At 60.8% G+C, this 57,671-nt stretch carries 46 protein-coding genes and 2 pseudogenes (2 of these 48 only partly in view); 24 read left to right on the forward strand and 24 right to left on the reverse strand.

The window, feature by feature from the left end; translation table 11 throughout:
- A protein-coding gene (locus ASC97_RS31120) for a DNA-3-methyladenine glycosylase (RefSeq protein WP_057472193.1) crosses the window boundary here: on the forward strand, nt 1–160 show its 3' end. 434 nt of this gene lie to the left of the window's left edge; only the last 160 of its 594 coding nucleotides appear in the window; its start codon lies off the left edge, out of view; the stop codon is at nt 158–160.
- On the opposite strand, the gene ASC97_RS31125 is transcribed toward ASC97_RS31120, so the two are convergent.
- The 3 genes from ASC97_RS31125 to ASC97_RS31135 are packed head-to-tail and all read right to left on the reverse strand — an operon-like array spanning nt 161 to nt 3,390.
- Nucleotides 161–1,702: a DHA2 family efflux MFS transporter permease subunit gene (locus tag ASC97_RS31125; RefSeq protein WP_057472194.1), complete on the reverse strand. Its 1,542-nt coding sequence runs from the start codon at nt 1,700–1,702 to the stop codon at nt 161–163.
- Nucleotides 1,695–2,933, reverse strand: a complete 1,239-nt coding sequence (locus ASC97_RS31130) for an HlyD family secretion protein (RefSeq protein ID WP_057472195.1) — start codon at nt 2,931–2,933, stop codon at nt 1,695–1,697. Before ASC97_RS31130 ends, ASC97_RS31125 begins: the two co-directional genes overlap by 8 nt.
- Complete coding sequence (locus ASC97_RS31135; protein ID WP_057472196.1) at nt 2,926–3,390, reverse strand: MarR family winged helix-turn-helix transcriptional regulator; 465 nt, start codon at nt 3,388–3,390, stop codon at nt 2,926–2,928. The genes ASC97_RS31130 and ASC97_RS31135 overlap by 8 nt, the downstream gene beginning before the upstream one ends.
- A gap of 501 nt (nt 3,391–3,891) precedes the next feature.
- Here ASC97_RS31135 and ASC97_RS31140 point away from each other — a divergent pair.
- A complete protein-coding gene (locus ASC97_RS31140) occupies nt 3,892–5,028 on the forward strand; it encodes an efflux RND transporter periplasmic adaptor subunit (protein WP_443216795.1) in 1,137 nt (378 codons plus the stop codon).
- Nucleotides 5,025–8,222: an efflux RND transporter permease subunit gene (locus ASC97_RS31145; RefSeq protein ID WP_057472198.1), complete on the forward strand. Its 3,198-nt coding sequence runs from the start codon at nt 5,025–5,027 to the stop codon at nt 8,220–8,222. The genes ASC97_RS31140 and ASC97_RS31145 overlap by 4 nt, the downstream gene beginning before the upstream one ends.
- Here ASC97_RS31145 and ASC97_RS31150 read toward each other — a convergent pair.
- The 4 genes from ASC97_RS31150 to ASC97_RS31165 all read right to left on the reverse strand — a co-directional run bounded on the left by ASC97_RS31150 (nt 8,217) and on the right by ASC97_RS31165 (nt 12,593).
- Entirely contained in the window at nt 8,217–9,224 is a 1,008-nt protein-coding gene (locus tag ASC97_RS31150; protein ID WP_057472199.1) for an acyltransferase family protein, read from the reverse strand. The genes ASC97_RS31145 and ASC97_RS31150 overlap by 6 nt on opposite strands.
- A 51-nt stretch (nt 9,225–9,275) precedes the next feature.
- Nucleotides 9,276–10,541, reverse strand: a complete 1,266-nt coding sequence (locus ASC97_RS31155) for an O-antigen ligase family protein (RefSeq protein WP_057472200.1) — start codon at nt 10,539–10,541, stop codon at nt 9,276–9,278.
- A 9-nt stretch (nt 10,542–10,550) separates the two neighbouring features.
- A complete protein-coding gene (locus tag ASC97_RS31160) occupies nt 10,551–11,837 on the reverse strand; it encodes a polysaccharide biosynthesis/export family protein (protein ID WP_057472201.1) in 1,287 nt (428 codons plus the stop codon).
- Nucleotides 11,838–11,912: 75 nt separating this feature from the next.
- Complete coding sequence (locus ASC97_RS31165; protein ID WP_057472202.1) at nt 11,913–12,593, reverse strand: sugar transferase; 681 nt, start codon at nt 12,591–12,593, stop codon at nt 11,913–11,915.
- Between the two features lie 767 nt (nt 12,594–13,360).
- Here ASC97_RS31165 and ASC97_RS31175 point away from each other — a divergent pair.
- On the forward strand, nt 13,361–13,630 hold the full coding sequence (locus tag ASC97_RS31175) for an exopolysaccharide production repressor protein (RefSeq protein WP_057472204.1): 270 nt from the start codon (nt 13,361–13,363) through the stop codon (nt 13,628–13,630).
- 130 nt (nt 13,631–13,760) lie between these two features.
- Entirely contained in the window at nt 13,761–14,762 is a 1,002-nt protein-coding gene (locus tag ASC97_RS31180) for a glycosyltransferase family 2 protein (RefSeq protein WP_057472205.1), read from the forward strand.
- 37 nt (nt 14,763–14,799) lie between these two features.
- On the opposite strand, the gene ASC97_RS31185 is transcribed toward ASC97_RS31180, so the two are convergent.
- Nucleotides 14,800–15,759, reverse strand: a complete 960-nt coding sequence (locus ASC97_RS31185) for a glycosyltransferase family 2 protein (RefSeq protein ID WP_057472206.1) — start codon at nt 15,757–15,759, stop codon at nt 14,800–14,802.
- Nucleotides 15,760–16,341: 582 nt separating this feature from the next.
- On the opposite strand from ASC97_RS31185, the gene ASC97_RS31190 reads away from it, so the two are divergent.
- The 6 genes from ASC97_RS31190 (at nt 16,342) to ASC97_RS31215 (ending at nt 24,745) form a co-directional block, all read left to right on the forward strand.
- A complete protein-coding gene (locus ASC97_RS31190; RefSeq protein WP_443216796.1) occupies nt 16,342–17,424 on the forward strand; it encodes an acyltransferase family protein in 1,083 nt (360 codons plus the stop codon).
- Nucleotides 17,425–17,427: 3 nt separating this feature from the next.
- Nucleotides 17,428–18,219 carry a glycoside hydrolase family 16 protein gene (locus ASC97_RS31195; RefSeq protein ID WP_057472208.1) on the forward strand — a complete coding sequence of 264 codons (792 nt, stop codon included), beginning with the start codon at nt 17,428–17,430 and terminating at the stop codon, nt 18,217–18,219.
- Nucleotides 18,220–19,457: 1,238 nt separating this feature from the next.
- Nucleotides 19,458–20,456 (forward strand): glycosyltransferase family 2 protein, encoded by a 999-nt coding sequence (locus ASC97_RS34845; RefSeq protein WP_200959578.1) that lies wholly within the window; start codon nt 19,458–19,460, stop codon nt 20,454–20,456.
- Entirely contained in the window at nt 20,453–21,379 is a 927-nt protein-coding gene (locus tag ASC97_RS31205) for a glycosyltransferase (RefSeq protein WP_057472210.1), read from the forward strand. Before ASC97_RS34845 ends, ASC97_RS31205 begins: the two co-directional genes overlap by 4 nt.
- Entirely contained in the window at nt 21,376–22,383 is a 1,008-nt protein-coding gene (locus ASC97_RS31210) for a glycosyltransferase family 2 protein (protein ID WP_057472211.1), read from the forward strand. Before ASC97_RS31205 ends, ASC97_RS31210 begins: the two co-directional genes overlap by 4 nt.
- 4 nt (nt 22,384–22,387) lie before the next feature.
- Entirely contained in the window at nt 22,388–24,745 is a 2,358-nt protein-coding gene (locus ASC97_RS31215) for a polysaccharide biosynthesis tyrosine autokinase (RefSeq protein ID WP_057472212.1), read from the forward strand.
- Here ASC97_RS31215 and ASC97_RS31220 read toward each other — a convergent pair whose 3' ends face one another.
- Nucleotides 24,746–25,483 (reverse strand): metallophosphoesterase, encoded by a 738-nt coding sequence (locus ASC97_RS31220; RefSeq protein ID WP_057472213.1) that lies wholly within the window; start codon nt 25,481–25,483, stop codon nt 24,746–24,748.
- A gap of 194 nt (nt 25,484–25,677) precedes the next feature.
- Between ASC97_RS31220 and ASC97_RS31225 the strand changes: the two genes are divergently transcribed.
- Nucleotides 25,678–26,784 carry an acyl-CoA dehydrogenase family protein gene (locus tag ASC97_RS31225; protein ID WP_057472214.1) on the forward strand — a complete coding sequence of 369 codons (1,107 nt, stop codon included), beginning with the start codon at nt 25,678–25,680 and terminating at the stop codon, nt 26,782–26,784.
- A gap of 4 nt (nt 26,785–26,788) precedes the next feature.
- Here the strand turns inward: ASC97_RS31225 and ASC97_RS31230 are convergent, their stop codons facing one another.
- The 4 genes from ASC97_RS31230 to ASC97_RS31245 form a co-directional block, all read right to left on the reverse strand.
- Nucleotides 26,789–27,253, reverse strand: a complete 465-nt coding sequence (locus ASC97_RS31230) for an RrF2 family transcriptional regulator (protein WP_057472215.1) — start codon at nt 27,251–27,253, stop codon at nt 26,789–26,791.
- A gap of 127 nt (nt 27,254–27,380) precedes the next feature.
- Nucleotides 27,381–27,617: a hypothetical protein gene (locus tag ASC97_RS31235; RefSeq protein ID WP_057472216.1), complete on the reverse strand. Its 237-nt coding sequence runs from the start codon at nt 27,615–27,617 to the stop codon at nt 27,381–27,383.
- 47 nt (nt 27,618–27,664) lie between these two features.
- Nucleotides 27,665–27,868 (reverse strand): hypothetical protein, encoded by a 204-nt coding sequence (locus tag ASC97_RS31240; protein ID WP_113000663.1) that lies wholly within the window; start codon nt 27,866–27,868, stop codon nt 27,665–27,667.
- 78 nt (nt 27,869–27,946) lie between these two features.
- Nucleotides 27,947–29,998, reverse strand: coding sequence for an NAD(+) synthase (locus ASC97_RS31245; protein ID WP_057472217.1), 2,052 nt, complete (start codon nt 29,996–29,998; stop codon nt 27,947–27,949).
- Nucleotides 29,999–30,268: 270 nt separating this feature from the next.
- Between ASC97_RS31245 and ASC97_RS31250 the strand changes: the two genes are divergently transcribed.
- Both ASC97_RS31250 and ASC97_RS31255 read left to right on the forward strand, forming a co-directional pair.
- Nucleotides 30,269–31,354: a hypothetical protein gene (locus tag ASC97_RS31250; protein WP_057472218.1), complete on the forward strand. Its 1,086-nt coding sequence runs from the start codon at nt 30,269–30,271 to the stop codon at nt 31,352–31,354.
- Between the two features lie 347 nt (nt 31,355–31,701).
- Nucleotides 31,702–32,733 carry a porin gene (locus tag ASC97_RS31255; protein WP_057472219.1) on the forward strand — a complete coding sequence of 344 codons (1,032 nt, stop codon included), beginning with the start codon at nt 31,702–31,704 and terminating at the stop codon, nt 32,731–32,733.
- Nucleotides 32,734–32,894: 161 nt separating this feature from the next.
- Here the strand turns inward: ASC97_RS31255 and ASC97_RS31260 are convergent, their stop codons facing one another.
- Nucleotides 32,895–33,368, reverse strand: a complete 474-nt coding sequence (locus tag ASC97_RS31260) for an RrF2 family transcriptional regulator (protein WP_057472220.1) — start codon at nt 33,366–33,368, stop codon at nt 32,895–32,897.
- 173 nt (nt 33,369–33,541) lie between these two features.
- Nucleotides 33,542–34,579 carry a CorA family divalent cation transporter gene (locus ASC97_RS31265; RefSeq protein WP_057472221.1) on the reverse strand — a complete coding sequence of 346 codons (1,038 nt, stop codon included), beginning with the start codon at nt 34,577–34,579 and terminating at the stop codon, nt 33,542–33,544.
- Between the two features lie 693 nt (nt 34,580–35,272).
- Between ASC97_RS31265 and ASC97_RS31270 the strand changes: the two genes are divergently transcribed.
- Both ASC97_RS31270 and ASC97_RS31275 read left to right on the forward strand, forming a co-directional pair.
- On the forward strand, nt 35,273–36,022 hold the full coding sequence (locus tag ASC97_RS31270) for a hypothetical protein (protein ID WP_057472267.1): 750 nt from the start codon (nt 35,273–35,275) through the stop codon (nt 36,020–36,022).
- A gap of 20 nt (nt 36,023–36,042) precedes the next feature.
- The gene (locus ASC97_RS31275; RefSeq protein ID WP_057472268.1) at nt 36,043–37,359 is read left to right on the forward strand and encodes an alpha/beta hydrolase; all 1,317 of its coding nucleotides are present in this window, start codon (nt 36,043–36,045) and stop codon (nt 37,357–37,359) included.
- Between the two features lie 27 nt (nt 37,360–37,386).
- Here ASC97_RS31275 and ASC97_RS31280 read toward each other — a convergent pair.
- Nucleotides 37,387–38,270, reverse strand: a pseudogene (locus tag ASC97_RS31280) (LysR family transcriptional regulator).
- Between the two features lie 231 nt (nt 38,271–38,501).
- Here ASC97_RS31280 and ASC97_RS31285 point away from each other — a divergent pair.
- Entirely contained in the window at nt 38,502–39,743 is a 1,242-nt protein-coding gene (locus tag ASC97_RS31285) for a flavin monoamine oxidase family protein (RefSeq protein ID WP_057472222.1), read from the forward strand.
- Nucleotides 39,744–39,882: 139 nt separating this feature from the next.
- Here the strand turns inward: ASC97_RS31285 and ASC97_RS31290 are convergent.
- Nucleotides 39,883–40,871 (reverse strand): annotated as a pseudogene (locus tag ASC97_RS31290) (aldo/keto reductase).
- A 368-nt stretch (nt 40,872–41,239) separates the two neighbouring features.
- On the opposite strand from ASC97_RS31290, the gene ASC97_RS31295 reads away from it, so the two are divergent.
- The gene (locus ASC97_RS31295; protein ID WP_057472223.1) at nt 41,240–43,801 is read left to right on the forward strand and encodes a GcvT family protein; all 2,562 of its coding nucleotides are present in this window, start codon (nt 41,240–41,242) and stop codon (nt 43,799–43,801) included.
- Between the two features lie 155 nt (nt 43,802–43,956).
- On the opposite strand, the gene ASC97_RS31300 is transcribed toward ASC97_RS31295, so the two are convergent.
- The 5 genes from ASC97_RS31300 to ASC97_RS31320 all read right to left on the reverse strand — a co-directional run bounded on the left by ASC97_RS31300 (nt 43,957) and on the right by ASC97_RS31320 (nt 47,740).
- A complete protein-coding gene (locus ASC97_RS31300; RefSeq protein WP_082530244.1) occupies nt 43,957–44,268 on the reverse strand; it encodes a potassium channel family protein in 312 nt (103 codons plus the stop codon).
- Between the two features lie 211 nt (nt 44,269–44,479).
- Complete coding sequence (locus ASC97_RS31305; protein ID WP_057472225.1) at nt 44,480–44,692, reverse strand: hypothetical protein; 213 nt, start codon at nt 44,690–44,692, stop codon at nt 44,480–44,482.
- Nucleotides 44,689–45,429 carry a DUF2092 domain-containing protein gene (locus ASC97_RS31310; RefSeq protein WP_443216798.1) on the reverse strand — a complete coding sequence of 247 codons (741 nt, stop codon included), beginning with the start codon at nt 45,427–45,429 and terminating at the stop codon, nt 44,689–44,691. The genes ASC97_RS31305 and ASC97_RS31310 overlap by 4 nt, the downstream gene beginning before the upstream one ends.
- 599 nt (nt 45,430–46,028) lie before the next feature.
- A complete protein-coding gene (locus ASC97_RS31315; RefSeq protein WP_057472227.1) occupies nt 46,029–47,255 on the reverse strand; it encodes an HlyD family secretion protein in 1,227 nt (408 codons plus the stop codon).
- A gap of 2 nt (nt 47,256–47,257) precedes the next feature.
- Nucleotides 47,258–47,740, reverse strand: a complete 483-nt coding sequence (locus tag ASC97_RS31320; RefSeq protein ID WP_082530240.1) for a hypothetical protein — start codon at nt 47,738–47,740, stop codon at nt 47,258–47,260.
- A 396-nt stretch (nt 47,741–48,136) separates the two neighbouring features.
- Between ASC97_RS31320 and ASC97_RS31325 the strand changes: the two genes are divergently transcribed.
- Nucleotides 48,137–48,382 (forward strand): hypothetical protein, encoded by a 246-nt coding sequence (locus ASC97_RS31325; protein ID WP_200959575.1) that lies wholly within the window; start codon nt 48,137–48,139, stop codon nt 48,380–48,382.
- A gap of 51 nt (nt 48,383–48,433) precedes the next feature.
- On the opposite strand, the gene ppk2 is transcribed toward ASC97_RS31325, so the two are convergent.
- A complete protein-coding gene (gene ppk2, locus ASC97_RS31330; RefSeq protein ID WP_057472228.1) occupies nt 48,434–49,309 on the reverse strand; it encodes a polyphosphate kinase 2 in 876 nt (291 codons plus the stop codon).
- A gap of 439 nt (nt 49,310–49,748) precedes the next feature.
- On the opposite strand from ppk2, the gene ASC97_RS31335 reads away from it, so the two are divergent.
- A complete protein-coding gene (locus tag ASC97_RS31335) occupies nt 49,749–50,111 on the forward strand; it encodes a hypothetical protein (RefSeq protein ID WP_244481627.1) in 363 nt (120 codons plus the stop codon).
- A 155-nt stretch (nt 50,112–50,266) separates the two neighbouring features.
- On the opposite strand, the gene ASC97_RS31340 is transcribed toward ASC97_RS31335, so the two are convergent.
- The gene (locus tag ASC97_RS31340) at nt 50,267–50,701 is read right to left on the reverse strand and encodes a hypothetical protein (protein WP_113000661.1); all 435 of its coding nucleotides are present in this window, start codon (nt 50,699–50,701) and stop codon (nt 50,267–50,269) included.
- A gap of 286 nt (nt 50,702–50,987) precedes the next feature.
- Between ASC97_RS31340 and aspT (ASC97_RS31345) the strand changes: the two genes are divergently transcribed.
- The 4 genes from aspT (ASC97_RS31345) to ASC97_RS31360 all read left to right on the forward strand — a co-directional run.
- Complete coding sequence (gene aspT / locus ASC97_RS31345; protein ID WP_057472231.1) at nt 50,988–52,679, forward strand: aspartate-alanine antiporter; 1,692 nt, start codon at nt 50,988–50,990, stop codon at nt 52,677–52,679.
- A 174-nt stretch (nt 52,680–52,853) separates the two neighbouring features.
- Nucleotides 52,854–55,565 (forward strand): decarboxylase, encoded by a 2,712-nt coding sequence (locus ASC97_RS31350; RefSeq protein WP_057472232.1) that lies wholly within the window; start codon nt 52,854–52,856, stop codon nt 55,563–55,565.
- Nucleotides 55,566–55,637: 72 nt separating this feature from the next.
- On the forward strand, nt 55,638–57,329 hold the full coding sequence (gene aspT / locus ASC97_RS31355) for an aspartate-alanine antiporter (protein ID WP_057472233.1): 1,692 nt from the start codon (nt 55,638–55,640) through the stop codon (nt 57,327–57,329).
- Nucleotides 57,330–57,465: 136 nt separating this feature from the next.
- On the forward strand, nt 57,466–57,671 hold the 5' portion of the coding sequence (locus tag ASC97_RS31360; protein WP_057472234.1) for a SulP family inorganic anion transporter. Its footprint extends 1,501 nt past the window's final position; only the first 206 of its 1,707 coding nucleotides appear in the window; its start codon is at nt 57,466–57,468; the stop codon falls past the right edge of the window.

The following is a 57,671-nucleotide window of genomic DNA, read 5'->3' on the forward strand; positions in this document are numbered from 1 at the left end:
CAACGACCGGCTGCTCGACCGCAAGCCCTTTTCGATCGTGCCATCCGCGCGGCCTGCCGACATCGTCACCGGCAAGCGGATCGGCATAACGAAAAATGCCGAAGCACCATGGCGCTTCGGCATTTTGGGGTCGCCTTATCTCAGCAAGCCGTTTCGGTGATCATTCCATGACGGCGCTGTGGTCCATGACCGGCGCCACCTTCGGCTTGCGCAGCAGAAGCGCCAGGGGAATAACCGCAAGCGACATGATCATCAGCAGCTTGAAGTCGTCCATATAGGCGATGATGGTGGACTGCAGCGTGATCAGCTCGTTCAGCGATGCCCGTCCGGCGGCCGTCAGCGGGCTCAACCCGTGTGCAGCAGTCGCTTCGAAGGCCCGGTTGAACGGCGTCACATAGGCCGCAATCGTCTCGTGGTTCACCTGAGCGTTTTCCACCAGCAGAGCGGAAACGATCGAGATGCCGACGCTCGATCCGATGTTTCGCGACAGATTGTAGAGACCTGTCCCTTCGCCGCGCATATGCGCGGGCAGCGTCGAAAAGGCAATCGTCGTCAGCGGCACGAACAGGAAGCCGAGACCGGCACCCTGGACGAAGCCGACCGAAACGATGGTCCACTGCGACACATCGGGCGTCCAGCCGGTCATGTCGTACATCGCCCATGCCGTCAGGCTGAGCCCGAGCACCAGGAGAAGGCGCGTATCCACCTTGCCGATCAGCCTGCCGACGATGAACATGCAGAGCATCGTACCCAATCCGCGCGGCCCCATGACGATGCCTGCCGTAATGACGGGGTAGCCCATCAGCGTTTGCAGATAGGGCGTCATCAGCGCCAGCGAGGCGAGATACGTAATGCCGATCACGAAGATGAAGATCATGCTGACGCTGAAGTTCCGGTCCAGAAACAGCTTCGGATTGACGAAGGATTTTTCGGCGGTCAGCGTGTGCACGATCAACAGATAGAAGGCCGCCGCGCACACGATTGCCTCTATCATGATTTCGCCGGACGCAAACCAGTTGAGCTGTTCGCCGCGGTCGAGAAAAAGCTGCAGCGACGCGATCCCGAGACTCATCATCCCGAAACCGAACCAGTCGAGCTTGGCCAGCATGTCCCGCTTCGTCTCCGTGACGTAGATGACGATACCCGCAAACGCCAGCGCGCCGATCGGCACGTTGATGTAGAAGACCCAGCGCCAGCTGATGTTGTCGGTGAGCCAGCCGCCGATGACGGGCCCGAGGACCGGCCCGACCATGACCGAGACGCCAAATAAAGCCATGGCCGAGCCGCGCTCCTCGACGGTATAGATGTCGAGGAGGATGCCCTGGGACAGGGGAACCAGCGACGCGCCGAACAGCCCCTGAAGGAGACGGAAGGCGACGATCTGGTTGAGAGACTGCGCCAGGCCGCAAAGAACAGACGCGACGACGAAGCCGACGATCGCAGTCAGCAGCACCCGCTTGCGGCCGAACTTGGCAGCCAGAAATCCCGACGGCGGCGTCATGATGGCGGCCGCGACGATATAGGAAGTCAGCACCCAGTTGATCTGGTCGGCGCTCGCCGAAACACTGCCCTGAATATAGGGCAGCGCCACATTGGCGATCGTGGTGTCCAGTGCCTGCATGATGACGGCCAGGATGACGCAAGCCGTGATCGCGCCTCGATTGGCAACCGGGGTGACCGGCGAAGAAGCGACGCTACTCATGATCCTTGCCGCCGGAGCGGCCCAAAAGCTTGGAGACGAAATCCGGAAGGCCGCGGGCACGGCCCGTATCGACATCGACCACCGTGCTCATGCCGACGCGAAGCGGCGGCTTGCCCGCCGTATCCTTGATGCTGACGCGCATGGGAATGCGCTGGACGACCTTGACCCAGTTGCCGGTGGTGTTCTGTGCCGGCAGCAGCGAGAAGCTGGAGCCTGACGCTGGGCTGATGCTCTCGACCTTGCCCTTCCACTCGACGCCCGGATAGGTGTCGACGTAGATGCTGACCGTCTGACCCGGCTTCACGTAGGTCAGTTCCGTCTCCTTCGGGCTTGCCGCAATCCAGAGGTTGCTCGTCGATACCAGCGCGAAGGCTTGCGACGACGCCTGCAGGTAGGAGCCGGGCTGAAGAGAGTTCACATTGGTCGCGATACCGTCGAACGGCGCCTTGACGACGCTGTGGTCGAGTTCGCGCTGCGCGTCATCGACCTTCGCCTTGGCCTCGAGGTAGAGCGGATTTTTCTCGACGGGCTGATCGGCGTTGCCGCCGAGTTGCGCCAGCGTCGCAGCGGCCTCCGCCTTGGCGACGGCGACCTTCTGGCGGCCGGCATCGAGGTTGTGCTTTGCCTGATCGAAGGCGGCGCGCGTTGCGGCCGCGCTGTTGACGAGGTTCTGCTGGCGGTCGAACTCGCTCTGATAATAGGGAATGTCGGCTTCTGCCTGCGTGATCTCGGCCAGCGACTGCTGATAGCTGGCCTTCAGGTTCAGGATCTGGTTGCGCACCGCGCCGAGCTGAGCTTCCGCCCCGTCGAGCGCGATCTTGAAGGAATCCTGCCGCAGGCTGAAGAGCACCTGACCCTTCTTGACCGCTTCGTTTTCGTGGACGTTGATCTGGTCGACGATGCCGGAAACGTCCGTCGTCAGGCCAACCATGTCGGCTTGGATATAGGCGTTGTCGGTCGACATGATCTGACCGCCGTTGACGTAGTAGTATCCGCCGACGACGAGCGCGACCGGCAACAATGCGAAAAGAACGGGCCGCGAGAGGCTGCGCCGGCGGCGGACCTTTGTGCCGCCGGGCGCAGCCACGGCAGTAGCGGGCGCTGAATTGGATGAAGGCGCCTCGGCTACCGTTTCCTCACGGTCGGAAACCTCTATTTCTTCAACTGGGGTCTTGGTCTTGGTCTTGGCATTTGCGTCGGCGACGACGCGCAGGGAGTGTTTGTCAGCCATGGTTGGTCTCATTCTCGGCCAGGGGGGTCCGGCAGGCCTGCACTAGGTTGGTTTTCATCAGGGACAGGATCTGGAACAGCGCGTCGCGCTGATCGGCCGATACGCCATCCAATGCTTCGCCGCGCGTCACCTCTCCGATCTCGCGCATCGCCGCCAAAAGCGGCCGGGCTTCATCTCTCATATAGAGAAGCCATATGCGGCGATCGGTCGGATGCTGCCGGCGCTCGACAAGTCCACGCTCGGCAAGCTTGTCCAGACTGCGCACAAGTGTGATCGGTTCAATTTCAAGGATCTCGGCGAGCCCGCCCTGGTGGATTCCCTCGTTGCTGGAGAGATACGCCAGTGTTTGCCACTGCGACCGCGTCAATCCGAGGCATTTGGCACGCTGCTCGAACCGCTTGCGCAACAGGCGAGCGATATCGTGCAGGAGGAAGCCGAGGGTCGGATTGCCGTTCATTGATGTTTGCGCCAATCATAAGCACACTTATAATGTGCTCAGATATATTAAGCGTGTGCAACGCACAAGTGCGCCGATTGCAGATTCCGCAGATGCGACCAAAATGCCGCACCGGCTTTCCCGGCCATCCCCCGCTCCGGAACAAATGGCAGGAACCGCGTAACTGGAAGCTTGCACACGCTGCGATTATGGCTCCGGCTCGAAATTGCAACTGGTTGGCATTTGCTATTTTGTTCCCAGGCCGTTTATATACCTTGCACAGATACTTAGCAGCGAACAGCCTGACCCCCGCGCACGTGATTTCGCGCACGGCAAGTAGCAACGGCATCGTCGCGGACGCTCTTGGACGGCAGTGGAAATGCGGGCGAGACATTTTTCGTCCGAAAGCAGCAAGACATGACACGCACTATCTCATCGACATAACGGGCGGTACCAAGCAACCGCCTCAACCGGGGGACTGCTATGCCTTTCTCGCTTAGACACGCGTTTATGCTGGGCAGCATGATCTTGCTGCCAATTGCAAACGCGGCAGCCCAGGACGCGCCGCCTCCCCCACCCGTGACCGTTGCCAAGCCCGTGGTCCGCGACGTCATCGACAACGACGACTTCATCGGCCGGTTCCAGGCTGTCGACGAAGTGGCCGTTCGCTCACGTGTCGGCGGCTATTTGCAGGAGGTGCACTTCACCGACGGCACTCTGGTCAGGAAGGGCGATCTGCTTTTCGTTATAGACCAACGGCCGTTCGTCACCGCGTTGAATGAGGCGAATGCGGCCCTGGAGGTCGCGAAGTCCACGCTCGTCTACGCCGAGGCACAGTTCAAGCGTGCTGAAAGCCTCGCCACAAGCGGCAGCCAGTCGGTTTCCATCCTCGATGATCGCCGCCGTGAATGGGTGTCGGCACAGGCCAATGTACGCGGTGCCCAGGCGACCGCCGACCGCGCGGCACTCGACCTTGAATATACGAAGATTACGGCCCCGCTCAGCGGACGCATCGACCGCCGGCTGATTTCCACGGGCAATCTCGTTCAGGCGGACCAGTCCATTCTGACGACAATCGTTTCACTCGATCCGATCGATTTCTACTTCGATGTCGATGAACGGCGTCTGCTCAACTTCGCTCAGACGGCGCGCGAACGGGGCAGCGACTTGCAGCAGGGCGGTGGCGGCGTCCAGGTTCAGGTGAGGATTTCAGACTCCAACGAGGAGCCCTTCAAGGGCAAAATGGACTTTGCCGAAAACCGCATCGACACACAGACCGGCACGATCCGCATCCGCGCCCGCTTCGACAACCCGCACTACATTCTCCAGCCGGGCCTTTTCGGCCGCGTCTCCGTCGAGGCGTCGAATACCTACAAGGCCATCCTCATACCGGATGAAGCCATTGGCTCGGACCAGAGCCAACGGGTCGTCTATGTCGTCGGGGATGACGGAACGGTGTCGGCAAAGCCGGTGCGACCCGGCCCGCGGCTCTATGGCTACCGCGTTATCCGCGAGGGCATGGACGGAAACGAGACGATCGTCGTCAACGGCCTGATGCGCGCCCACCCGGGCAGCAAGATCACCCCGCAGATGATCGAGCTGCCGCAAAGCCGAGAAGACATCCCGCCGGAAGCGGCAGGTATGGAGCTCAGCCGATGAGATTTGCACATTTCTTCGTAGACCGGCCGATCTTCGCGTCCGTTCTCTCCATCGTGCTGCTCATCGTCGGCGGCATCGCCTATTTCCAGCTCCCGGTCGCGCAGTATCCGGAAATAGCCCCCCCGACGATCGTCATCCGGACGGCCTATCCCGGCGCCGATGCCGAAACGATCGCAAATACCGTCGCAACCCCGATCGAGCAGGAGGTGAACGGCGTCGAGGACATGCTCTATATGTCCTCCTATTCGACCGCGGACGGCTCCATGGCGCTGACGGTCACCTTCAAGCTCGGCACCGATCTCGACAAGGCGCAAGTCCTCGTCCAGAACCGCGTGGCAATTGCCGAGCCCCGCCTTCCTGAGGAAGTCCGGCGCATCGGCATCACGACGGCAAAGAGTTCGCCGGATCTGATGATGGTCGTGCACCTGCTCTCGCCGAACGAGCGCTACGATCAGCTCTACGTCTCCAACTATGCGCGCACCCGCATCCGGGACACGCTCGTCCGTCTCGATGGCGTCGGCGACGTCATCCTGTTCGGGGAGCGCGAATACTCGCTGCGCATCTGGCTCGACCCGCAAAAGCTGTCGGCCTACGGCATGACGTCCTCCGACGTCGTGCAGGCATTGCGCGATCAGAACGTACAGGTCTCCGGCGGCTCCATCGGCGGGCCGCCGACGTCGGGCACCAATGCCTTCCAGTACACGGTCACGACGGAAGGCCGCTTCTCCGATGCCCGGCAGTTCCGCTATGTCATCGTGAAGGCAACGCCGGACGGCCGTCTCGTTCAGCTGCAGGATATCGCCCGCATCGAGCTTGGCGCCAAGGACTACGTCACCAACAGCTATCTCAACGGCAAGCCGGCAGTGGCGCTTGGAATTTTCGCGCGTCCCGGGACCAATGCCCTGGACGCGGCGGCCTCGATCAGGAAGACGATGGAAACCGTCTCTCAGGATTTCCCGCAGGGCCTGTCCTACGACATCGTCTATAATCCGACGGAGTTCATCGCGGAGTCGATCCACGAAGTCTACAAGACGATTGCCGAAGCCGCGATATTGGTTGCCATCGTCGTTCTCGTCTTCCTGCAATCCTGGCGGACCGCGATCATTCCGATCGTCGCCATACCGGTCTCGCTGATCGGCACATTCGCCTTCCTGCTCGCCTTTGGCTTCTCCTTGAACATGCTGACGCTCTTCGGCCTCGTGCTGGCGATAGGTATCGTCGTGGACGACGCCATCGTCGTCGTGGAGAACGTGGAGCGCAACCTTGCAAAGGGCATGACGCCCCGCCAGGCCGCCCATGTCACCATGGACGAGGTTGGCACCGCCGTTATTGCGATCTCGCTGGTGCTGATCGCCGTGTTTGTGCCGACGGCCTTCATTCCCGGCCTTTCCGGACAATTCTACCGGCAGTTCGCGGTGACCATTTCCGTCGCAACGGCGATTTCGGCGCTCAATTCGCTGACCCTCTCGCCGGCACTCGCGGCCCTCGTTCTCAAGCCGCATGAAGAAAACCACAAACGCGGCAACGTCTTTTCCCGCTTCGGCGGAGCATTGGCGGACGGTTTCAACAGGGGCTTCGACAAGGTCAGCGCAGGTTATTCCTGGATCGTGCGGCACACGGTTCAGACCATTGCGGGCCGCTGTATCGCCCTGCTCGTCTTCGCCTGCCTGCTCGGCGCCACATATTACATGAGCAGGATCGTCCCGAGCGGCTTCGTACCGGTCATGGATCAGGGCTACGCAATCGTCGTCGTGCAGTTGCCAGACGGCGCTGCCCTGTCGCGAACGGACGCCGTCATCGAACGTGCCTCGGAGATCATCCGGAACACACCCGGCGTCAAGAATGCGGTGGCATTTTCGGGCTTCAGCGGCGCAACCTTTACCAACGCATCCAATGCGGGCGTCGTCTTCGCCGCTTTCGACACGTTCGAAAACCGGCTTGAGCACGGGCAGACGGCCAACAAGATCATCGGGCAGCTCTACGGCAGCCTGCAGGCGATCCAGGAAGCCTTTATCATCGCCATTCCCCCGCCGCCGATCTCCGGCATCGGCAACGCCGGCGGCTTCAAGATGCAGCTGGTGGACCGCGAGGGGTCCGACATGCGCCGCGTCCTTGGCGCAGCCTACCAGTTGATGGGAACCGCGAACAAGACGGCCGGGCTGACCGGCGTGTTCACCACCTTCTCCGCCAGTAGCCCGCAGTATTTCCTACAGATAGACCGCGACAAGGCGCGCGCGCTGAACGTCCCGATCCCCAATATCTTCGACACGCTCTCGATCAACCTCGGCACGTCCTACGTCAACGACTTCAACGCCTTCGGACGCGTCTACCAGGTGCGCGCGCAGGCCGACCAGCAGTACCGTGTCGAGCGCGACGATATCCTGGCACTCAAGGTTCGTTCGGCAACCGGCGCCCTCGTGCCGCTGGGGACGCTGATCGACATTCGCGACACCAGCGGCCCATCGCTGGTCCAGCACTACAACATGTACGTCTCGGTACCCGTGCAGGGCAACGCCGCACCGGGGGTTTCCACCGGCAGCGCACTCGACACGATGGAAGGCCTCGCCAAGGAGATCCTGCCGGCCGGAACGACCTTCGAGTGGACCGAAATCGCCTTTCAGGAGCGAAACACCGGCAATACCGCGATCTACATCTTCGCGTTGTCTGTCGTCTTCGTGTTCCTGGCGCTTTCGGCACAGTATGAAAGCTGGGTCCTGCCACTCGCGATCATCCTGATCGTTCCGCTCGCCATCCTGGCCGCGCTGATCGGCGTGCACCTGCGAGGTATGGACAACAACATCCTGACGCAGATCGGACTGATCGTGCTGATCGGCCTGGCAGCGAAGAACGCGATCCTCATCGTCGAGTTTGCAAGACAGGCGCAGGACGAAGGAAAATCGGCCGTCGAAGCCGCCATCGAGGCAAGCCACCTGCGTCTGCGCCCGATCCTGATGACTGCTTTTGCTTTTATCTTCGGCGTCGTGCCCCTGATGCTCGCCACCGGCCCCGGCGCCGAAATGCGCCAGTCGCTGGGGACAGCCGTTTTCTCCGGGATGCTTGGCGTAACGATCTTCGGCCTGTTCCTGACACCCGTTTTCTACGTCGTGTTGCGGGCGCGCCGGCGGAAGTCTGCCCCGACCGCCGGATCCGAAACGCCCGCCGCCGAAGAACCGGCGGTCGAGCCCTCGTCATAAGGGACGCCGCGCGAGCGCGCCCTGCTTCGGCCCGGTTCGGGAAAGCAGCTTTTTCAACGGCTTTTCGACGAGTTCGTAGGCCGCAGCGCCGAGGATGGTGCCGCCGATGACAGCTGCAACGACGGTGACGGCAGTCGAAAGGCCGACCATGCCGGCTGCCTTCACGATCACCGAGATCGCCAGCGTGTGCCAGAGATAGATCGAGTAGGACGCATCGCCGAGATAGGTCAGGACCGGGACGCGACCGATGCTTCCATCGGCTTCCAGCGACACCATCCCGTAGACAAGAGCCATCGCCAGCGGACCGCAGATCGCCTCATTGAAGTCGGCTCCGATCAGGAAGATGGCCGCAAAGCCGGACAGCGATGCGCCGATGCAGGCCAACCCCAGGCTTGTGCCGGCAATCCACCGCCGCAGCCAGAGTTCCGCCAGGAACACTCCCCCGAGAAACTCGAGGATGATCGGCCGGGTGTAGGTATAGAGAGCCGGGGACGTCGGTCGGAGGAACAGGCCGATCAGGAAGAAACCACCGAAGGCGGCCGACAGGAAGATCAGCCTCCAGTTTCGTGGCAGGAAAAGTGCGCCCGCAAAGAGCACATAGAAGAAGATCTCGAAATTCAGCGTCCATCCCTGCACGAGAACCGGCCAGATCTCGCCGTTGCTCGGCGAGATCATGGGAACGAAGAACAGCGAGGCGAGAACATGCGCGCCCGTCAGCTGGAGGTTCGGAAAGAGCCCCGCAACGGCCCCGACGATCATGACGGCGGTCACCAGCCAGTATGAGGGGGCGATGCGGCGAATGCGGTCGAGCAAAAAGCCCTGCGGCGTCATTGGCCGGCGTTCGCTGATCACCCACATGATGAACCCGCTGATGACGAAGAACACGTCGACGCCTGCGGCACCGATCGCGAAGTGCTCGCCCGATTTTTCCGCCGCATGAAAGACGACGACGGCAAGTGCCGCAAAGGCACGCAGATATTGGATGCCGTAAAGAGTCTTCATCCGGTTCCCTCGAATAGCCGGTCAAGGCCGGCCTGAAATGCAAAAATGACGTTATGACATCGCCGGTAGTGGCGGCCTCTCGCGCCGCCAAGTCCCGGCAACCGGCTGGCGACGCGAGACTACCAATTTCCCGGCAGCGAAATAGAAGAGAAACGTGCCGACGTTGTAGGGCGTCAGAATGTCGATCTCGACGAAGGATCGGATCGTAAGCAGCACCGCGATCGAGAACAGCAGATGCGACTCGTCGTTCCTCAAGTCCTCGATCAGCCGGCGAAGATGCCCCCACAGAATCTTCAGGAGCGTCACGGCAAGAACCAGCACCCCGGCCAGCCCAAGCTCGACGGCCGTCTCGATGTAGGTGTTGTGGAAGTGGAAACCGCTGCGCGAGCCGATAAAGAATTCTTCCCACAGGCGCTCGGGTTCGGAGAAACCCTGAACCCAGTAGGCCTGGTATCCGACGCCGAAAATCGGGTACTGCTTCGCGGCCTCGATGCCCTGCTGCCAGAGATAGGTGCGCCCCGTCAGCGTCGAATCCTTGCCGAAGATACCGAGCACGGCATCGACCGCACCGAGATAGACGCCGGCGACCGCCAGCACGATGACGGCGACACCCCCGCCGACGACCAGCAGTTTGCGCTGCTGGGGCGACAACGACAGGACGATCCGAAGCCCCAACATCAGCGCAATGACGACAACCGTGGTCAGCACCGATGTCGCCGATTGGCAGGCAAGCAGGCAATAGGCCGACAGCATTCCCACCACGCCTGCGGCGGCCATCCAAAGCCGGCGCTCGCCGAAGATGAAAACGGCCGCAACGCAGACGATCAGACCGAGCGACGCATAGAAGCCTAGCTGGTTCTTGGATGCGAAGGCACCGACGAAACTGAACGTGCCATCGAGCGGGTCGTACTCGTAGTAGCCGAACAGCAGCGAGTAGATGAGAACGATGCCGACGCCCGCGATCATGCCGACCGTCAGCGTCCTCGCGTCGAGGACCCTGACGGCAACCAGGGCGCAGATCACCTGCGTCAGGTACTGGATGCTCGCGCGCATCGAAATACTGGGAACGGCCGACCAGAAGACCGACAGGAACGCCAGTGCGGCGAAGGCGAAGAGCCACAGGTATCTGTTGTAGTTCCCGAGCACGGTCCGATAGTCGACCGCTATCAGGGGCAGCCAGAGCGCATAGTACAGCAATATCGCCACCTGCCCGAACTTGATCGAGTAGGCGAAACAGAAAAGCGATAGCGCCACGGCGGGAATGGCATAGGCCTGATTCCCGCCGGGCTGAATGAGCGCCGACTTTGCGATACGCATGCTGCCTCGTTACCTCATGTACAGTCCGGCGGTGACCTTGATCAGGTCGCCGGGCTGCAGTGCGGTATTCTCCTGCACCGGAATTTCCTTCGGCTGTCCATCGACGTCGCGAATGATCGAGTAGGCAATGCTCGCTGCACCGCTGGTGTTGTCGAAACGCGCCGCATCGGTCGACTGCGTGAGCGCCTCGGACATCAGCGAATTGCTGGTCGCAAGCTTGAGATTGAGTTCGTCGAGCTGCGCATCGGCATTCTGGAGTTCCTGCGCAATCTGGGCATCCCGATCGTTTCGAAGCGTGATCTCATCCTGATTGGCCTTGCTGATGTCCTGCTTGGCCTTCAGCGAATTGGTGTCGATATCGAGAAGCGTCGCCTCGATATCGGCGGCACGCTGTTCTGCCGCCATCTTCCGGGCGCTCAGCGCCAGGCCCTTCTCCGCCAGATCCTCGACCTTGTCGCGATCTTCCGTTGCCAGCTGAAGCTGCCGGCTCTGCGTTTCGGTCTTCTTGGCCAGCGTCTCGACTTCGCTCTGCAGCAGTGCCCGCAGATCGTCGAGGGCCTGAAGCTGCAGCGTCAGCCGCTTCTTGCGCGACGTCATCAGCGCCGCCTCGCTTGCGACCAGTGCCTTGGCCTCGGGCTTGTCCTGAAGCTCCTTCGGCATTTCGAAGGAATCCTGGTTTGCCGCTTCGGCACGCAGGCGGGCCTGCTTCACGAGCAGCCGTGCCCGGTCGGCCATGTAGACGACAGCGTCGCCCTTGGCATTGATGAAGTCTCGGGCGAACCGCTGGCCCGCTTCCGCGCGGCGGAGCCCGCCGGCAATGCTCACGGCTTTGACGACAGTGAGATTCGGAGCGAACGGATACTCGCCCGGCTTTTCGATATCGCCGGACAGGTAGACAGGCCGGAACTGCGACAGCTCGACGGAGGCCGACGGCCGATCCTTCAGGGCGAATTTCTTCTGCAGCGCCGAACCGATCTCCTGTGAAATCGCATCCGTCGTCTTGCCGGAAGCCGGCATGTCGCCGACGAACGGCAGGGAAATGCTTCCGGACGGGCCGACCGTGTAATCCCCGCTGATGACCGACCAGTCGCGTATCGTTCCATCGGCTGTCTGCCATTCTGCCACGCGAATGGCGAGCTTATCCATCACCCCAAGGCGGTATTCGTCCGCGCTGACAATGCATGAGGACAGCAGAAAGGCACCCAATCCGGCCGCAACCGCGATACCGGATTGTACAGCACGGGTTCGCCCGGCCTTGCCATACCCGGCCTTGCCATCGATGAAGCGTTTTTTCATATCTTTACCCGTATGTCGGCACGACAAAGCCTAAGGCGTTGCCGCGCAGTTTCTCGTTGAGCTTTGGATACGCGGCTAGTAGCTGCCGCGTTGGGCGCAAACCGCGGGGATGGTGCGTGCGATGATCACGACATCCCGGACCAGCGACCAGTTTTCGACATAGTGCGTGTCGAAAGCGACGCGAGCTGCATAAGAGACATCGTTGCGTCCGCTCACCTGCCAGAGGCCGGTCAGACCGGGGCGCGACTGCAAATAGTAGACCGCCGCATGCTCGTACATCTCAAGTTCGTCTTGAACGACGGGACGCGGACCGACGATGCTCATTTCGCCGCGAATGATATTGAAGAGCTGTGGCAGCTCATCGAGGCTCAACTTGCGCAACACCGCACCGACAGCCGTGACCCTGGGGTCATGCTGCAGTTTGCGCGTTGCACGCCATTCTTCCATGGCCTGGGGATTGTTCCGCAGGTAGTCCTGCAGGACCTTGTCCCCGTTGGTGACCATTGTCCGGAATTTCAGGCAACGGAACTCCTGGCCATTGTGGCCGATACGGCGATGCCCATAGAAGGCCGGACCTTTGTCCGACAGCTTCACAAGCAACATCACCATCAAAAAAATCGGGCTTAGGAAGACAAGCCCGAGGAAGGCAGCGGACACATCGAATGCCCGTTTTGCGAAACCGCCCGTGGGCGGAAACACGCTTTCATGAACTGCGCCATAAAATGGCGAACTGTCCGATCTCGTCGCAGACTTCATAGAGGTAACTCCACTTATGTTTGCCGTTTGGTCGGTGGCTCAGGACGCTGAGGTAGCGCTGACGAGTTCGAAGTGTATGAGCGGAATTTGTTTTTTTAAGCCACATTTTTAAAACCAATTGTTTTCGAAGGGTTTTGGCAACGTTTGTTCAACTTTTTGTTTTTCAGATATTACTGAAATAGCTATACATCCGGCGGACTTCCTTGAAATAACCTTGATGCGTTGTAATAAAACTTTCGGACATTGCTTCCGCCGCCAAAGCTACTGAAGTCTAGGTCGTTGCGGTAGATCGGTGCGAAGTCATCGTTTGCATCAACGGCTTCTGCATCGGACAGGTTTTTGATCTTGGCGCGCGCCAATTTATTGCATCGCAGCATTAATTTTGCGATGCACTCACAAATCGTTTGAAATTAAAACTGTGTAATAAAAGTTGAACGTACAACGCTATCTACGCGCTCCCCGGAGACGGAAATGTGGCACGAACAGGAACGTGTATTGCCAAATTCGTCGCAACCATTGCGCATAACGCAACTTTAATGATGTTGCGTGTTTCGCGCTGTTCGGCACCGTTAAGTGGCATTTTTACCAATCGCCGGAACAAACATTTAAGATCGTGCTTGTACTACCGGGCCGTGGACGCAAAAAACGTCTCCAGAGCTTCTGTTGCAAGGCGAAGTCCTGTAAACATAACTACACAAGGGTCCTGGGGAAGCGTTCGTATTCAATGGATGTTCATTGAACGAGGCGCCCCGATGGGGAGGCAACACATGTATGCACCTCGCGTTTTTGTCAGCATGCTCGGCGCACTGGGCGTTTTTGCTGTCGCGACCTATTTGCTGAGCGGCTCCGTCTCCGGCACCCTCATCAAGACGGTGATTTGCGCGATCCTCCTGCAGGCCGGCTATTTCGGCGGTGTTTTGTATCTTGTCTGGAAAGAATCCAAGAGCCGCGTCAAACAGGCTGCCCCCAGCCGAAGCGAAGAGCCTGAGAAGCTGCAAGTGACGCCTTTCAACGGCTCAGAGCCCTTCAACCGCTAGGCCCCGCCGCCCGAATATTTTCCCGAGCGTTGAGCTTTGGAACCCCTCTCCGTAACATCATGTGAACCGGCATGCGTTGTCTGCTGCGCTCCGACGTCTTAGTTCTGGGGCGAAACAACGGAGGTAAAGCGTGGCTCATACGGCTAGCATATGTGTGATCATCGCCGCAAAGAACGCGGCCGATACGATCCGGACCGCTGTGAAATCGGCTCTTCTCGAGCCGGAGGTTGCCGAAGTTGTGGTTGTCGACGACGGGTCGGACGACGGCACCGCCGAGGTGGCAAGGCATGCGGACGACGCCAGTGGCAGACTGACCGTTGTCAGGTTCGAAAAGAACAAAGGGCCGTCGGCCGCCCGCAACCACGCAATCGAAATCTCCTCTGCGCCCCTGATCGCAATTCTCGATGCCGACGACTTCTTCTTTGCCGGGCGCTTCCGCCGCATGCTCGCGGAAGATGACTGGGAGTTCGTCGCCGACAACATCGCCTTCGTCGACGCCGAAACCGCAGACCAAGCGCCTCAGAAGCTCGATCGGTTCGCGGAGAACCCGCTTTTTCTCGACCTTGCGACCTTCGTGGATGGCAACATTTCCAAACGCGGCGTCCGGCGCGGCGAGATCGGCTTCCTGAAGCCCGTCATGCGAAGGAGCTTTCTCGACAAGCACGCGCTCCGATACCGGGAAGACATGCGCCTCGGAGAAGACTACGACCTCTACATCCGCGCCCTGGCAAACTGCGCACGCTACAAGGTCATCCATAGCTGCGGCTATGGAGCCGTCGTGCGGGGCGATTCCCTGAGCGGTAGTCACCGCACCGAAGACCTCGGCCGGCTGTACGAGGCGGACCGGGCGTTGCTGCAGGCCTTCGCCCTGCCGCCGCAGGCCGCCGAAGCGGTAAGGCGGCACGAGCGGCACGTCCGCCGCAAGTACGAATTGCGCCGGTTTCTCGACATAAAGGGGCGATCCGGCCCTGCCGCCGCAATCGCCTATGTCGCGGCACGCCCCTCGGCCTTCCCCGCAATCGCGGCCGGCATCCTGTCGGACAAGACCGAACGCTGGCGCAATCCGACCGGCGTATCGGTCACCGCGCGAGGCGACCGGCTGAGATATCTTCTGGACGCTCCCACGAAGTAGCCCAGCTACTTCGGAAATAGCCCAGCTGCCAGCCTGGCTACTTCGCAAGCTTTCCAGCAGCAAGCTGCAACGCGCTCTGCAGCAGGCGAGGATCCTGAAACAGCCAGCGCGCAAGCAGGCCGAAATCAGGACGACGGCGCCGGCGAAGCAGTCCGACCTGGCTCCAGAGCGCCTGCTTTCTCGCCTGGTTCTTGTGCGCCTTGATGGTGGCGACCTCGCGCGGCCGCGCCGAAAACCGGCTTTCGAGCCGGTCGAGCGCCATCCAGGTGATGAACTGCTGCTTCAGGAACTCCGGCGACGCATTGTCGACGCCGTGGAAGATGTTGACGCCTTCCCCGCGCAGCGCGCCAGCATCGGCGCAAAGCAGAACCTGACGGGCGGCCAGCATGGAATCGCAAAAAAACAGCACGTCTTCGGCAGCGAGCCGCAGGGCTGCGTCGAAGCGGATCGTCTCAATCAGCGGCCTGCCGATGACCATGCATGACATATGCAGGAATGCCCAGTTATCGACCATCACGCCGGCGATGTCGGGAACGTCCAGGACGAGCGGCTTGTCCATAAGCCGTCTTGCGCCGTCGATCTTTTCCAGCGCGGCAATCCCGAAATGATAGTCGAATTCCTCGCCGCCCTCGATCGATGCGAAGTAGCAATCACCGCCGAGCGCCTGCATCGCGGTGAGGGCATTCTCGAGGTGATCCGGCGTCCAGATATCGTCGGAATCGAGAAAGGCCACATACTTCGTCTTAGCCGGGACATGATCGAGACCGGTGTTGCGGGCACCGCCAGGGCCCGCGTTCTGCTGGCTGATCACCGTAATTCGCGCGCGCTCCGCTTGCGTCAAAGGCGCCAGCTCGTCTGCCGGGGGATACGGCGATTGGTCGTCGACGACAATGACCTCGAAATCCTGAAATGTCTGCGAGAAAGCCGACGCAAGCGCGCGGCGGAGAATACCGTCATCCCGCTGGTAGAACGGAATGATGATCGTGAACGTCGCCATACTCTCTCCTTGAGAGGTTCGAATTGGTGCCTAATGCCGTCCATCTAGCGGCAAGGCGATTGGCGGCAAGCTGCTGCACCGCACAATCATCAGGGTCATTTCGTCCGAAATTTGTCAAAGCCCGCAAACAGCAGCAAAGCCTGTCCCTGTTCCAAAATACAGCACCTGCACCCCGACTTGCCCCATTCCGGCCACAAAACGCGCGTTGCGACCCCTCTGCGATTGTAACATTCTTCACCAACCCTCAAAAACTTTCGTGTTCGGCAGCTGGCGTGAAACAGCTAAGCCGGTGAATATAATCATTTTCTTGAATGCACTGCTCACACTGGCTTTGACCCCGCCTCACGGCCCTCTGCAGATCGCCGATTGAGCTGCCGTTGCGGCAGGCGGGGATCGTTTCAAAGCGGGACCGACGATCACTTTTTGCTGCAGTGCCATATTTTCTTCCGTGAATTGGCCCTAGCTTCTGGGCTGCGGGCTCGAGTCTGCTCTGATTGAAACGGTCGCAAGGGGAGGTGCGGCCCAAAAGGGGTGACTGATAACGTGAATGTTGATGCCAACGTATCCTCACGGATCAACCTGATGCGGATCGTGCTCATCTCGGGCATTGTGTTCGTTCATATACCATTCGATGTCGCGAGCAGTCCGTTCAACGGGGCATACGGCACCTTTGACTGGATCCGAGTGTTTCTCACGGAAGCGCTGTTTCGGGTCGGCGTGCCATGCCTGAGCGCGATCTCCGGCTACCTGCTGTTTCGCGGCGGGCTGGAGAACTTCAGCTATCTGAAAACCGTTCGCACCAAAACGCAGACGGTTCTCTTGCCTTTCCTGCTTTGGAACTGTGCGTTCTTTCTGGTCATCCTGGTCGCGCTCGGCCTGGGTATCGGGGACGGATACGTACCGGATCCCTGGCATGCATCCGCCCGTGATCTGATGACACAGCTACTTGCCGTAGAGGATTTTCCCGTCAACGTTCCCCTCTATTTCCTGCGCGATCTCTTCGTCTGCATCCTGCTCTCGCCGCTCCTGGCGTGGCTGATCCGTCGCGTGCCCCTGCTGACGCTGACAGGGTTGCTCGTGCTGGCGTTGATCCCGGAAATGCCGCTGTACGTGGTTCTCAAGCGCTCGATCCTCTTCAGCTTCAGCCTCGGCATCTATATCGGCCTCTACAAGGTCGACCTCAAGGCGCTCGATCGGTTCGCCCCGGTGGGCGTAGCACTTCTCATCGCCAGTTCAGCGCTTCTGGCGACCGCGATCTACACGACCGGACCGGTCATGCCGGACTGGGTGCAGCTGTTCCGAAACACGCTGGCGATCGCCGGTGCGCTCGGCTTCTGGCTGCTCTCGGCGCCGCTGATCAAGACGCAGATCGGCCAACGCCTGTCGAAGACCGGTAGCCTGAGTTTCTGGATCTTCTGCGCCCACTACCCGCTCCTGATCCTCCTCTGGATCGTCTGGGGCAAGACGGGCGTAAACATCTATCCGCTGTTCTTCGTGCTCTCGCTGGCTCTGCTCTTCCCGTTCCTGGCCATCTCGAACAATCTCTGCCGCAAAGCCGCCCCGCGCCTCTACGCGGTGTTGACAGGCGGACGCACGCGCAAACAGCCCGAACAGCCGGTTTCCGCAAGGAACATCTCATCCGAACTCATCTCACAGCAAAGGTGACACATGACGACCAAAATCGCCCATGCCCGAAAACTTTGCCCGACGCTCCTCTTCGGGGCCCTTCTGTTCGGCGCCGCCGGGGCAGCCGCCCAGCAGTCTGGCGGTACCTCATTCGTCGAAAACTTCGACAAGCTCGACCGCAGCATCTGGTACGTATCCGACGGCTGGAACAACGGTGCGCATCAGAACTGCACCTGGTCGAAGGATCAGGTCAGGGTCGACGGAGGATCGCTGCAGCTGTCGTTCTCGGAAGGACAATCCAAGGATCGCAAATATCTCTGTGGCGAGATTCAGACAAAGAAGCGCTACGGATATGGAACCTATGAAGCGCGCATGAAAGCCGGCACAGGCTCCGGCCTGAACTCCGCCTTTTTCACCTACATCGGCCCCGCGGACAAGCAGCAGCAGGACGAGATCGACTTCGAGGTGTTGGGCAAGAATGCCGCCCAGGTCCAGGTCAATCAGTACGTGAAGGCAAAAGGCGGCAACGAAAAACTCGTCTCCGTCGGAAGTAAAACCGACGAGGGCTTCAACGACTACGCCTTCGTCTGGGAGCCGGGCCGCCTGCGCTACTACCTGAATGGCAAGCTCGTCCAGGATGTCACCGACCCATCGAAGATACCGAGCAGTCCGCAGAAGATCTTCTTCAGCCTGTGGGGATCCGACACGTTGACCGACTGGATGGGCCGCTTTGCCTACACGAAGCCGACAAAGCTCGAGGTCGAGCGCGTTGCCTACACGGCTGCCGGCGACAAGTGCCAATTCCCCGAATCTGTCGCATGCGCGCTCAACTAATCGAAGCCATCGGCTCGCAAGGAACACTCATGCTCAAAGTCCTCTATCTCGTGCACGATCTGGCCGACCCCGCCGTCCGGCGGCGGGTGCTGATGTTGCGCGAGGGTGGCGCTGACGTCGTCCTCGCCGGCTTTCGGCGCGGAGAAAACCGCCTTGCCGAGGTGCATGGAGTGACGCCCATCGAACTCGGACGGACCGCCGACGCGCAGTTCGCCCAGCGCATGGGCGCCGTTGCAAAGGCGATGGCCGGGTTGAAGACCCTGCTGAAGGGCGTCGACAAGCCCGACGTGATCGTCGGGCGCAATCTGGAGGCGCTTGCGGTCGCGCATCGCGCCAACAAACTGTTCGGCGGCAACGTCCCCGTTGTCTACGAATGCCTGGACATCCACCGCCTTCTGTCCCGCGACGATATCGTCGGCAAGGCGATGCGCGGTGCCGAGGCACATTTCGGCCGCGACGCCAAACTCGTGCTCACCAGTTCGCCGGCGTTTATCGAGAATCACTTCGCAGGGCGTTCGGGCATCCGGGCTTCCAGTCTGCTCGTCGAAAACAAGGTCATTGCGCTCGACGAATCCGCGCTCGACCCGTCGATCGCCCGTCCGCTCAGGCAACCCGGCCAACCCTGGAAAATCGGCTGGTTCGGCGCCCTTCGCTGCCGCAAGTCGCTTGGCTTGCTCGCGAGCTTTTCCCGCCGCATGGAGGGTCGTGTCGAGATCGTGCTGCGCGGTCGACCGGCCTATTCCGAATTCGACGATTTCGACGCCTTCGTCCGCGACGAGCCCTATCTCAGCTTCGCAGGCCCCTACCGCAACCCGGAGGATCTGCGGGCGATCTACGACGACGTCCATTTCGCCTGGGCGATGGATTTCTTCGAGGAAGGCCTTAATTCGAGCTGGCTGCTGCCGAACCGCCTCTATGAGGGCTGCCTCTACGGCACGGTCCCGATCGCGCTCGAGGGTACCGAGACCGCGCGCTTCCTGAGCGAAAAGGGAATTGGCCTCGTTCTGCCGGAGGCAAGCCCATCGGCGCTGCAAGCGCTGTTCGAAGACCTGACGGGAGAGCAACATCGCGCCATGAGCGAGGCCGTTGGTGCCCGGGACCGCAAAACCTGGCTTGCCGACCGCAGCGACTGCGAAGCGCTCGTCGCAAACCTTTCCCGTCTTGTTCCGGCTCCCGCGGAGGAGCGCGAAACCGGAACGACTATTCCACAAGCAATACCTCAAGAAGGGTGGACAACCATGAAGCCTGATGTGTGTACAAGCGTCTCCAGTCTCATCATCATCCCCTGCCTGAACGAAGAAAAACATATCGAGCCCCTGCTTGCCAAGCTGAGCAAGGAGGTCGATCACATGAATGCGACGATCGTCGTCGCCGATGGCGGCAGCAAGGATGCGACGCGCGAGATCGTCGCACGTGTCAGCACCGCCGATCCGCGCACCCTGCTGCTCGACAACCCTCGGCGCATTCAGAGCGCCGCCGTCAATCTGGCCGTCGCAACCTTCGGACGCGATCATGACTATATGATCCGCATCGACGCCCACGGCGACTACCCGGACGACTACTGCCGAAAGCTGGTCGAGGAGGCTGTTGCGACGCAGGCCGACTCCGTCGTCGTGGCAATGGAGACGGTCGGCTTCGGTACGTTCCAGAAGGCGACCGCAGTTGCCCAGAACTCGAAGCTCGGCAATGGCGGATCCAAGCACCGCGAGGGTGCGGAGGGTCACTGGACCAATCATGGCCACCATGCATTGATGCGCATCGCTGCCTTCGATGCGGTCGGCGGTTACGACGAGACCTTCAGCCACAACGAAGATGCGGAGCTCGATTACCGCCTGAAGAAGGCGGGCTTCGGCATCTGGATGACCGACAAGACCCGCATGGTTTATTATCCGCGCGCAAGCGTCGGCACGCTCTTCCGCCAGTACCTCGGCTACGGCCGCGGCCGCGCAAAGAACATCCTGAAGCACGGCAGCATGCCCAATTTGCGCCAGATGCTCCCCCTTCTCGTCGTTCCGGTCTTCATCGGTGCCTTCCTGGCCGTCCTGAATTGGGCGGCCGTCATCCCCTTCAGCCTCTGGGCGGTTGCCTGCGTCGGCTATGGCTTCTGGATGGCGGTGGGCCAGCGCAATCCCTACGGGCCGCTGGCAGCGCTCTCCGCCATGGTCATGCACTTTGCATGGTCGGCCGGCTTCTGGATGGAGCTTCTGAGCTTCCGCGGACGAAAGGTGTCGCAATGAGCCAGGAAAGTTCCGTCCAGCTCGATATCGGTATTTGTACCTATCGCCGCGCTTCGCTTGATGAAGCGCTGCTTTCGCTTGCCGTCCTTGCGGTACCGGCGGGCACGAATCTGCGGATCATCGTTGCCGACAACGACAAGGTGCCAAGCGCAAAAGAACGCGTCGATGCATTGCGCGCCACGATCCCGCACCAGATCGCCTACGTGCATTGCCCGGGCGCAAACATTTCGATCGCCCGCAATGCCTGCCTCGATAATGCGACCGGCGATTTTCTGGCATTCATCGACGACGACGAGGATGCCAGCGAGGAATGGCTTGTCGAACTCCTCGCCACCGCCGAAGCCACCAGGGCGGATGCCGTCCTTGGCCCAGTGCGCAGCGTCTATTCGTCGACTGCTCCCGACTGGATGCGGGAGGGAGATTTCCATTCCACATTGCCGGTCTGGGTCGACGATGAAATCCGCACCGGCTACACCTGCAATGTCCTCCTGCGCCTCGCCTCTCCTCACGTCGCCGGTCGCCGCTTCAACCTCGCGCTCGGGCGGACGGGTGGAGAAGACACCGAGTTCTTCAGCCACATGCATGGCGGCGGCGGCAAGATCGCTTTTGCAGAGAATGCCTTCGTCTACGAGCCGGTGACCGAAAGCCGCGCCGATCTGGTCTGGCTCGCCAAACGCCGCTTCCGTTTCGGGCAGACGCACGGGCGACTGCTGCAGGAGAAAAGCCGGGGTCTAGAGAGGCTCAAGCAGATTGGCCTTGCCTCTGCAAAGGCCCTGTTCTGCTATACGGCCGCCATCGGCTGTGCTTTCTCGGCTGTTCCACGCTATCGCTATACGCTTCGCGGCGTCATGCACTCAGGCGTCGTCAGCGGCCTGCTTGGCATTCGCGAAATCCGTCAGTACGGAACGGCGGAGGCTGCATGACGCAAACCCAGCCGGACGTCAGCTTCATCATCGCCGCCTACAACGCGGCCGGAACGCTTGCCAAGGCGATCGACAGCGCCCTCGCCCAGCGCGGCATGTCGGTTGAGGTGATCGTCGCGGATGATTGTTCGACGGACGAGACGAGAGCGGTTGCACAGGGCTATGGCGGTCAGAACGTCTGCCTGTTGGCGCTCGCCCGCAACGGCGGCCCTTCCGCCGCCCGCAACGCGGCAATCGCAAAGGCCAGCGGCCGCTGGCTTGCTGTCCTCGATTCCGACGATACGGTGGAGCCGGACAGGCTGCAGCGCATGATCGCGCGCGCCGAGGAAGCCGGAGCGCAGATCGCCGTCGACAACCTGCGTGTCATCAGAACCGATGGCACGCCTCCCGAAACGATGTTCACCGAGCGGTCTCTGTCGCAGACGCCCGAGTTGACGCTGTCTGCATTCATTCGTTCCAATGCCCTTTTTCAAACCACCCATAATTTCGGCTATCTCAAACCGATCTTTCAGCGCGCCTTCATCGAGAAACATGCGCTTCGCTTCGATGAAGCGCTGAAGATCGGCGAGGATTACCTGTTTCTGGCTGAGGCGATGGCACTCGGCGGACGGTGCGTCATGGAGCCCGCCGCCGGCTATGACTATCACATTCGCGAGGGTTCGATTTCGCGCGTCCTCGCCCTTCATCACATCGACGCCATGATCGAAGGCGATAAGGCCTTCCTTCGAAACCACACGCTGGATGCAGAGGCGGCAGCAGCGCAGGAATTCAGGACACGAAGCCTGCGCCGGGGACGTGCGTTCCTCGTCCTCGTTCAGAACATCAAAGACAGGTCGGTCTTCGGAGCGATCAGGACAGCCTGGGGCAACCCGTCAGCGGTCGCGCATCTCAGCATGCCTATCGCTGCACGGGCAAGCCGCGCGATCGCGCCGCTCCGCAAACTGATTGGCCAGCAGGCCGACCTCACAGCCATCGATGGCGCGACCCGCTCCCGCAAAGGATAGAGCCATGAACCAACGGAACCTCACCTTGCACAGCACTCTGCCCAAAGCGGCCGACGACTCCGATTCCTTCATCGACATCGACCGCCTGATCGCAATCGTGATCCGCCGCGCCGGCTCCGTTGCGCTGTGCGTCGGCGCAATGGTGGGCGTTGCACTGGTCTATCTGCTGTTCTCAACGGCCCAGTACACGTCGATGACGCAGATTCTGCTCGACGACAGCATGACCAAATATGCACAGGACGCGGCTCCGGTGGCGAATTCCCAGCAGGTGGACATGCAGATCGCCAGCGCTGTCGAAATCCTGAAATCCAACGAGCTGGCCTTGCGTGTCGTGGACGCCGAGCAGCTGCAGGATAACGGAACCATCCTCGATCCGCCGCTATCGCCCGTCGCTCTCGTCAAGTCGGGCGTCAAGCTGATCGCAAGTGCTTTGCTTCCGGGCAGACCGCCGGGCAATGAGGACGATGCCCGCAGCGGACGCCGCCAGAAGGCCGCCGCCCTGCTGCAGGACGCCCTGACGGTGTCCCGCGTCAACCGCAGCGCCGTTCTCGCCGTTTCCTTTCGTTCCACCGACCGGCTTCTTGCGGCACGCATCACCAAGGCCTACGCCACGGCCTACCTCAGCGACCAGCTGAACGCCAACTTCGACGCCACCGAGAGCGCTTCCGTCTGGCTCCAGCAGCGGCTGACCGATCTCAGGCAACGGTCGCAACAGGCGGCACTGGATGTTGCCAAGTTCAAGTCGGATAACGGCCTGACCTCGGCCAACGGCGAACTCATGTCGGAGCAGCAGCTTGCCGACCTCAACAAGCAGTTGATCGTTGCCCAGGCAGATAGCGCCAGCGCCTCCGCACGCTACAACCAGTTCAAATCCATCGTCGATCTGGGACCGGACAGTGCGGTCAACAACGCTGCCGTCTCGTCCGGCCAGACCGACAAGACCGTTATTCAGGACCTGCGTACGCGCTACATCTCGGTCACCAAGCGAGAGCAGGAAATATCGACGAACTTCGGCGAAGACCACCCGCAGGCGGTCGCATTGCGCTCCGAAAAGCAGGACCTGACCCGGCAGATCTATCAGGAGCTGCAGCAACTGACGTCGAGCTACCGCAACGAGTTCGAGGTAGCCAAGTCTCGCGAGGCATCGCTTCGCCAGAACATCGCGCACCTGACGGGCAAGAATTCCGAGTCCGACAGGTCCGTGGTCCGCATGAACGATCTGGAACAGCGCGCAGCCGCGCTGAAAACGCTCTACGAGTCCTATCTCGGCAAATACGAGGAAGCCTCGCAGCAGCAGTCTTTCCCAATCGCCAAGGCACGCGTGATCTCTGAAGCGGGCGTCCCGGTCTCGCCGTCCAGTCCTAAGAAGACGATGACGCTTGGGCTGGCCATCGTGCTGGGCCTCATGGCGGGCGGCGCCCTGACGGCATTTCAGGAGTTCCGCGAACGTTTCTTCCGCGTGGAGGGTGATGTCCGAACGATCCTCGGCCTCAAGTTCCTCGGCTATCTGCCGCTGGTCGGCAAGGCCCCGCGGGAAAAGAAGATCTTTCGTCCCCGCACCCAGCCGGCATCGCAGCCGGCCGATCCCGTCCCCGAAAGCGGCGCGACGTTCCAGCGTATCATGCGGGTCGTCCTGGAGGCACCGCGTTCGGTGTTTGCCGAGACCCTGCGCAATGCCAAGCTTGCCAGCGACGTGATGTTCCAGGGCAAATCCGACCGCGTGATCGGCGTGGTCTCAGCGATGCCGGGCGAAGGAAAGTCTACCACCGCCGCGAATTTCGCCGCCCTTCTCGCCTCGAGCGGCAAGCGCACGCTTCTGATCGACGCCGACCTTCGCAACCCTGGCCTGACGCGTATGCTGAAGACGCCGCCGCAGCACGGTCTCGTGGAAGCCGTGCTCGGCGACGTTCCGTGGGCGAGTGCGGTCAAGGTCGATCCGGTAACGAAGCTTGCGATCCTGCCGGTTCTGCCGAACGACCACCTCATGCACACCAGCGAGCTTCTTGCCTCGCAGGGCATGTTCAACCTGATGGAAAATGCACGCAAGATGTTCGACTACATCGTCGTCGACCTTGCTCCGCTCGGCCCGGTAATCGACGCCAAGGCGTTCGCCCCGCAGGTCGACGGCTTCCTGTTCGTCGCCGAATGGGGTGCGACGCCGACCAATGTCGTGCGCGACATCCTCAACGCCGAGCCCCAGATCAAATCGAAGATCCTGGGTGTGATCCTCAACAAGACCGACATGACCGAACTCGGCAAGTTCACCAATTTCGGCGGTGCCGAGCGCTATCGCCAGAAGTATGTGAGCTACTACACCGACGAAACCCCGAAGGTCCGGGAGCCGGCAGACGCCGGCGCCTGATCAGGTGGAGAAGAGATGCACGCGCCCTTTCCACAGCCGCGCGACGGTAAGCCTGTCGCTCTGGAAGGCGCCGGTGTCGAGGTTCAGCCTGGTCGGCAGCGTCTCCGGCCGCTCGACGGGTGTATGGCCGTGAACGATCAGCTTCGGCAGCGGCACCGGACTTTCGAAGAAGCGGTGGCGGATGAAGACCAGGTCGTCGTCCTTCTGATCCTCGATGGACCGCAGCGGATCGATACCCGCATGCACGAATAGCACGTCGGGCGTATCGACAAGGATCGGCAGCGACCGCAGGAATTCGATATGCGGCTTGGGCAGGGATTGCCGGATGAACGCATCGAGCTTTGTCGCGGCGGGAAAGATCAACGGCAGTTGTTCGACATCGAGGCCATAGGAGCGAAGCAGCGCATCCGCCCCCATCGGCATCCAGTCGGCAAAGGAAATCCGTCCGTCGACATACTCGAGCATGACGATCTCATGGTTTCCCGTCAGGCAGATTCGGTCGAAATGCTCCGGCGGAGGCGCCATGAGATGCGAAATGACCTGTGCCGAGGATGGACCGCGATCGACATAGTCGCCGAGCGTGACGATCAGTTTGCGGCCCGGCAGCCGTGAGGCGTCGTCGACGATTGCCTGCTCTGCCCGCTGCAGCAGATCAAACCTGCCGTGTATGTCGCCGATCGCATAGATCGGCATGTCGCCGGGATCGAATGTAAGCCGCTTGCGGCCGGCCGATGGCATATGGGACCTCACCCTCCACTACATGTGCAGCCGCCGGGACGCGCCCGAAGGCAGGAAAACCATAACTACCTCGCCCATTGCCACAATCAAGGGTAATAAAATTTCAGCAGCGGCTGCATTTCCGGAAAAACACGCCTTACCATCGCACCTTCGATCGATCACTCCTAGTGCTGTCGAAACACAGAGAGCAGCCGATGGGAACCGTATCGCAGTTTCACGACCGCACAAGACCCGCAGCACGGCGCATCGAAAGCGAAGAAGAAGCGATCGCCACCGCCCGCAGCATTTCTGCGGCCTTCGCCGTTCAATCGAGCGAGCGCGATATCAATCGTATTCTTCCCTATGCCGAACTCGACGCGCTCTCTCAATCCGGGCTGACCGCAATTACCGTTCCGCCGGAATATGAGGGCCTCGACGTCGCCAATGCGCTGCTTGGCGAAATCATCGCGATTGTGGCGGAAGGAGATTCGTCGATAGCGGAATGCCTGGAGCTTCACTTTCGCGTCCTCGAGGAACTGCGTACTCAGGCGAGTGAAGAACTGAAGAGCGCCCTTTTTGCCCGGGCGCTCGCCGGCGAGCGGTTTACGACCGCGGCTTTCGCCGCACCGGGCACAATCGTCGCCTCAAGCGTTGGCTACCGGCTGGATGGTCGGAGCGCGCCCTCGCCCGGCATTCTGTTTGCCGATTGGGTCGCTGTCCGGGCCATCTCCACCGAAGGCGCCGCGATGACGCTCTACCTGCCGCGCGACACCGAGGGTTTGCAATTTGTTGACGACTGGGATGGTTTCGGACAGAGAACGAACGGTACCGGCACGGTCATTGCAAGCGAAATTCCGATGGCCACGGAATCGGCCGTGATCGGTCCGCAGCGCGATCCCTCGACCGCCTCGGCACTGGGAGCGCTGTTGCACGCGGGCACCGACCTCGGAATCGCCAGGGCGGCGCTCGCCAACCTTCACGCAGCGCCGTACACCTCCCATGTCGGCAAGCTTGCCGTCGATGTCGAATGTGCCGCAGCCCTGGTCGAGCGCGCCGGCGGCAAGCTGGATTTCGCGCAGGTCAATCCCTCGGCGCGGGCGATCGAAATCGCATTCTTTTCCGCATCTGCCGCAAAGATCACCGCAAGCGCTGCAGCCGTGGAAACCGCCAACGCGCTGTTCGAGCTATCCAGCAGAAGTGCGACAAGCATTGGCCGGAACCTTGACCGGCACTGGCGCAATGCCCGTCTGCGCGGGGTGGGTACGGAAGCGGATGAGCTTTATCGGAACGCGGCCGCCCACCATTTTGGCAGGAGCCGGTGATCGCTCACTTGGCAACCGACATCGGCAACATTTCGTCGGCGCCGTCGACTTTATTGCCGGAGGCGACGAACTGCTCCAGTGTCATGTTGTCGAGAATGTCGGCTATGGCGTCCCTGACCTCCGTCATCGAGCGCCTGACCTGACAGGTCTCTGGATCGGAACAGTCGTCGCAGGCTTCAAACGCCGTGCGGCTGGCGCAGCGGATTGGTGCCAGCGGTCCGTCGAGGGTGCGGATGACGTGGCCGATGCGGATCTCGGAGGCTGCGCGGGAGAGGGAATAGCCGCCGCCAGGTCCCTTTTTTGAGCGAAGGATACCGACGTTGCGTAGTTCCAGGAGAATGGTGTCCAGAAACTTCTTCGGAATGTTGTTGCGCGCTGCAACGTCATTGATGAAGGCTGTTTCGCCTGGCGCAAGCCGCGCGAGATCCACCAGTGCCTTCAGGCCATATTTCCCTTTTTTGGTCAGCATTTTCGATCGCCTTGCGCCCCCGCGTTTCCGCCCCTATCAACCAGCAAATAGCGCCAAAACGATGGACAGACAACAAATAGCCAGCATTTATATAGTTTATGTTTACGTCTAGCTCGCCGGGGTCGGCCTACCGTGTAGTGGTCGAGGTGGCCTCCCCCGAAGGATCGGCGGGAGTGGGATTCGGACCACCGCTGGTCCAGACGCCGAATGCGAGCGCGACCATTCCTGCGACAAGGACCAATGCGCCGACGATCGCCCAAACCGAAAGCCTGCGCCCCTCGCGAAGCATGCGCTCTTCGTTTTCCTCTTGACCGGTCTTCCGCTCGGCCGTTGGCTCGCCCAGGCCGTCACCGTGTCCGCTCATGCTCGCGTCTCCACAGATGGACCGCCGATCTCGGACGGTTCGTTAAGTCAGATCAGCGGATCGCGTCCCTCCGCATAGCTTCGATTCAACTCGTCGGCGATATCCCGCGCGTCTTCCTTTGCAAGACCGGTGAAATCCCTGCCGTCCGTCGCCGCGGGCAGCAATGTCAGCGTATCCACAACGGTCCAGCGACCGTTCGCCTCCGCGCGGATTTCATAGCGGGGAAGTTCCTCGGAACAGTCGCGGATCATCGGCAGGTTCCTCCTGAGCCCCTGGATACACTATCTGCGGCAAAGGCTCCTTTCGGCAAGGACGGGCGTGACGATCTTTCAGCAATCGACGTCAGGCACGTTTGCCTTCAGTTCCTTGATCCAGATCCGGGCATTGCCGTCGGAAGGTGCGCGCCAGTCGCCGCGCGGCGAAAGCGAGCCGCCTGACGTAACTTTCGGCCCGTTGGGAGACGCCGACCGCTTGAACTGGCTGATCGTAAAGAAGCGGAAGAGGAACACCTCCATCCAGCGCTTGATGACAGGCAGATCGAAGCTCCGGCGCTTGTCGTCGGGAAAATGCGGCGGCCAAACGCCTGCTTCAGTATCCTTCCACGCCATATAGGCAAGGAAAACGACCTTCGACGGACGCAGCCCGAAGCGCGTCGTATAGTAGAGCGCGAAATCGTGCAGGTCGTAGGGGCCGATCTTGTCCTCGGTGCTCTGCATGACGCCGTTATCGTCGGCGGGGACGAGTTCCGGCGAGATCAGCGTGCCAAGAATACGCTCCAGCGTCGCCTTGGTCTCAAGGTCGAAATCGCCGGTGCGGATAACCCAGCGGATCAGATGCTGGATTAGCGTTTTAGGCACCGATGCATTGACGTTGTAATGGCTCATCTGGTCGCCCACGCCATAAGTCGACCACCCGAGACCGATTTCCGACAGGTCTCCCGTGCCGAGCACGAGCGCGTTGCGCTGGTTGGCGGCCCGGAACAGGAAGTCGGTACGCAACCCCGCCTGCACGTTTTCGAAGGTTGTGTCGTAGACCGGCTTGCCGCCGGCAAAGGGGTGCTTCAAATCCTTGAGCAACTGCAGGGCAAGCGGTCGGATGTCCACTTCCTCGGCGGTGACGCCGATGCTCCGCATCAGTGCCCAGGCGTTCGACTTCGTCTCGTCCCCGGTCGCAAATCCCGGCATCGTAAAGCAGAGAATGTCTGAACGGGGCCAGCCCAAGCGATCGAAAGCCCGGGCGGCGACGAGCAGCGCGTGGGTCGAATCGAGCCCACCCGAAATGCCAAGGCAAAGCCGCTTGATCCCTGTCGAGCGCAGCCGCTTCATCAGCCCCTGCACCTGGATGTTGAAGGTCTCGTAGCAGTCCTGATCGAGCCTGCTCTCGTCGGCGGGAACGAACGGAAAGCGTGCGATGTCGCGCGCGAGGCCGATATCGCCTTCCGGCTTGGCGAACTGGAACACGACCCGTCGGAATTCGCGGTCGGCGGTCAGGTTCAGCGTCGCCGCGTCATTGAACGTCCCGGTCCTCAACCGCTCCAGCCGCAGGCGCTCGACGTCGACGTCGGCAACGCACATCTGTGAAGCGGTCGGAAAGCGCTCGGTCTCGCCCAGAAGGTTGCCGAGTTCGTAGATGCAGGCCTGGCCGTCCCAGGCGAGATCGGTGGTCGATTCGCCCGGTCCGGCGGCCGAGTAGACATAGGCAGAGAGGCTGCGCGCCGATTGCGCCGAGCATAGAAGCTTGCGGATGTCAGCCTTGCCGACGGTGACGTTGCTGGCCGAAAGATTGGCTAGAATCAGCGCGCCGGCAAGCGCGCCGAAATCGCTTGGCGGCGCCGGAGCCCAGAGATCCTCGCAAATCTCGATATGAAAAACGAAATCCTCGATATTCTCGGCCGCGAAGATCACGTCCGTGCCGAAAGGGACAATATCGCCGCCGACGCGGATGTTTTTACCGCGGACACTCCGCCCGGATGCAAACCAGCGTTTTTCGTAGAACTCGCGATAGTTCGGGAGATGCATCTTCGGCACGACGCCGAGAATGCGGCCCGCGTGGATGGCGACCGCGCAGTTGTAGAGACGGCCTTCACTTTGCAGCGGGGCGCCGACCAGCAGCACCGGCGTCAGATTCCGGCTGGCGCGGACAATCTCCGCAATTGCCGCGTCCACCGCTTTCAGCAACGCATCCTGTCCGAGCAGATCGTCGATCGAATAGCCTGAAATGCCGAGTTCGGGAAACACCATCAGGCTCACGCCCTGCGCATGCCCCTGACGCGCAAGCTCCAGAGTGGCGCTCGCATTGAAATCCGGGTCGCCGATCTCGCAGATCGGCGTGCAAGCCGCTACACGGACAAATCCCTGATCATAAGCCGAATAGAAATTCACAAATGCCTCCAGCTGCCAAGCGCTTCGGCTCCAACCATTACATCCAAATGCGCCTACGCAAAACCGGATCTGACTTCAGAACGCATTTCGACACGCCGTTCATTGCAAGCTTTCAGAAAGCAGCTTCCAGCGACACTTGACCTGAGGTTGAAACCCCAAGGAAATGCTCAGCGATTGTCGGTGAAAAATTACAAAATTGTCATAAAACTATGGGGCAGACGGCCTATATCGCACCCGCGCCCCTTCTGATGTCCTCTGACAGAGCGATGAATGTCCGACCTTGCCTCCGTCCATGCAGGACTGCTCCGGGAAACCTATCCCGGTGAGCGCCGTGTTGCGTTGACGCCGGAGGATATGGCCCGCTTGTCCGCGCGCGTGGCGGTCAGCTTCGAGCCGGGCTGCGGCGCCGCAGCCGGCCACGCCGACGAAGCCTATATGGCCGCTGGCGGCACGCCGGCCAGTCTCGAGAGCATCGCGGCAGCCTGCGGGATCGTGGTCAGCGTCCGACGGCCGCGGGCCAGCGCCATCTTCCCGAACGCTGCAATCCTGATATTTCTCGGCACAGGTGCAACTTCTCGCGAATGTTCGCGCCCCGACGCTACGCCGCTGGAACTTGATCTTGCCAGGCTGGAAGGCCTGCAGGATGCTGGCTGCATGGATGCGGCGACGGCGCAAGCGACGATCAGCGGCCACGCTGCCATCCTGGAAGGCGCCCGCCAGCTCGGCGTCGGACACCCGATGCTGATGATCGACGGCAGCTTTGTCCGGCCGATCCGGATGGCCGCATTCGGCGCAGATGCGGCGAGCCTTCAGGCGATCGCCACCGCGCGGCGGCTTGGTGCCCTCACCCACGCGTTCACATTTACTGATGACGAGCGGCTCAAGGTTGAACGACTCGGGGCGAGATCCATTGCATCATACCCATGCCCGGCCCCGACGGTCCGCGGGCCATCGTTGACCGAAAGGGCAGCGCGGCGTGGGCAACTGGCTCAGATGCAGCTGATCGTCACGAGCGTTGGCGGCTTGATCCGGCCGGCACCGCTGCTCCTCGATGAAAAAACGATAGCGACCTTGGCACCAGGAACCGTCGTGATCGATCTCGCCGCGTCGAGAGGGGGCAATTGTTCCCTGACAAGGCCCGAGGAAATCGTGGCGGCCAACGGCGTCCGCATCGTCGGATCGACCAATTTCGCCAGCTGCGAGCCGCGGGAGGCCAGCCGGCTGTTTAGCGACAGCATCCGGACTGCTCTGGAACGGCTGATCGGGGATGACCGACGGCTTCGGCTGGATCGTCGCGATCCGGTCATCGATCGGCTGCTGGGTCGGCAAGCAACAGGAGCCCGAATCGCCTCTTGAGCCCGCCGCTCCCGAGGGCGGGCGCGGGCAAAAATACTGCAGCGCAGTATCAACAGAAGGCATTCGCTCCGGCGACATGGCATTGAGAATGGACGATTTTTTGTCGTTCTCACCACGAGCATTATTGCGCCAAAGGCAATAGTTGCCATTCTGCAACACATCGATGTTGCATTGCAAAAAAGCCCGATTGTGACTGCATCTATAATTGATACATTTATATCAAGATGTATTTTGGCGGCGCGGGAAACACCACGTCTTCCGTGAGGGCTTGTATGAAAATTGGGGTAGGTAGGGCCGTTTTCGGCAATGATGACCTGTGCCCAATCCACAAACGATTGGACTCAACTATGAATATTAAAATGATGCTCATCAGCTCCGCAGCGGCTCTCAGCGCCATCTCCGGCGCTCACGCAGCGGATGCTATCGTTGCCGCCGAGCCGGAAGCAGTCGAGTATGTACGCGTTTGCGATGCGTACGGCACCGGCTACTTCTACATCCCGGGCACTGAAACCTGCCTGAAGATCAGCGGCTACATCCGTGTTCAGGTCAACGGCGGCCCGAACGCTGTCACCGGCGGTGCATCCACCTCCGGCACGTCCGACTGGGATGCCGTTACCCGCGGCCAGCTTCAGTTCACGGCCAAGAGCGACACCGAATACGGTGCGCTGACCGGCGTCATCGTTCTGCAGACGAACGCTGACAATTCGTCCGCGCAGATCTCCAAGCTCGACTCCGCCTACATCGACATCGCCGGCTTCCGCGCCGGTCTGTTCTACAGCTGGTGGGACGATGGCCTCTCCGGCGAAACCGACGATATCGGCAGCAAGGTGACGCTGCACAACTCGTTCCGTTACCAGTACGAGACCGACAGCTTCTATGCTGGCATCAGCGCCGACGAGCTTGAAGACGGCTACTACGCCTCCGGCGAGACCCCGAACAACATCGGCATCGCTTTCGGCATCGGCGGCAAGGCCGGCGCGTTCACCTACCAGGTAATCGGCGGTTACGACACCGACAACGAAGAAGGCGCCCTTCGCGCCATGGGTACGGTTGCCATCGGCCCGGGCACGCTCGGCCTCGCAGGCGTGTATTCCAGCGGCCCGAACTCCTACTACCAGGCAGCTGAATGGGCGATCGCTGCGGAATACGCGATCAAGGCAACCGACAAGCTGAAGATCACCCCCGGCGTTCAGTACTACGGCAACTACGGCATCGTCGCAGGCGATTTCAACGACAACAACGACGCCTGGAAGGTTGGCCTGACGGTTGACTATCAGATCGTCGACAACTTCTACGCCAAGGCGACCGTAAACTACCTGGAACCGGACCAGGGCAACGACGTAACGACGGGCTTCTTCCGTCTCCAGCGCGCATTCTAACAAAATATCGAGCGCCGCTCGATGCCGACCGTTGTGCCTTCATGGCCGGCGCGAAGGTGGAGCGGCGCTCGAGCACGATGTTTCTGATCAGATTGACCTCCGATCAGTCATGGGGGGTGGCACGGTTCCCTGCCGGGCTGCCCTCTGTTTGCCCTGACCGATTACTCGGCAGCGTGACGGCCATCGGCCGCCGCGCCGTTGTGTTTCTCCAGGTCGAGACGGCGAAGTTCGGCAATGCTGTCTTCTATGGTGACCGATCCGAGCATGTCGACGACGGCCTGCTCCGCCCGATCGCAAAGATACTCCGAGAGATCGCCGATATTCTGACCCACGAGACCCTCGTGAGGAATCTCGTGCCGCGTAGCCCAGAGCTTCTTGTCCCCCGTGACCGAGGAATAAATCTCGCTGAGCAGAATTTCGCTACGTGGGCGCGCCAGGCGAATACCGCCCTTGCCGCCGGCCGACGCGGCCAGAATACCGCTTTCGCTCAGAGGCAGCAGCAATTTCCGGACGAAACTTGGATTGGTATCGAGCCCCTTTGCAAGAGACTGGCTGGTCGTCCGAACGTCAGCCTCCTCGTTTACCGCGACGCTTATCACAATCTGCATCGCGGTCGAAAAGCGAGTATCGATCATGCCTATCCCGGCCTTACTTTAACGCGATCCGTCGGCGCGTCCCGCCTGATGGCTGGTGACGTCTGCAGGAGAGATATTTCCGCTCAAAATCGGATGTCAAGAAAGGTGAACTAAAAATACGGTTGTTTGATGAAAAACATACCCGCAACTCCCACTTCGGCCTCTGAATTGCATTAGAGCCAGCCAATCCGCCGCAGCGCCCAGAGGGTCGCGATCGAGGTGATCGTCACGAACGCCACGATGACGATGAAGGCCCAGGTGTCGTTGACGCCGGGTATCCCGCCCACATTCATCCCGAAGAGCCCCGCCACCACGCTTGGCGGCAGAAGCAGCGCGGCGAGTGCCGCCAGCCGGTTTGAATTGCGCGCGATGCGCTCGCTTATGACTGTCGAAAGGTCGTCGTGAAGGATGCCTGTCCGGTCGCGGATGGCGTCAAGGTACTCGATGAAGCGCATCAGCTTGTCGATCACCTCGCGCAGCCGCAGCTTGTCGCGCTCGATAAGCCACGGCGCGTCGTCGTGTTCTATCCTGTTCAATGCGTCGCGCTGCGGCGCGAGGTAGCGGCGAAGTTGCACCGAGCGGCGCCTGAGCAGCTTCAGCCGCTCCCGCACTTCGCTCGCGTCTCCATGAAAGATCATCTCGTCGAGCTCATCGACCTCTTCGTCCATAGAGTCGAGGACGGGCTCGAGATCGCGCACCAGCTTTTCACCGATCAGCGCCAGCAGGTCGCCAGTGCGCTGTGGCCCCTTCCCCTTGTCGAACGCCGTCCTGATGTCGCGCAGGGCCGTGATGTAATGGCCACTGTCGCGGAGCGACACGACCCGGTTGCCATCGACCCACAGATGAAGCGGCACGAGATCGATATCGGGGAGGTCGGCGTGCGGCCCGTCGGCTTCTTCGGGCGAGGTGGCGCACACGCCGCGAAGAATGATCAGCAAACCGTCATCGACGGGCTCGACGCGTGGCCGCGTCTCCTCCTCAAGCAGTGCATCGGCCACGAAGGGGTCGAATCGGCCTTGTCTGTTCACCCATTCAGCGGCAGCCGGATGATCGCGTTCGAAGTGCAGCCAGATCGCCCCGTCTTCCGGCTTCCAGGCACAAACGCCCGCCATGTCGATCTGCCTGCCCCCGCCATGCCCGTCCAGCAACAGCGCAAAACGAAGTCCGGGCTCCGCCCCATAGCTTGCCGTCGACGTTTTGATCGCTTTCATTGCGCCCCGCCTCAAATATTGAATATGCAAGAAACACAAAAGTTCGATCGAATATCTGCAACGATTCTAGCAGTTTGCGCACAGGGCGCAACAACATTGCGGCTTGTTCCGGAGCCCGTCCCGAAACACGGCGGGGATGGCGTAGGCGCGGCATTTCGATACAGTCGACCCTAATTCCCGCTCCGGAATTTTCGCTTGCCGAAGGCCTCGTTCTCTTCGAGCAAACGAGCATTATCGCCGGCTGGGGCAATTAATCCATCCCGACCGTTGCCTTGACCGCCACGCGATTACAGCTCATAACATGTAAACCATCAGGTGACTCTAATGAAACTTTAGGCTGATGGCTGGGGAGCCGAGGGGGCTCGTTAATGGCAGTCGTGTCGATCAGGTATCTGGTCTGTTTGTCTATGTTGCCAGCTTTAACCGCTTGGATCCGGTCCAAGAGGATATTTGCCGATCCGGCGAACCTGCCATGCCGCCCGCATGGCTGTATTCACAATCCCGCAATTGCGCTCGTGTCTGGATCGAAAATTTGGTCCGGCATCGTGTGGCCGCGCTTCCAGGCGTGGCGCACCGGCGATCGTTCGCCTTGCGGAATGAAAGCATGAGCTGAGCCGTCGTTAACACGGCGATTTATCTGGGGGATAGGATTTGAAATATCGTCTCGCATGTGCCGCCGCCTTCCTGGGGGCAATGACAGTCTTCAGTTCGGCGAACGCAGCCGACATGGCTCCGGCCCTCGCTCCGGAAGCAAAGCCCGTCGAGACACAGAGCGGATGGACCTTTACCGTCGCTCCATATTTCTGGGCTGCGGGCATGTCCGGGGACGTTGGCGTCTTCGGATTGCCGCAAGTTCATGTCGACGCCAGCTTCAGCGACATCCTCAGCAATCTCGATTTCGCCGCGATGGTGATCGGCGAGGCGAGCTATGAACGCTACAGCGTGTTCAGCGACATCATCTATACCAAGCTCTCCAATGACGCGACGACGCCGGCCGGCGTGGTCGCCAACAGTATCGGGGTAACGTCCAAGACGTTTGCCGGCACCCTGGGAGCAGGATACACCGTCATCGACGGCGCCAACGGCCATTTGGATGTAGTGGGCGCCGTGAGGCTCTGGTCCGCAGACACGGAGATCTCGTTCAGCGGCGGGCTGCTCGGCGGCGTGCAGAGGGAAGATAGGGCCACCTGGGCCGACGCCCTGGCCGGTGTCAAAGGCAATTACTTCTTCACACCGAACGTCTATTTGACGGGCTGGGCCATGGCTGGCGCCGGCGGCGCGGATCTGGATTGGGACGTCATGGCGGGGCTTGGATACAAGTTCAACGACAAGGTGTCCGCCATCGCCGGTTACCGCGCGCTCGGCGTCGACTATAGCAACGACAGCTTTGTTTTCGACGTCGTTGAGCAAGGGCCCATGTTCGGCGTTGCAATTCACTTCTAGTGATTGAAAAGGATGTGGCGATGGCCAGCAGCAATGGCGGTCCACGTGTGCTGCCCGCCATTGCGCTCAGGCGTCTGCTGACGGCTGCCGCGCTCGCTGTTCTCTCGGGGTGCGGCGGTCACCCGAAGGATGTGCTTCTGCCTGTTGCCGATACTGCCCCTGCCGCGAGCAAGGTCAGCATGCTGGTGGCGACAACCCGCCGCCAGTCGACGGTACCGGGCGAGATGTTTACGGGCGAGCGTGGTCTCGCGCCGGCGTTCGCGGACATTACCGTTTCCATTCCGCCAAAAAATGTCCGCAAGGAAGGCGACGTCGCATGGCCCAAGCGACTGCCCGCCAACCCCGCAACCGATTTTGCGACGCTGAAGGCAGAAGAAATCCCGCTGGATGCCGCCAAGAAGTGGCTGAGCGCCTCCGTACAAAAGAGCCCCGATCACAGCGTTCTTGTTTTCATCCACGGGTTCAACAACCGCTTTGAAGATTCCGTCTATCGATTTGCGCAGATTGTCGAGGATTCCAATGTAAAGAGCGCGCCTATTCTCGTCACCTGGCCCTCACGCGGCAGCCTGCTGGCCTATGGTTACGATCGCGAAAGCACGAACTACACGCGCAATGCCCTTGAACAGCTTTTTCAGTATCTGGCTCGCGATCCCCAGGTCAAGGAGGTGTCGATCCTCGCACATTCGATGGGGAACTGGCTGGCGCTTGAATCGCTGCGTCAGATGGCGATTCGCAACGGCAGGCTGCCGGAGAAATTCAAGAACGTGATGCTGGCCGCCCCTGATGTGGATGTCGACGTATTCCGCTCCGAAATCGTCGACATGGGCAAGCAACATCCGCAATTTACTCTGTTTGTATCCCGCGACGACAAGGCGCTCGCGTTTTCACGCCGATTGTGGGGCGACATCCCGCGCCTCGGCGCGATCGACCCCGAGCAGTCCCCCTATAAGGAAGAACTGGAAGCCAACAAGATCGCAGTGATCGATCTGACGAAGGTCAAGGTTGGCGACAAACTCAACCACAGCAAGTTTGCGGAGTCGCCTGAGATAGTCCAGCTGATCGGCCAGCGCATTTCCGAAGGCCAGACCCTGACGGACACCAGAGTTGGTCTCGGAGACCAGATCCTGGCAGCAACGACCGGCACAGCGGCCGCGGCCGGCAACGCGGCCGGCCTCATACTTGCTGCACCGGTCGCCGTAATCGACGCCAACACACGCGACAACTATGCAAATCAGGTGAATGCGCTGGCCGGCGTCCCTGCGAGCGGAAAACGCACGACGGCAGCGAGTTCGAAGTGCAAGAATGATCAATCCACGTCGCCCCCGTGCCATCGCTAGCTCTACGGGCACCGGGCGACGGCACGATCATGCACGATACCGCAGCGCTTCCACGAGGACCGCGAACGCTGCCGACGGCTGGGATAGTAGAGGTGATAGCCTGCAAACGACGGGCACCAATCCTCCAGCACGCGGACCAGGCGTCCGTCCGCGAGTTGCGCTTTTACATGGTCCTCCATGACGAAGCCGAGCCCGAAGCCTGCGGTTGCCGCGCGGACGATCATCTGGACGTTGTTGAAGGCGAGCTGCCCTTCGACCCGAACCCGCAGCTCGCGCCCATCCTTTTCGAGTTCCCAGGTATAGAGACCGCCATTGCTCAGCAGGCGCAGATTGATGCATTTGTGGTCGGCGAGGTCCTGCGGCGTGTTCGGGATCGACCGCTTCTCGAAATAGGCCGGAGCGCCGACGACAGCCATCCGCAGGTCAGGGCCGATGCGTGTCGCGATCATGTCCTTCGCGAGCGCCTCCCCCAGGCGGACGCCCGCGTCGAACCGCTCGGTGACGATGTCGGTAAATCCGGAATCGATGCTGAGCTCGACATGAATATCGGGATAGGCCGGAAGCAACTTTTCCAGCGCCCGCCACACGACGGTATCTGCAGCGTGTTCCGAAAGAGTGATGCGGATTGTTCCGGCCGGTCTCTCGCGCAATTCCCCCAGCGATGCCAGCTGCGCGCCGATACTGTCGAGCGCCGGCCGCAAGGTCCCGAGCAGTCTTTCGCCGGCCTCGGTTGGCGCAAGGCTTCTCGTGGTCCGGGTCAGCAGACGCACGCCAAGCCGCGTCTCCAGGCGCCGGATGGTATGGCTCAGCGCCGATTGCGAGGTTCCCAGCTTCGCCGCCGCCCGGGTAAAGCTCCGTTCCTCGGCTACCGCCAGGAACGCATTCAGATCGACCAGTTCCTCGCGCAGCATTCATGAACTCCCGATATGACTGCCTACAAGATATAGCGGCTATTCGGCGGAATGTCTTATCGATAGACTGGCTTGCCGGATAGAGTTCGCTGCCGCCCGTCGGCAGGCTGCGGTGTCCGCCATACCGAGGAATGACGATGATGCCTACGAAGAATGACAGCTTGCGGCGTCCCGCCAGATACGTCCGCATTGGTCGGCGGGGCACCGTCCGGGCGACGGCGCGATAGTCCCATGACCTTGGAACCGGACATCGTCATCGTCGGCGCAGGTGCGGCGGGAATTGGCGCTGCACGAAGACTGGCAAGCGGCGGACTGACCTCCCTGGTGCTCGAGGCTCTGCCGCGCGCCGGCGGGCGCGCCTGGACGCGGAATGCCGCGGATGTTCCTCTCGACCTCGGTTGCGGCTGGCTGCATTCGGCCGACCGGAATCCGTGGACGCGCATTGCCGAAGAGGCAGGCTTCGAAGTGAAGAGCGGAGAAACCGCCTGGGGCACCCAGTTCCGCGATCTCGGCTTCTCGCGTGTCGAACGGGACGCGGCAAGGCTCTCATTCGCCCGATGGAGCGAGCGTACAGCCACCACGCCTCCCGCTAGCGACAATGCCGCCGACGCCCTTGAACCGGGCGAGCCTTGGAAGCCCTACCTCCAGGCCTTGAGCGGCTTCATCAGCGGCGACGAGCTCGAGCGTATTTCGGCAAAAGATTATGGCGCCTACGACGCAGCCTCGACCGACTGCAACTGGAGAGTTCCGGCAGGCTATGGCACACTGATCACGGCAAGCCTGCCTGCCCCTGCCGCGCTGCGCCTTTCCACGCCCGTGGAAGCGATCTCGCTCGATGAACGGCGCGTCGCCCTCAACACATCCGCCGGCACCGTTCGCGCCAGCGCGGTGATCGTCACCGTTTCGACCAATGTCCTTGCCGGCAACGGCACTGCGTGGCCCTCGGCACTCGATCCCTGGCGGGACGCTGCCGCACGCCTGCCGCTCGGCTCCAACGAAAAGCTGTTCCTCCAGATCGTCGGAGATAGCCCCTTCGTTGCCGAGACCCACGTCCTCGGCGACCTCCACGATGCTTTGACCGGGTCCTACTATATTCGGCCGTTCGGTTGGCAGGTGATTGAATGCTTCTTCGGAGGAGCCGGCGCTCGTGCCGTGGCAGGGCATGGCGCCGCGGCCGGATTTGAGCGTGCGATCGACCAGCTCGCCAACCTCTTCGGTTCAGCGATCCGGCGCAACCTCAAGCCGCTCGTTGCTTCCGATTGGGCAGGTACCGCGTCGATCCGCGGTGCCTACAGCCATGCCCTTCCCGGCGAGGCGGATGCCCGCCTTGCGCTCGCCCGGCCGTTTGATGGTCGGCTCTTCTTTGCCGGCGAGGCCACGCACACCACCGACTTCTCTACGGCTCACGGCGCGTTCCAAAGCGGCGTTCGCGCCGCGGAAGAGGCAATCGCGGCGCTCGTCCCGGCTCAGTGAGCGGCGTCCCGAAGCAGCCGGCGGCATAGGGGATCGTGATGTCGACGACCTATCCGTCGATGTTCTGTGTCATGCTGTACTCCGATCCTGGAAATGAGCCCGCGCCGCAAATGCGCCGGCTCTCACGATGTGGATGACATCAAAGGCCAGTGGTCTTCATCAACTGCTCGGATAGCGTTCGCCCTCGACAGAGATTTCTGCCGCGGCACGCGCGATCGCGGCAAGATCGTCAGCCGTCAGGTCGACGTCGGCCGCAGCAAGGTTTTCCTCCAGGCGATGCAGCTTGGTCGTGCCGGGAATGGGTACGATCCAGGGCTTTTGCGCCAACAGCCACGCAAGTGCGATCTGGGCAGGGGTCGCCTTCTTCTCGTCGGCAATGCGCTTCAGGAGATCGATCAGCGCCTGGTTCTTCTCCATCGCCTCGGGCGTGAAACGCGGCAGGATCTTGCGGAAATCGTTCTCGCCGATCTTCGTGTCCTTGCTCATGGCGCCGGTGATAAAGCCCTTGCCGAGCGGGCTGTAGGCGACAAGGCCGATGCCAAGCTCTTCGCAGGCCTGCAGGATGCCGTTCGTCTCGGGTCCGCGTGTCCACAGCGAATACTCGTTCTGCAGCGCCGTGATCGGCTGCACCGCATGGGCGCGTCGCACGGTTTGGGCGCCCGGCTCGGACAGCCCGAAATGTCTGACCTTGCCCGCTGCGATCAGATCCTTGACCGCGCCGGCGACATCTTCGATCGGCACGTTCGGATCGACGCGATGCTGGTAGAAGAGATCGATCGCTTCGACGCCGAGCCGCTTGAGCGACGCATCCGCCACCTTGCGGATATTCTCCGGGCGGCTGTCCAGACCCGCCTGCTTGCCGTTCTCGTACTTGAAGCCGAACTTCGTAGCGATAACGACCTTGTCACGAACCGGGGCCAATGCTTCTCCGACGATTTCCTCATTGGTGAAGGGGCCGTAGACTTCGGCCGTGTCGAAGAAAGTGACCCCGCCCTCAACCGCCTGCCGGATAAGCTTGATGCTCTCATCGTTACTCAGCGCGTGGCCGTAGCTGAAATTGAGGCCCATGCATCCGAAGCCGATCGCCGAAACCTCGAGTCCGCCGTTGCCAAGCATGCGCTTTTTCATTTCGTTCCTCCTGCTCGCCGTTGCGAGCGCCGAGTGGTTGCGATGGGGGAAGTATAGGGCAGATGGGATAGGTCGATTAGACGGCACAATCGGCATGATGCTATGTCTGCACTTCATGAATGCGCAGCTGTTTTATGCATCCCACGGATACGTCGCCTCCCTGCCTTGACGCAGAACGCCATCGCAAGCGATAGAACAGCGCCCGTCCGCATCCATGGCTGCATCGCAAGATCCACGGTTGCTGTGTATCCTCGTTGGGGACTGAACGGCACGGGTCGTGCAGTAGGATGATTATGTCGTAGACAGGCTCTAGTCGCAGCTTGGCAAATCCTAAAATCCGTTTTCAGTATCAATCAGGGTCGCACGCAATGGCAATATTCCCTCAAAAGGCGAAGGTCGTAATTATCGGACTTGGCGGTATCGTGGGCGCATCGATCGCTCATCATCTGATCGAGCGGGGTTGGGACGATATCGTCGGCATCGACAAATCGGGCATCCCCACCGATATTGGCTCGACGGCACACGCTTCCGACTTCTGCTATGCGACCAGCCATGACTTCCTGTCCTGCTGGACGACCCTGTATTCCATCGATTTCTATGACAAGATGGGCCACTACGCGCGCGTCGGCGGTATCGAGGTTGCCCGCGTCGGCGACGACGACCGCATGGAAGAGATCAAGCGCAAGGTCGCCTCCGGGAAGGCCTTCGGGACCCGAGCCCGCCTGATGGAACCCGGCGAGATCAAGGAGAAATTCCCCCTCATCGAGGAAAGCATGGTGCAGGGCGGCCTCTGGGATCCCGACGCCGGCCTGGTCATCCCGCGCTCGCAGACCGTTGCCGGCAAGCTGATCGACGCCGGCGAACAGAGCGGCAAGCTGAAGTCCTTTGCCAACACGCCCGCCCAGTCGCTGATCATCAAGGACGGCCGCATCAAGGGCGTGGTCACCCATCGCGGCACGATCGAGGCGGACTACGTGGTGGTCTGCGCCGGTCTCTGGGGTCGCTTGATCGCCGAGATGGCAGGCGAGGACCTGCCTGTGATGCCCGTCGACCACCCGCTCACCTTCTTCGGCCCCTACAACGAATTCGCCGGTACAGGCAAGGAGATCGGCTTTCCCTTGATGCGCGACCAGGGCAACTCCGCCTATATGCGCGACACCGGCGATCCGAAGACCGCCGAAGGCGGCCAGATCGAATGGGGTTACTACGAGGAAAAGAACCCTCGCCTCTGCCACCCGCGCGATCTCCTCGAAAAACACGAAGCCCGCCTGTCTCCGTCTCAGCGCGACCTGGACATGGAGCAGATCCTCGAGCCGCTGGAGCGCGCCATGGAGCTGACGCCGATCCTCGGCGAACTCGGCTATAACGAAAGCCACTCCTTCAACGGCCTGCTGCAGGTGACGACGGACGGTGGCCCGTCCATGGGCGAAAGCCAGAAGGTCCGCGGTCTCTGGTATGCCGTCGCCATCTGGGTGAAGGACGGCCCGGGCATGGGCAAGCTGATCGCCGACTGGATGACCGACGGCCGCACGCCGATCGATCACAACAAGATCGACTATTCCCGCTTCTACCCTCACATGCTCGAAGAGAGCTTCATCGAGGGCCGCTGCACCGAGGCCGCACAGAAAATCTACAATCCGGCGGTGCATCCGCGAGAACCCTATGCAACGGGACGCAACGTGCGCCGCTCGCCGTTCTACGAGCGCGAGAAGGAACTCGGCGGCTACTTCATGGAACTCGGCGGCTGGGAACGTGCGCACGGCTACGCCGCCAACGAACATCTGCTTGAGAAATACGCCGACCGCGTGCCGGTTCGCGAGAACGAATGGGACAGCCGCCATTTCTGGCGCGTCTCCAATGCCGAACACCTCGCCATGAGCGAGGACTGCGGCATCGTCAACCTCTCGCATTTCGCCATGTACGACATCGAGGGTCCCGACCATGTTGAACTGCTGGAATGGCTCTGCGCAGCCAAGGTCGGCGGCGACGCGAACATCGGCAAGGGCATCTACACCCACTTCCTCGACGAGGAGGGTATGGTGCGCGCCGACTTCACCGTCATCCGCATGGCCGACCGTTGCCGGCTGATCGATGGTGCCGACGCCGGCCCGCGCGACTTCAGCTACATGAAGCGCGTTGCGCAGGACAAAGGATTTGACGTCACCATTACCGACGTGACCGAGAAGTACGTCACGATCGGCATCTGGGGTCCCAACGCACGCACCACCCTGCAGAGGGTCGTCGAAAATGCCGATGGTCTGTCGCCCGAAAACTTCCCCTTCGCGGCGATCAAGCAGATCCGCATCGCCGGCAAGACCGTCACCGCCTTCCGCATCTCCTATGTCGGCGAACAGGGATGGGAACTGCACATGGCCTATGGCGACGCGCTGGCGGTCTGGGACGCACTGCGTGCCACCGGCGTGATGGCGTTCGGCGTCGAAACCTACGCCAATAGCCGCCGCATGGAGAAAAGCCTTCGCCTGCAGAACGCCGACCTGCTGACGGAATACAATCTGCTTGAGGCCGATCTCGCGCGCCCGAAGGTCAAGGAGGCCGACTTCTGCGGCAAGGCCAGGCACTTGGAATACCGCGCCCGAGAGCACCAGCCTGCAATGCTCTGCACGCTTGTCATGACAGACAATATCGACTCGAAGGGTGTGGCCCGCTATCCCGTCGGCATTCTGCCCGTCATGGATCCGGAAACCGGCGACACCCTCGTCGACGAACTCGGCCGCCGCTCGTTCACCAGCTCGATCGCCTTCGGTCCGACGATCGGCAAGAATATCGCCCTCGCCTACCTGCCCTGGTCACACGCCCAAGAGGGTCGAAAACTTAAGGTTGAATATTTCGGGGAGACCTATCCCGTCGAGGTGGTCAGCGTCGGCTACAAGCCGCTTTACGACCCCGAGAACCTCAAGCCCCGGACCTGATCTTTTCTCGCCGGCCGCCAGGGGTTGGAAGAAGCACTCTATCGAATGCCCGCTTCGACGCCAAGCGGGCATTCGTGCGCTTCGGACCGGCACAGCCGCAAATCGAATTGCAGCGACCGTCTGATCGGCAATCAGGAAGCAAGCCTTGGTGCTTCCTATTTCGCGCTGTTGCGATCGGCTGCGTTCAGGGCCTTGACGGTGACCGCCGCAATGAGGCCCGTCATCACGATCCCCGCAAAACCGATGACCAATGCCAGCACCCGAGCCGAGAAGTGTGTGGGCGTAAAGTCGCCGTACCCGATGGTAAGCCCCGTCACGAAGGTGAAGTAGAGAGCTTCGCCGAGGCCCCAATCCTCTATGCGCCAAATCGCGAGCCCACATCCAACCATCACCGTAATGATCCCGGACATGATCGGCCAAACCACGCCAAGCTGCTCGACGAGGGCGACGAAGAACTGGCGCCTCATTTGCTTCGCGCGTTGCTCGTTGCCTGGTTCTGCCGTCACGACCTTCGACCTTTCCGTTCGTCTTGGAGGAGCCGAGGCCGTGAGGGTGCTTTGCGGCACCCCTCACCGCCTTTCCGCCTAGGCGCTTTCGACCGCCGGCAGGCACGGTTCTCCATATCCGCATCGTCGCAGGACGTGGCAGATATCGTTTTCACAATGCTTTTCACTGGCCCTAGCAGTTATACACTCCGGCTGCGCAACGCCGCGACGAACGCCGCGCCACGCCGGCTACGCTGACCGGGGTCAGAGGGCGTCCGACTCTAGCCTCCGCAGTCGAGACGAAACTATGAACGCCGGGGATGGCAAGTTCCTCGGCCGCATCGAGCCCGACAAATCCCATGCCGGCGGCAATCAAGAGAATTCCCAGCTTCCTGAAGACCGTCATTTTCCACCTCCTACGGCAAAGTGTGCCGGTAGTTCATCGATATCCTTAAGGTCCTTGATGTCTGCCTTCTTGGCGCCGGTTGTGTTGTTGAAGACGAAATCGCCAGCGGCAACGTCGGTGCCCGTTTTCCAATCCCTGATCTCGATGCTGTATTGTGGGGCCTGGTCAACCTTCTTGGCGGTGACCACATATCGGCAGGGATAGGGGTGCTCGCCCTGGGCGATCCATATCTGCCAATCGACGTCCTTGTTGCGGAATGCGAGATGATCGCATTCGACACCGCCGATCACACCGCTGCCGAGATCCTTGACGTCGACCACGTCGGCCATCAATTCATCATAGACATTGGGAAGAAGAAGGTCCGCCCCTGGAACCGGCTTGTGAAGCTTTTCCCGCAGTTCATCGACCAGATGTTCGACGGTACCGGGCACCTCGATCGGCGTGTAGAGATTGAGGTTCTTGCCCAGCAGGGTGAGTGTCTTTCCGTCGAAAACCATTTCGACATCGGCAAACCCGCCGGTCCGCTGGACGCGGATCTTGTCCGGCCGGCCGATTTCAATTTTGCCGGAGCTGGCAAGCAGCAGCTTCTGGTGCCCCTTTGTGACGACCTCAAGATTGGTGTCGTAGGCGAATGAAATGTTCTTCTGCGCGCCCATGTAATCCGACATCGCCTTGAGCAGTCCCTTGGCGTCCGCATCGCCGGCGCTTGCGGCCGAGGGTATGCCCGCCACAAGCATCAGCGACAGTCCCAATGACAGCGCGGCCGCATGCGACCCGCTGACTTTTCGCGTTATTTTCCTCATGGAAGTAGGCCTCCTTCTGGTTGCCTTGAGCGACGGTGCGGCGCTCGACGAGGTTGCTACAAATCGAACCCGAAAACCATGTGCGGCAGGCCACCGGCCTTGAAGGCCGCAATAGGACAACAGCCGCAGCCTGAGACAGCCTGAACAAAGCTCCTCAGCAATGGGATAGGTAATCGTATCGCCGAGCGCCGAAATTGGCTGTCGGCGCGATCGTCGATCCGCCTAGGGCGACCGTTCGCATTCGGTCCTGAAAAACTGGCCAAGTCGGCTAGCTCTTTGCATCGGATTGCACGACATAATTACCTCCGCCGAAAAATCATCGCCTGAAAAGTAAGCCTGCCTGCCGAAACTCTGCGTTGACCATATACCAGCAATTGATACTCGTTATATTAGTAAAAAGCCATGTATTTTTGACCGTTAAAATCCAACGATGTGGCCCGATTAAGACCTCGCCCCGGCACGACGCCCCTTTTGCCCCAACGACCAGCTTCGATTGAAGCACGGCCCGATGGGCCAACCGAGGCCATGTCGCTTCAATGCCCCGACAGCACCAGGGTCTGTACCGGCAGCAGCATCGCCTGCATGCGCAGGATCATCGCATGCACGAGTCCGACGGTGTCCACGACGTGCAGGAACAGCCACCGCCCGGTGCCGATATTCTTGTCTGCCAAGGCGTCGTGATTGTTCGTATAGGCATTGGCGATACAGCTGCTGCCCGGCGGGATGCCGTCCAGGCCACCCTCGTACAGCGGCTGCAGGAAGACCGTCAGCGTGCCCGGCTGGGCCATCTGCTGAACATCGATCAGCTGGTCGGTCGGACGCAGTTGTCCAGCCGCGATCACATCCTGTACCTCGGTGACGACCAGCGGAATGATGGTGAACGGTTTGCCGATGCAGGTGGCCTCGGCGATCATTCCGCGCTTCATCACCTGTGCCTCGATCTGGCCGAAGCCTGCAATGAGCGTGCCTCGCCCCGCCTGTGTCGGCACCAGAATACCGGCGGGCCGCAGCATCGTGTTGACGACGTCGCCCGTCCGCAGGGTAAACTGCTGGACGGTGCCGGCAATGCCGGCGCGCACGAGGGTCTTGTCCAATTCCACCTGTGCCTGGGCAAGCGCTGCTTCGGCACTGGCTTTCTGCGCCGGCAGCAGCACCCTGATCTTGGCTTCGAGCGTCTCTTTCTTGGCCACCGCAGCCCCCAGCGAACCCTTGCGGCTTTCGATGGTGTTGGCCAGGCGATCGACTTCACGACGGGCAACAGCATCTTTTGTCAGGAGCTGGGCCTTCATCTCGTATTCGTCCTGAGCCACCTGAAGGGCGCCCTGCGCCTCCTGGATCTGCCCGTCTGAGGTCGCCAGCTCGGTCTCGGTCACCTTGGCTTCGGCCTCGAGCTCTGCGATCTGCCGCCGTGCCGTCTCCACCGCCGCCTTCTGCTGCGAGTCATCCAGCCGGAAAAGTGGTGCGCCGGCGGCAACCTTGTCGTTGAGGCCGACATAGACTTCGTCGACGCGGCCAACCGTTTCCGGCAGGATCGTCACGGTGCGGAACAGGGCCGTCACGCTTTTGGTCGAGGGATGGAAGTAGAAGATCATCGTGATCAGGGAAATGGTCAGCATCAGGCAGGCCGATATGCCCCAGCGTAGTTCGTACCACATCGTATAGAGCGTGATTTCCCGGCCGATCCGCTTGCCCTGGACATAGCGGCGGTAAAGATAGTCCGGGAAGATGGTCAGAAGCGAGCAAAGCATCAACTCGAACATGGTCAGATTCCTTCACCCGGAGTGGCATCCGGAGTAGCGCCCGGAACGGCACCGTGAGCGGCACTTTGCGCGGCCCCCTTCGCGCTTTCTTCGGCCGGCGCCTCCTCGGTCACCAGGGCCGGGTCGCCGCTCGTTTCAGGGTCGCGGCCGGACAGCTTCCCGAGCGATTGTGCAATCGAGTAGAGCGGCGTCGAAAAGTCGGGAATATGCACGAAGGCAAGCAGCAGGCCGGCGATCCAGAACAGATGATTGTGGGTGAACAGCGAGATCAGCGCCAGCACCGCCACCACCTCCATCTGCACCTTGCTGGTGCGATGCGCCATGCGCTCCGGAACCGCATGAAGCTGAAAATAGAGGTTGCCGATGATCAGGACCATCAAGATCAGGAAGATGACAACGCCGACGAAGAGGTAGTCGGTCTGCCCGGGTTCCGTGACAAAGCCTGGCAGGTGTTCGATAGCTGCCGGGTGGAGCGCTTGCGCCATCGGGATTTCTCCTTTGTAACCTGGTGATGATCACACAACTCTTATGGTGGCTACCTGCCGCTCACTTTTTTACTCTCTTGGATTTTGCCTACGACACCCTACGCGCCAATGATGCGTTTTGCTCGTAGCATCCTGTAAGCTACGGAGAGTTTTGGCGGGCTTTTTCTGCAGGCTGGGCATTTCCATCTGGCGCCGGAGAAAAGTCAGGCATCCGCAACCATCGCAGGACAGCGGCTGCCTGATATCGCCACGCAGAATTACGCTGCCAAAAATTTCTTGAAACGACCCGCGGAGCGATCCGCCCTGTTATCCATTGCGTATCGGTATCCATCAGGAGAATAGACTGCGAATAACGACATGCACTCATCGAGCGCCGAGGGTGGACGAAAGAAGCTGATGTTGAAGTTGCCTGCCCTGCGCACGCATCTCCGGAATCTGGTCGGCGACTCGACCGCCGAATTATTCGAATCGTATGATCTCGCGACCACCGCGCTGGACGTATTTCGGACAGAGACGCCTGCAAACGCCAAGATTATTGGCGAGTATGAAGAAATGTGCAGCGCACTCGAACGCGAGCTCTCCGGGTACTGCTGTGATGGCGGCATCCCGCAACGCGATAGCTCGTCGCGGAGAGGTTCATGACAGACCGGGATGGTGGGACATCATGAGCCCGCTTTATGCCGTTCTCGCCCGCTACTTGGCGACCGCCCCTCTGTCGACAGCACCGGATGCTGCAAATCTGTTCGTGACATCGGGAACGACGCGACGCGTGCTGAAATCCTCGACGTAGTCGTTCGGCCGTTTCTGGCGCTTTCCTAGATCGGGGGCCTCGAACTTGACCCGCTCGTAAGGGATCGACTTCAGAATGTGCGAGATGCAATTGATGCGCGCTCTTTCCTTGTCGTCCGACGGAACGATCCACCACGGGGCATGTTCGCTGTCGGTCATGCGAAGCATCTCGTCATAGGCGCGCGTGTAGTCCCACCACCGACGATAGGATTCCACATCCATCGGGCTCAGCTTCCATTGCCGGAGCGGATCTTCAATCCGCCGCTTGAACCGACGTTCCTGCTCCTCTTCGCTGACCGTCAGGAAATATTTCAACAGCAATACGCCGCTTTCCACGATCGCCGCCTCAAAGCGCGGGGCGAGTTCCAGAAACCGTTGCGCCTTCTCCTCAGCGCAGAAGCCCATGACCCGATCCACACCGGGCCGATTGTACCAGCTGCGATCGAAAATAACGATTTCCCCGGCCGCCGGGAGATATGCGATGTACCGCTGCATGTAGATTTGAGATTTCTCCCGGTCGGTCGGTGCCGGCAGCGCAACGACCCGGAACACGCGCGGACTGACCTTTTCAAGAATGCGTTTTATCATTCCGCCCTTGCCCGCGGCATCGCGACCTTCGAAGATGATCACCACTCTCAAGCCCGATTTCTTGACCCATGCCTGCAGATGGGCAAGCTCAACCTGCAGCTTCTTCATCTGCTTGTCGTAGTTCCAGGATTTGTCCTTGGTTTTCACCTCTTTTACCGACATTTCATGGTCGGGATGATGCGTCTTGCTCATGCTTCCCTCCGTTGATATTGAGATGTCGGGGCCCGCGTACGAGCCGTAGGCCGCATGCTTCTCGCCGAGCCATCGCTGTGCGTCAGCGCCTGGTGCCGGTGACGGTCAATTTCTTCACATACTAGCTTGGATGACGCTAAGTGGCCCGTAGCATCACGTAGTATCTATGGTAGCTCCGAGATTTTGACGGCCGTTGGCAGCGCCAACTGCAATTTTCGCCGCGCGTTCTAACGGTTGTTAGCCATAGGGATTTCTGGAGATCAGCCCGGGTCGAGTTGGACGTGACAGCGGTACCGTGATCCGCTTCGATAGCGCGCCCGGGAGTGGTTCTGGTCGCTGGAAGACCGGCACCGTCGAATAGTCCTCATGCCAAAGAACGGCCCGCGGGGTCGCGCATCTGCCTGTAGCGTCACGTATTATACATCCCTAAACAGGCCAAGTGAAATACGATGATCCATCTCTTGCCGTTGAACGCTTTTGCAGGTGCGCGATGGGGTCTCGTTCAGATAAACCATTAGTTTCGCCAGGTCTGGCTGCTGCGCTCGAACATTTTCCCGCGCAGGCCCAACGGATCGAAGATCTTTTTGAATCCGATGAAAGCTTTCGGGGGATATGTGAGGACCTCGCGGATGCAGAGGCCACATTGAAGCAAATCGCGCGGCTTCCCGATGACGTCCGCGACGCCAGGCGGTCGGAATACCGAGAGTTGGTCAAAGGCCTTTCCGGCGAGATCGAGGAGGCTATTTCCAGGGCTAAAATCATTCCTTTGCGCCGGGCCAGGCGCCCGCCGGACTTCAGGTGATCGCTCCTGTGACGGTCGTTCCGCCAGATCCTGCACCTAGCAGCCACTCGCCATCTGGGCTTCCATAGCCGCACACGCCATGCCGCATATGTACGGCCCGTCGGACGACAGGACAACATCACCGCTTGCCTGAGCGGGGGAACTCGGCGGTCAGATCACTCCACCGGCGGCTCCCAGCCGAGGAAGAAGCCGATATCACCCGGCATGCCTTCCGGAAAATTTATCACCATCGCCTTGAGCGTGTAGCCCTGAGGCCTCGCTACGCTTTCGAATAGATCGAAGACTTCCTTGGCTCTGCCCTGCAGCGTATTCTGCCATCCTGGCAGACTGTTGTTGATTGCCCGCCCGCTGTCGGTGCAAAAGCTCGAAGGAAAGCTGTACACCATTGCCTCGAACTTTCCGTCTGCGGCGGCCTTCATGACCAGTCGCTTTATGACGGCCCGCTCGTCGTCGCCTATATGCTTCTTGAAGAAGTCTTCGACGAACTCGGAGTGCTTCTTGGCCTCGCGCGCCTTGATCCTGTCCTCGCGGTCCATCTCTGCGAGTTGAAGCTCCAGGGCACGTTTCCGCAGCTCTTCCGCGCTTTGCATCGAAGAACCGGGGCTGCCTGCTTTAGGCTCTACCATCACACCATGCCTCCCTATCACTACCCGGATGATAGGCCCGATGGAGCTGAGAGGGCAGTAAGATACAGTTCGGCGTCGGTATAATACGGTATTTTACTTCGCAAGTGACGGTTGTTGGGCGACCTTACCTCAGCGCCTCGTGGTTCAAGCATCACGCGACGGCTGAATGGCAGTATCCTTCAGGGCGCATTTCGAGAGCGGGACAGTCTGGTCTTGTGGCGCATCCTGCGATCCAACGAGAGAGGGACCGATGGTCGACTGGTTTGTCAGCACACTTCGCACCTATCCGGAAATCGCGATCTTCCTATCCCTGGGACTCGGTTATTATTTCGGGTCGTTCACCTACAAGGGGTTGGGGCTCGGTGCGGTAACGGCCACGCTCATTGCCGCGGTTCTGATCGGTCAGTTGGGCATCACGATCTCTCCTCCTCTCAAACCGACGTTCTTCCTCATGTTCCTGTTTGCTATCGGCTACGGGGTCGGTCCGCAGTTCGTGCGCGGAATAGCGAAGGACGGAATTCCACAGGCGCTTTTCGCTGTCGTGGTCTGTTTCTTCTGCCTGGGAGCAGCCTATTTCGGCGCCCTGCTTGCCGGATACGATATCGGCTCGGCGGTCGGGCTCTATGCCGGTTCGCAGACCATATCGGCTTCGATGGGTCTCGCTACCGACGCCATCAATCGCCTGGAGCTGCCGCCGGAACAGAGCAAGGCCATGCTGGATGCGATGCCGGTTGCATACGCCGTAACCTATATTTTCGGAACGGTCGGCTCGGCCATCGTCCTCGCTCTGTTTGGCCCGGCGTTGTTGAACATCGACCTCGAAGCCGAATGCAAACGCTATGAGGAGGAGCAAGGGGGCAAGAAGGTTCTGGGCGGCGCCGGAACGGCATGGCACAACTATGAACTGCGCGCCTACAAGGTGAAGGAAGGCGGCAAGATCGCTGGCCTGACGGCACTGGAAGCCGAGGGCTTGTTGCCATCCGAACGCATCTTCATCGAACGCATTCGCCGCGCCGGCGTGGTGAAGGACGCCACGGTCGACACTGTGATTGCTGCCGGCGATATTGTCGCCGTCGCAGGGCGCCGCGAGGTTCTGGTTGATCTCATCGGCAGCGTGGCGGACGAAGTCGATGATCGCGAGCTTCTTGCAGTCCCGGCCGACGGTATCGACGTCTTCGTCACCAACAAGGACGTAGACGGAAAAACGCTTGCGGAACTTGCCGCGCGACCAGCCTCCCGCGGCGTATTCCTGCGCAAGATCGTGCGTGGTGCGACTGCAACCGAAATACCGATCCTGCCAAATACCAAGATACATCGCGGCGATATCCTGACGATCGTCGGGCGGACGCAGGATACGGCCGCGGCGACCAAGGACCTGGGTCGCCCGGACGCGCAGACGGACGTGGCGGATGTGGCTTTCATCGGCGCGGCAATTGCGATCGGTGCTTTGGTTGGCGCACTGACCTTCAAGATCGGCAGTGTCCCGCTTACGTTGTCGACCTCCGGCGGCGCGCTGATTTCCGGGCTTTTCTTCGGGTGGCTTCGCTCGGTTCGCCCGACATTCGGACGTATTCCGTCGCCGACAGTCTGGTTCATGAATTCCGTCGGCCTCAACGTGTTCATCGCGGTTGTCGGGATATCGTCGGGACCCGGTTTTGTCGCCGGTTTGCAGCAGCTCGGCTTCAGCCTGTTCCTGTGGGGCATCGCAGTGACGACGGTACCGCTTGTCCTGGCCATGTATGTCGGAAAATACGTCTTCCGTTTTCACCCAGCCATTCTGCTCGGGTGCTGCTCCGGCGCGCGCACGACGACGGCGTCCCTCGGCATGATCAACGACCGGGCGAAAAGCCAGATTCCCGGCCTCGGCTATACGGTCACCTACGCCGTCGGCAACACGCTTCTGACGATCTGGGGCATGGTGCTGGTGCTGCTGCTGGCCTGAGTCCGACCGCGCAAGCAATAGGGGCCACGCCGAAGCGACGCCCCTCGGTTCGTGAATTTTCTGAACACTCGATTTGCAGCAGAAGGAGTAGCCGCGACCAAAGTCTGCGCGTCGCCATGACGGCTGGTCAGCCGCGGCCCGACACTCGATCAGAACCGACATTGGGAGCATGAGATGTCAAACGAGACCGCACATATCGATCAGTTCCTGCTCATACATTCAGCGCGTGCCGACAACTGGCGCGCGGTGACGACGCTTGCCGATGCCTGGGCGCTCGGGCGTGGCGAGAGGGCGGCAATGGAAACTGCGCTGGCTGGGTTGGAGGCCGTCGAGGAATATCACGCCTATCCAGGAACACAGTTGCTCACTGCCCTGCGAGAGCGTATCGCCACCAACGATGCCGGCGGCGCGGCAAAGCTGGCACGCCGCATCTCCAATAGTCTCCTGACGCGTGCTTATCGCGGTCGCCCGGCCGAATGGGATGTCCACGATGAAATGTCGCCGACCGAGGTGGCTGACGTCATGCCGCCCGCGACAGGTGAAACGGGTGGTCGCCGACCCTATTTTGAAGCGCTGTTCGTCAACAGCCAGCCATCAGCACGATGGCCCGCATTCGCCAGAGAAATAGGCAGGCTGCGTCGGCCCGAGGACCCCTTCATCTACGAGCCTGTGATCGTCGGCTCCTTCGAGGATGCCATCTGCGCCACACTGTTGAACCCCGATATCATCTCGGTCGTTCTCGCCGAAGGCTTTCCCTACCACTCGCGCCACGACGCGCCGGTGTTGCGTTCGGTGCTGGATCCTCTTGGCGAGACCGACAGCGCGGATATGTCGGCGTTGCGGCTCGCGCGCGCCTTGAGGAGGGTCCGTCCGGAACTCGACGTCTACCTTCTCTCCGACCGGCAGGTGGAGAAAATTGCCGGCGACCCCACAGCGGATGCCATACGGCGCGTCTTCTACGCGGTCGAGGAGCCGCTGGAGATGCATCTCGCCATACTGGAAGGCGTGCAGACGCGCTACGAAACGCCCTTCTTCGACAATTTGAAGAAATATGCACGGCGACCGATCGGTACGTTTCACGCTCTGCCGATCGCTCGCGGGAAGTCGGTCTTCAAGTCTGACTGGATTCGAGACATGGGCGAGTTCTACGGCCTCAATCTTTTCCTGGCGGAAAGCAGCGCGACGACCGGCGGTCTCGATAGTCTCCTTGAGCCGACAGGCAATATCAAGCGTTCGCAGGACATGGCGGCGCGCGCGTTCGGCGCCGACCACGTCTTTTTCGTGACCAACGGCACATCGACCTCCAACAAGATGGCAGTGCAGGCGCTGTTGGCACCGGGCGACATCGCAGTGGTCGACCGCAACTGCCACAAATCGCACCATTACGGCATGGTCCTCACCGGCGCCCAGCCCTATTACGTCGAGGCCTTCCCGATGACGGCCTATTCGATGTACGGAGCTGTCCCGCTCGCAACGATCAAGCGCGCGTTGCTGGCGCTCAGAGCGGAGGGGCGTCTCGATCGGCTGAAGCTGCTTGATTTGACCAACTGCACCTTCGACGGGCACATGTACAATGTCAGGCGGGTGATGGAGGAATGCCTCGCCATCAAGCATGATCTTATCTTCCTCTGGGACGAGGCGTGGTCCGGATTTGCCCGTTTCTCGCCGTTCCTGCGCCCGCGCACCGCCATGGGCGCTGCTGCGGAAATCGAGGAATGGCTACGGGATCCAGCCTCCGTCGACGCCTATGAGAAACAGCAGGCAGACCTCGGCGACACCCCCTCCGACGAAGCGCTGCTTACCACCCGCCTTATTCCCGACCCTCGTCTCGTGCGCCTGCGCGTCTACCAGACCAATTCCACGCACAAGTCGATGTCAGCGATCAGGCAGGGGTCGATGCTCCTGGTCAAGGACGTGGACTTCCACACAGTGGAAGCGCAGTTCCACGAAGCGGTCTTCACGCACGCTTCGACCAGCCCGAACCAGCAACTGATCGCCAGCCTCGACGTGGCGCGCCGGCAGATGGAGCTCGAAGGCTACGGACTGGTGATGAACGCCATCGAGATAGCGCTCAAAATCCGCCGCGCAATAAACGAGCACCCCCTGATCTCGAAATATTTCCGCGCCCTCGGGGCGGCAGACATGATCCCCGAAGAGTATCGTCAGTCGGGCTTCACCGACTACCTTGCCCCCGGTTCGACCTGGGCAACGGCGGTCAAGGCGATGCAGGAAGACGAGTTCTATCTCGATCCGACGCGCATAACAGTTGTCTGCGGCACCGCCGGTTTCGATGGAACGCAATTCAAGGGACTTCTGGCAAATGAATATGGCATCCAGCTCAACAAGACCTCACGCAACAGCGTGCTGTTGCAGTCGAACATCAACAACACGCGGAGCGATGTCGCTCACCTCGTTCGCGTGCTGGTCGAGATTTGCCACGGCATCGAAAAGCGCTTGTCCGATGGAGGGGAAGGAGAGCGTGCCACCTTCGCAGCGCGTGTGAAATCGCTGATGACCGACGTACCGGACCTCCCCAATTTCAGCCAGTTTCATGAGATTTTCCGCGGGGATGCAGGACGAACGACGCCGGAAGGCGACATCCGTGCCGCATTCTTCAACGCCTATGATCCGTCCCTCTGCGAATATGTGCCGTTGATCGGCGACGAGTGCGACAGGCGGCTGCGGGAGGGGCCGGAGATGGTCTCGGCCAACTTCGTCATTCCCTACCCGCCAGGGTTCCCCATCATGGTGCCGGGACAGGTCCTGACGCAGGAAACGATCGACTTCATGCGCAAGCTGGATGTGAAGGAGATCCACGGCTACGAAAAAGCCAGGGGGCTCAAGCTGGTCAAACCGGAGGCGGTTACGGCAAAGGCGAAGCGATGATCGGCAGCGGAAGGGCTGGCGTTGGCCATGACGCCTTGGCCTCGGATCGAGCAGAGAGGGAGCTAGTCTGCAATGGTGTGGGTCGAGCAATTCCTGGTCGCCTATCCTGAACTTGCGGTGTTCCTCGCGATCAGCCTCGGCTACCTGATTGGGGGCATTAAACTCGGAGGCTTTAGTCTCGGACCCGTCACCGGCTCCTTGTTTGCGGGCATCCTGATAGGGCAGTTCGCCGATGTGCCGATTGCTGCCATGGCGAAATCGTTCGTGTTCCTTTTGTTCCTCTTCGGCATCGGGTACTCGGTCGGTCCACAATTCCTGCAGGCCCTGAAACGGGACGGGTTGAAACCGATGCTGCTTGCCGTCGTCGTCTGTGTGACGGGGCTCCTTGTCGCCATAGCGGTTGCGAAGACCCTTGATCTCGATCCGGGATTTGCAGCGGGGCTTCTTTCCGGCTCGCTCACCGAAAGCCCGGCAATGGGTACTGCAAGTGAGGCCATCAATGCATTGCCGCTACCCGAAGCCGAGCGTGCGCGGTTCGTGGCGCATATCGCGGTGGCTGATGCCGTGTGCTACATATTCGGTGCACTTGGCGTCATCCTGTTCTGCAGTGTCGCCGGTCCCCGCCTGCTGGGGGTCGACCTGACTGCGGAAGCCCTGAAACTGGAACGCGAGCTCGGGATGACCCGCACCGCCACCGGGGTCTCTTCAGCCTGGCACAGGTTCGAGCTGCGCGCCTATCGGATCGCAGAGAACGCGCCGATTGTCGGGGTGTCGATGATCGCGGCCGAGACGAGATTTCCAGAGCACAGGCTTTTCATTCAGCGCCTTCGCCGGGAGAGCGCTATCCTCGAGGCGTCGCCGGAGGTCTTGATCAGCCCAGGTGACGTCGTTGCCGTGTCGGGAGCACGGGAAGCGCTGATTGAAGTGCTCGGGCCGCGCGCCGAAGAGGTCGAGGATCGCACGCTCCTCGACATTCCGGTGTCGGTCGCCGACGTCCTGCTGACATCCCGTGAAATCGCGGGGCGAAGCATAAGGGATGTTGCCAGGCAGAGCTGGGCACGCAGCCTCTACCTGCGGGGAATCACGCGTGGGGGAAGCGACATCCCCCTTGCGTCGGGGGTTACCGTCGAACGTGGCGACATCGTGCGCCTTGTAGGGCCGGAAGCGGTTGTCTCCCGTGCCGCCAAACAGATCGGCGTCATCGTCGCACCGACGACGACGACGGATTTTTTCGTCCTTGGACTTGCTATATTTCTCGGCGGGCTTGCCGGCGTTCTCGTCGCATTTCCCATCGGCGACATGCGGATCTCCTTGAGCACGAGCGTGGGCACGTTGCTCGCGGGGCTGCTTGTGGGGCATCTGCGTACGCGCTTTCCTCTTTTTGGCCGAATACCGGATGCGGCGGTGTCGCTGATGACCGCGCTCGGTCTTGCAGCCTTCGTCGCGATGATCGGCTTGCACGCGGGACCTGTCTTCATCTCCGCAGTTGCCGAGGCTGGCATCGGATTGTTGCTTGGCGGGATGGTCGTGACCCTTACGCCCATGATCGTAGGACTTTACTTCGGACGTTATGTGCTCCGCATGAACCCGGTGTTGCTCCTCGGGGGGCTAACCGGGGCGCAGACCATGACGGCCGGCATGGCGGCTGTCCAAGAGCGATCGGGAAGCACTGTCGCTGTCCTCGGCTACACGCCGGCGGTGCCGATCGGCCATATTCTGCTGACGACCTGGGGAACCGTCATCGTCAACGTGGTCGCTGGATGATGCAGACATTTATGTTGGTCGCGAAGCCATTCCGGGATTAGGATCGTCAGACTGTCACCTGTTTTCAGGGTGAAAGCGGACTACCCGTGATCTTCGAACTTTCCGACGCACTCGTTGATACGGAAAAGAGGATATCATGCTTCGGTCACCAGGTTCCGACAAATCGACCACGCCGTCAGGCGGGACATTGCGACCGGATATCATCGCCGGTCTAACGGCGGCGGCGGTTGTCCTGCCCAAGGCGATGGCCTATGCGACCGTTGCGGGACTATCGGTAAGCGTTGGGTTCTACACAGCCTTCGTGCCGATGATCGTCTATGCCCTGCTGGGGACTTCGCGCGT

This window comes from Rhizobium sp. Root1203 (genome assembly GCF_001424945.1).
In the GTDB taxonomy this organism is placed as follows: Bacteria; Pseudomonadota; Alphaproteobacteria; order Rhizobiales; family Rhizobiaceae; genus Rhizobium.

Excerpts from the sequence above, each read along its gene's own strand:
- ASC97_RS31160 (WP_057472201.1), bottom strand. The coding sequence starts at position 11,837 with ATGAAAAAACGCTTCATCGATGGCAAGGCCGGGTATGGCAAGGCCGGG.
- ASC97_RS31165 (WP_057472202.1), bottom strand. The coding sequence starts at position 12,593 with ATGAAGTCTGCGACGAGATCGGACAGTTCGCCATTTTATGGCGCAGTT.
- ASC97_RS31175 (WP_057472204.1), top strand. The coding sequence starts at position 13,361 with ATGTATGCACCTCGCGTTTTTGTCAGCATGCTCGGCGCACTGGGCGTT.
- ASC97_RS31230 (WP_057472215.1), bottom strand. The coding sequence starts at position 27,253 with ATGCTGACCAAAAAAGGGAAATATGGCCTGAAGGCACTGGTGGATCTC.
- ASC97_RS31310 (WP_443216798.1), bottom strand. The coding sequence starts at position 45,429 with ATGCTTGTGGCGGGCATACCCTCGGCCGCAAGCGCCGGCGATGCGGAC.
- ASC97_RS31240 (WP_113000663.1), bottom strand. The coding sequence starts at position 27,868 with ATGATCCGCGACTGTTCCGAGGAACTTCCCCGCTATGAAATCCGCGCG.
- ASC97_RS31255 (WP_057472219.1), top strand. The coding sequence starts at position 31,702 with ATGAATATTAAAATGATGCTCATCAGCTCCGCAGCGGCTCTCAGCGCC.
- aspT (WP_057472231.1), top strand. The coding sequence starts at position 50,988 with ATGGTCGACTGGTTTGTCAGCACACTTCGCACCTATCCGGAAATCGCG.
- ASC97_RS31235 (WP_057472216.1), bottom strand. The coding sequence starts at position 27,617 with ATGAGCGGACACGGTGACGGCCTGGGCGAGCCAACGGCCGAGCGGAAG.
- ASC97_RS31190 (WP_443216796.1), top strand. The coding sequence starts at position 16,342 with ATGCGGATCGTGCTCATCTCGGGCATTGTGTTCGTTCATATACCATTC.
- ASC97_RS31195 (WP_057472208.1), top strand. The coding sequence starts at position 17,428 with ATGACGACCAAAATCGCCCATGCCCGAAAACTTTGCCCGACGCTCCTC.
- ASC97_RS31315 (WP_057472227.1), bottom strand. The coding sequence starts at position 47,255 with ATGTTCGAGTTGATGCTTTGCTCGCTTCTGACCATCTTCCCGGACTAT.
- ASC97_RS31260 (WP_057472220.1), bottom strand. The coding sequence starts at position 33,368 with ATGATCGATACTCGCTTTTCGACCGCGATGCAGATTGTGATAAGCGTC.
- ASC97_RS34845 (WP_200959578.1), top strand. The coding sequence starts at position 19,458 with ATGAAGCCTGATGTGTGTACAAGCGTCTCCAGTCTCATCATCATCCCC.
- ASC97_RS31250 (WP_057472218.1), top strand. The coding sequence starts at position 30,269 with ATGTCCGACCTTGCCTCCGTCCATGCAGGACTGCTCCGGGAAACCTAT.
- ASC97_RS31340 (WP_113000661.1), bottom strand. The coding sequence starts at position 50,701 with ATGCAAAGCGCGGAAGAGCTGCGGAAACGTGCCCTGGAGCTTCAACTC.
- ASC97_RS31225 (WP_057472214.1), top strand. The coding sequence starts at position 25,678 with ATGGGAACCGTATCGCAGTTTCACGACCGCACAAGACCCGCAGCACGG.
- ASC97_RS31325 (WP_200959575.1), top strand. The coding sequence starts at position 48,137 with ATGTTGAAGTTGCCTGCCCTGCGCACGCATCTCCGGAATCTGGTCGGC.
- ASC97_RS31270 (WP_057472267.1), top strand. The coding sequence starts at position 35,273 with ATGACAGTCTTCAGTTCGGCGAACGCAGCCGACATGGCTCCGGCCCTC.
- ASC97_RS31135 (WP_057472196.1), bottom strand. The coding sequence starts at position 3,390 with ATGAACGGCAATCCGACCCTCGGCTTCCTCCTGCACGATATCGCTCGC.
- ASC97_RS31185 (WP_057472206.1), bottom strand. The coding sequence starts at position 15,759 with ATGGCGACGTTCACGATCATCATTCCGTTCTACCAGCGGGATGACGGT.
- ASC97_RS31265 (WP_057472221.1), bottom strand. The coding sequence starts at position 34,579 with ATGAAAGCGATCAAAACGTCGACGGCAAGCTATGGGGCGGAGCCCGGA.
- ASC97_RS31125 (WP_057472194.1), bottom strand. The coding sequence starts at position 1,702 with ATGAGTAGCGTCGCTTCTTCGCCGGTCACCCCGGTTGCCAATCGAGGC.
- ASC97_RS31130 (WP_057472195.1), bottom strand. The coding sequence starts at position 2,933 with ATGGCTGACAAACACTCCCTGCGCGTCGTCGCCGACGCAAATGCCAAG.
- ASC97_RS31150 (WP_057472199.1), bottom strand. The coding sequence starts at position 9,224 with ATGAAGACTCTTTACGGCATCCAATATCTGCGTGCCTTTGCGGCACTT.
- ASC97_RS31215 (WP_057472212.1), top strand. The coding sequence starts at position 22,388 with ATGAACCAACGGAACCTCACCTTGCACAGCACTCTGCCCAAAGCGGCC.
- ASC97_RS31275 (WP_057472268.1), top strand. The coding sequence starts at position 36,043 with ATGGCCAGCAGCAATGGCGGTCCACGTGTGCTGCCCGCCATTGCGCTC.
- ASC97_RS31305 (WP_057472225.1), bottom strand. The coding sequence starts at position 44,692 with ATGACGGTCTTCAGGAAGCTGGGAATTCTCTTGATTGCCGCCGGCATG.
- ASC97_RS31210 (WP_057472211.1), top strand. The coding sequence starts at position 21,376 with ATGACGCAAACCCAGCCGGACGTCAGCTTCATCATCGCCGCCTACAAC.
- ASC97_RS31145 (WP_057472198.1), top strand. The coding sequence starts at position 5,025 with ATGAGATTTGCACATTTCTTCGTAGACCGGCCGATCTTCGCGTCCGTT.
- ASC97_RS31205 (WP_057472210.1), top strand. The coding sequence starts at position 20,453 with ATGAGCCAGGAAAGTTCCGTCCAGCTCGATATCGGTATTTGTACCTAT.
- ASC97_RS31155 (WP_057472200.1), bottom strand. The coding sequence starts at position 10,541 with ATGCGTATCGCAAAGTCGGCGCTCATTCAGCCCGGCGGGAATCAGGCC.
- ASC97_RS31320 (WP_082530240.1), bottom strand. The coding sequence starts at position 47,740 with ATGGCGCAAGCGCTCCACCCGGCAGCTATCGAACACCTGCCAGGCTTT.
- ASC97_RS31220 (WP_057472213.1), bottom strand. The coding sequence starts at position 25,483 with ATGCCATCGGCCGGCCGCAAGCGGCTTACATTCGATCCCGGCGACATG.
- ppk2 (WP_057472228.1), bottom strand. The coding sequence starts at position 49,309 with ATGAGCAAGACGCATCATCCCGACCATGAAATGTCGGTAAAAGAGGTG.
- aspT (WP_057472233.1), top strand. The coding sequence starts at position 55,638 with ATGGTGTGGGTCGAGCAATTCCTGGTCGCCTATCCTGAACTTGCGGTG.
- ASC97_RS31295 (WP_057472223.1), top strand. The coding sequence starts at position 41,240 with ATGGCAATATTCCCTCAAAAGGCGAAGGTCGTAATTATCGGACTTGGC.
- ASC97_RS31300 (WP_082530244.1), bottom strand. The coding sequence starts at position 44,268 with ATGAGGCGCCAGTTCTTCGTCGCCCTCGTCGAGCAGCTTGGCGTGGTT.
- ASC97_RS31285 (WP_057472222.1), top strand. The coding sequence starts at position 38,502 with ATGACCTTGGAACCGGACATCGTCATCGTCGGCGCAGGTGCGGCGGGA.
- ASC97_RS31140 (WP_443216795.1), top strand. The coding sequence starts at position 3,892 with ATGATCTTGCTGCCAATTGCAAACGCGGCAGCCCAGGACGCGCCGCCT.
- ASC97_RS31350 (WP_057472232.1), top strand. The coding sequence starts at position 52,854 with ATGTCAAACGAGACCGCACATATCGATCAGTTCCTGCTCATACATTCA.